General features: G+C 55.6%; 55 protein-coding genes and 5 pseudogenes (2 of these 60 only partly in view). 32 read left to right on the top strand and 28 right to left on the bottom strand.

Annotated elements, in window-relative coordinates; all coding sequences use genetic code 11:
* Together MUN84_RS17035 and mltG are read right to left on the bottom strand one after the other, a co-directional pair.
* Window positions 1-205: the start of an acyl-CoA thioesterase gene (locus tag MUN84_RS17035; RefSeq protein WP_244695206.1), read on the bottom strand. 281 nt of this gene lie to the left of the window's left edge; 205 of the gene's 486 nt are visible here — the first part of the coding sequence; it begins with the start codon at window positions 203-205; the stop codon falls past the left edge of the window.
* A 73-nt stretch (window positions 206-278) separates the two neighbouring features.
* Complete coding sequence (gene mltG, locus MUN84_RS17030) at window positions 279-1,355, bottom strand: endolytic transglycosylase MltG (RefSeq protein WP_244695205.1); 1,077 nt, start codon at window positions 1,353-1,355, stop codon at window positions 279-281.
* Window positions 1,356-1,485: 130 nt separating this feature from the next.
* On the opposite strand from mltG, the gene MUN84_RS17025 reads away from it, so the two are divergent.
* A complete protein-coding gene (locus MUN84_RS17025; RefSeq protein ID WP_244695204.1) occupies window positions 1,486-2,493 on the top strand; it encodes a T9SS type A sorting domain-containing protein in 1,008 nt (335 codons plus the stop codon).
* 203 nt (window positions 2,494-2,696) lie between these two features.
* Window positions 2,697-3,326, top strand: a complete 630-nt coding sequence (locus MUN84_RS17020; RefSeq protein ID WP_244695203.1) for an L-threonylcarbamoyladenylate synthase — start codon at window positions 2,697-2,699, stop codon at window positions 3,324-3,326.
* Window positions 3,327-3,403: 77 nt separating this feature from the next.
* Here MUN84_RS17020 and MUN84_RS17015 read toward each other — a convergent pair whose 3' ends face one another.
* Both MUN84_RS17015 and MUN84_RS17010 read right to left on the bottom strand, forming a co-directional pair.
* Window positions 3,404-4,321 (bottom strand): lysophospholipid acyltransferase family protein, encoded by a 918-nt coding sequence (locus MUN84_RS17015; protein ID WP_244695202.1) that lies wholly within the window; start codon window positions 4,319-4,321, stop codon window positions 3,404-3,406.
* On the bottom strand, window positions 4,318-5,202 hold the full coding sequence (locus MUN84_RS17010; RefSeq protein WP_244695201.1) for a hypothetical protein: 885 nt from the start codon (window positions 5,200-5,202) through the stop codon (window positions 4,318-4,320). The genes MUN84_RS17015 and MUN84_RS17010 overlap by 4 nt, the downstream gene beginning before the upstream one ends.
* A 250-nt stretch (window positions 5,203-5,452) precedes the next feature.
* Here MUN84_RS17010 and MUN84_RS17005 point away from each other — a divergent pair, with 250 nt between their 5' ends.
* Together MUN84_RS17005 and MUN84_RS17000 are read left to right on the top strand one after the other, a co-directional pair.
* A complete protein-coding gene (locus MUN84_RS17005) occupies window positions 5,453-6,100 on the top strand; it encodes a WbqC family protein (RefSeq protein ID WP_244695200.1) in 648 nt (215 codons plus the stop codon).
* Between the two features lie 122 nt (window positions 6,101-6,222).
* Window positions 6,223-8,846: pseudogene (locus MUN84_RS17000) on the top strand (ATP-dependent Clp protease ATP-binding subunit).
* Window positions 8,847-8,966: 120 nt separating this feature from the next.
* Here the strand turns inward: MUN84_RS17000 and MUN84_RS16995 are convergent.
* Genes MUN84_RS16995 through MUN84_RS16980 form a run of 4 tightly spaced genes read right to left on the bottom strand, consistent with a single transcriptional unit; the run spans window position 8,967 to window position 12,427 of the window.
* Window positions 8,967-9,947, bottom strand: coding sequence for a glycosyltransferase family 2 protein (locus MUN84_RS16995; protein WP_244695199.1), 981 nt, complete (start codon window positions 9,945-9,947; stop codon window positions 8,967-8,969).
* 9 nt (window positions 9,948-9,956) lie between these two features.
* Window positions 9,957-10,613, bottom strand: coding sequence for a class I SAM-dependent methyltransferase (locus tag MUN84_RS16990; protein WP_244695198.1), 657 nt, complete (start codon window positions 10,611-10,613; stop codon window positions 9,957-9,959).
* A gap of 24 nt (window positions 10,614-10,637) precedes the next feature.
* Window positions 10,638-11,345, bottom strand: a complete 708-nt coding sequence (locus MUN84_RS16985) for a WbqC family protein (protein ID WP_244695197.1) — start codon at window positions 11,343-11,345, stop codon at window positions 10,638-10,640.
* Window positions 11,346-11,350: 5 nt separating this feature from the next.
* Window positions 11,351-12,427 carry a DegT/DnrJ/EryC1/StrS family aminotransferase gene (locus tag MUN84_RS16980; protein ID WP_244695196.1) on the bottom strand — a complete coding sequence of 359 codons (1,077 nt, stop codon included), beginning with the start codon at window positions 12,425-12,427 and terminating at the stop codon, window positions 11,351-11,353.
* 329 nt (window positions 12,428-12,756) lie between these two features.
* On the opposite strand from MUN84_RS16980, the pseudogene MUN84_RS16975 reads away from it, so the two are divergent.
* The 3 genes and pseudogenes from MUN84_RS16975 to MUN84_RS16965 all read left to right on the top strand — a co-directional run bounded on the left by MUN84_RS16975 (window position 12,757) and on the right by MUN84_RS16965 (window position 16,418).
* Window positions 12,757-14,323, top strand: a pseudogene (locus MUN84_RS16975) (acyl-CoA carboxylase subunit beta).
* A 107-nt stretch (window positions 14,324-14,430) separates the two neighbouring features.
* Window positions 14,431-15,499 (top strand): annotated as a pseudogene (locus MUN84_RS16970) (M42 family metallopeptidase).
* Between the two features lie 115 nt (window positions 15,500-15,614).
* Window positions 15,615-16,418 carry a helical backbone metal receptor gene (locus tag MUN84_RS16965; RefSeq protein WP_244695195.1) on the top strand — a complete coding sequence of 268 codons (804 nt, stop codon included), beginning with the start codon at window positions 15,615-15,617 and terminating at the stop codon, window positions 16,416-16,418.
* A gap of 77 nt (window positions 16,419-16,495) precedes the next feature.
* Here the strand turns inward: MUN84_RS16965 and MUN84_RS16960 are convergent, their stop codons facing one another.
* Window positions 16,496-17,722, bottom strand: coding sequence for a 3-phosphoshikimate 1-carboxyvinyltransferase (locus tag MUN84_RS16960; RefSeq protein ID WP_244698979.1), 1,227 nt, complete (start codon window positions 17,720-17,722; stop codon window positions 16,496-16,498).
* Window positions 17,723-17,869: 147 nt separating this feature from the next.
* The gene (locus tag MUN84_RS16955; protein WP_244695194.1) at window positions 17,870-18,700 is read right to left on the bottom strand and encodes a 3-dehydroquinate synthase family protein; all 831 of its coding nucleotides are present in this window, start codon (window positions 18,698-18,700) and stop codon (window positions 17,870-17,872) included.
* 333 nt (window positions 18,701-19,033) lie between these two features.
* Here MUN84_RS16955 and MUN84_RS16950 point away from each other — a divergent pair, with 333 nt between their 5' ends.
* The 7 genes and pseudogenes from MUN84_RS16950 (at window position 19,034) to lysS (ending at window position 28,009) form a co-directional block, all read left to right on the top strand.
* Entirely contained in the window at window positions 19,034-19,489 is a 456-nt protein-coding gene (locus tag MUN84_RS16950; RefSeq protein WP_244695193.1) for a hypothetical protein, read from the top strand.
* 230 nt (window positions 19,490-19,719) lie between these two features.
* A pseudogene (locus tag MUN84_RS24685) lies at window positions 19,720-20,975 on the top strand (proline dehydrogenase family protein).
* A 220-nt stretch (window positions 20,976-21,195) separates the two neighbouring features.
* Window positions 21,196-21,468, top strand: coding sequence for a hypothetical protein (locus MUN84_RS16940; protein WP_244695192.1), 273 nt, complete (start codon window positions 21,196-21,198; stop codon window positions 21,466-21,468).
* A gap of 193 nt (window positions 21,469-21,661) precedes the next feature.
* Window positions 21,662-22,501 (top strand): hypothetical protein, encoded by an 840-nt coding sequence (locus MUN84_RS24680; protein WP_375374029.1) that lies wholly within the window; start codon window positions 21,662-21,664, stop codon window positions 22,499-22,501.
* A 361-nt stretch (window positions 22,502-22,862) separates the two neighbouring features.
* A complete protein-coding gene (locus MUN84_RS16930) occupies window positions 22,863-24,971 on the top strand; it encodes a carboxy terminal-processing peptidase (protein WP_244695191.1) in 2,109 nt (702 codons plus the stop codon).
* Window positions 24,972-25,197: 226 nt separating this feature from the next.
* Window positions 25,198-26,235, top strand: a complete 1,038-nt coding sequence (locus tag MUN84_RS16925) for a hypothetical protein (RefSeq protein WP_244695190.1) — start codon at window positions 25,198-25,200, stop codon at window positions 26,233-26,235.
* 211 nt (window positions 26,236-26,446) lie between these two features.
* The gene (gene lysS, locus MUN84_RS16920) at window positions 26,447-28,009 is read left to right on the top strand and encodes a lysine--tRNA ligase (protein WP_244695189.1); all 1,563 of its coding nucleotides are present in this window, start codon (window positions 26,447-26,449) and stop codon (window positions 28,007-28,009) included.
* A 554-nt stretch (window positions 28,010-28,563) separates the two neighbouring features.
* On the opposite strand, the gene MUN84_RS16915 is transcribed toward lysS, so the two are convergent.
* Together MUN84_RS16915 and MUN84_RS24125 are read right to left on the bottom strand one after the other, a co-directional pair.
* Window positions 28,564-28,923, bottom strand: a complete 360-nt coding sequence (locus tag MUN84_RS16915) for a YtxH domain-containing protein (protein ID WP_244695188.1) — start codon at window positions 28,921-28,923, stop codon at window positions 28,564-28,566.
* Between the two features lie 194 nt (window positions 28,924-29,117).
* The gene (locus tag MUN84_RS24125; protein WP_311136877.1) at window positions 29,118-29,552 is read right to left on the bottom strand and encodes a CsbD family protein; all 435 of its coding nucleotides are present in this window, start codon (window positions 29,550-29,552) and stop codon (window positions 29,118-29,120) included.
* 251 nt (window positions 29,553-29,803) lie between these two features.
* Here MUN84_RS24125 and MUN84_RS16905 point away from each other — a divergent pair, with 251 nt between their 5' ends.
* The 6 genes from MUN84_RS16905 (at window position 29,804) to MUN84_RS16880 (ending at window position 34,204) form a co-directional block, all read left to right on the top strand.
* The gene (locus tag MUN84_RS16905; protein WP_244695187.1) at window positions 29,804-30,064 is read left to right on the top strand and encodes a Kazal-type serine protease inhibitor domain-containing protein; all 261 of its coding nucleotides are present in this window, start codon (window positions 29,804-29,806) and stop codon (window positions 30,062-30,064) included.
* 181 nt (window positions 30,065-30,245) lie between these two features.
* Entirely contained in the window at window positions 30,246-30,617 is a 372-nt protein-coding gene (locus MUN84_RS16900) for a cupin domain-containing protein (RefSeq protein WP_244695186.1), read from the top strand.
* A gap of 81 nt (window positions 30,618-30,698) precedes the next feature.
* Window positions 30,699-31,559, top strand: coding sequence for a dienelactone hydrolase family protein (locus MUN84_RS16895; protein WP_244695185.1), 861 nt, complete (start codon window positions 30,699-30,701; stop codon window positions 31,557-31,559).
* A gap of 241 nt (window positions 31,560-31,800) precedes the next feature.
* Window positions 31,801-32,241, top strand: coding sequence for a hypothetical protein (locus MUN84_RS16890; protein WP_244695184.1), 441 nt, complete (start codon window positions 31,801-31,803; stop codon window positions 32,239-32,241).
* A gap of 506 nt (window positions 32,242-32,747) precedes the next feature.
* A complete protein-coding gene (locus tag MUN84_RS16885; protein WP_244695183.1) occupies window positions 32,748-33,740 on the top strand; it encodes a family 16 glycosylhydrolase in 993 nt (330 codons plus the stop codon).
* Complete coding sequence (locus MUN84_RS16880; RefSeq protein ID WP_244698971.1) at window positions 33,626-34,204, top strand: carbohydrate-binding protein; 579 nt, start codon at window positions 33,626-33,628, stop codon at window positions 34,202-34,204. The genes MUN84_RS16885 and MUN84_RS16880 overlap by 115 nt, the downstream gene beginning before the upstream one ends.
* Window positions 34,205-34,449: 245 nt before the next feature.
* Here the strand turns inward: MUN84_RS16880 and MUN84_RS16875 are convergent, their stop codons facing one another.
* From MUN84_RS16875 to MUN84_RS23140, 6 genes are all read right to left on the bottom strand, one after another.
* Complete coding sequence (locus tag MUN84_RS16875; protein WP_244695182.1) at window positions 34,450-35,616, bottom strand: M28 family metallopeptidase; 1,167 nt, start codon at window positions 35,614-35,616, stop codon at window positions 34,450-34,452.
* Between the two features lie 17 nt (window positions 35,617-35,633).
* Window positions 35,634-36,020 carry a hypothetical protein gene (locus MUN84_RS16870; RefSeq protein ID WP_244695181.1) on the bottom strand — a complete coding sequence of 129 codons (387 nt, stop codon included), beginning with the start codon at window positions 36,018-36,020 and terminating at the stop codon, window positions 35,634-35,636.
* A 159-nt stretch (window positions 36,021-36,179) separates the two neighbouring features.
* A complete protein-coding gene (locus MUN84_RS23150; protein ID WP_262920556.1) occupies window positions 36,180-36,686 on the bottom strand; it encodes a xanthine dehydrogenase family protein molybdopterin-binding subunit in 507 nt (168 codons plus the stop codon).
* On the bottom strand, window positions 36,686-37,129 hold the full coding sequence (locus MUN84_RS24120) for a molybdopterin cofactor-binding domain-containing protein (protein WP_317238993.1): 444 nt from the start codon (window positions 37,127-37,129) through the stop codon (window positions 36,686-36,688). Before MUN84_RS24120 ends, MUN84_RS23150 begins: the two co-directional genes overlap by 1 nt.
* Window positions 37,114-37,623, bottom strand: a complete 510-nt coding sequence (locus tag MUN84_RS24115; RefSeq protein ID WP_317238992.1) for a molybdopterin cofactor-binding domain-containing protein — start codon at window positions 37,621-37,623, stop codon at window positions 37,114-37,116. Before MUN84_RS24115 ends, MUN84_RS24120 begins: the two co-directional genes overlap by 16 nt.
* Before the next feature lie 79 nt (window positions 37,624-37,702).
* Window positions 37,703-38,416, bottom strand: coding sequence for a xanthine dehydrogenase family protein molybdopterin-binding subunit (locus tag MUN84_RS23140; protein ID WP_262920555.1), 714 nt, complete (start codon window positions 38,414-38,416; stop codon window positions 37,703-37,705).
* A gap of 333 nt (window positions 38,417-38,749) precedes the next feature.
* Between MUN84_RS23140 and MUN84_RS16860 the strand changes: the two genes are divergently transcribed.
* The 3 genes from MUN84_RS16860 (at window position 38,750) to MUN84_RS16855 (ending at window position 40,551) form a co-directional block, all read left to right on the top strand.
* On the top strand, window positions 38,750-39,328 hold the full coding sequence (locus MUN84_RS16860) for an alpha/beta hydrolase (RefSeq protein ID WP_317239229.1): 579 nt from the start codon (window positions 38,750-38,752) through the stop codon (window positions 39,326-39,328).
* Window positions 39,319-39,453 carry an alpha/beta fold hydrolase gene (locus MUN84_RS23135; RefSeq protein WP_262920554.1) on the top strand — a complete coding sequence of 45 codons (135 nt, stop codon included), beginning with the start codon at window positions 39,319-39,321 and terminating at the stop codon, window positions 39,451-39,453. The genes MUN84_RS16860 and MUN84_RS23135 overlap by 10 nt, the downstream gene beginning before the upstream one ends.
* Window positions 39,454-39,579: 126 nt before the next feature.
* Window positions 39,580-40,551 (top strand): proline iminopeptidase-family hydrolase, encoded by a 972-nt coding sequence (locus MUN84_RS16855; protein WP_244695180.1) that lies wholly within the window; start codon window positions 39,580-39,582, stop codon window positions 40,549-40,551.
* 151 nt (window positions 40,552-40,702) lie between these two features.
* On the opposite strand, the gene MUN84_RS16850 is transcribed toward MUN84_RS16855, so the two are convergent.
* On the bottom strand, window positions 40,703-41,170 hold the full coding sequence (locus tag MUN84_RS16850) for a hypothetical protein (protein ID WP_244695179.1): 468 nt from the start codon (window positions 41,168-41,170) through the stop codon (window positions 40,703-40,705).
* Window positions 41,171-41,453: 283 nt separating this feature from the next.
* Between MUN84_RS16850 and MUN84_RS16845 the strand changes: the two genes are divergently transcribed.
* From MUN84_RS16845 to MUN84_RS16820, 6 genes are all read left to right on the top strand, one after another.
* Window positions 41,454-43,265 carry an ABC transporter ATP-binding protein gene (locus MUN84_RS16845; RefSeq protein WP_244695178.1) on the top strand — a complete coding sequence of 604 codons (1,812 nt, stop codon included), beginning with the start codon at window positions 41,454-41,456 and terminating at the stop codon, window positions 43,263-43,265.
* A gap of 57 nt (window positions 43,266-43,322) precedes the next feature.
* Window positions 43,323-43,817 carry a hypothetical protein gene (locus MUN84_RS16840; RefSeq protein WP_244695177.1) on the top strand — a complete coding sequence of 165 codons (495 nt, stop codon included), beginning with the start codon at window positions 43,323-43,325 and terminating at the stop codon, window positions 43,815-43,817.
* Between the two features lie 142 nt (window positions 43,818-43,959).
* Window positions 43,960-44,223: a barstar family protein gene (locus MUN84_RS16835; protein ID WP_244695176.1), complete on the top strand. Its 264-nt coding sequence runs from the start codon at window positions 43,960-43,962 to the stop codon at window positions 44,221-44,223.
* 97 nt (window positions 44,224-44,320) lie between these two features.
* The gene (locus MUN84_RS16830; protein ID WP_244695175.1) at window positions 44,321-45,265 is read left to right on the top strand and encodes a hypothetical protein; all 945 of its coding nucleotides are present in this window, start codon (window positions 44,321-44,323) and stop codon (window positions 45,263-45,265) included.
* A gap of 248 nt (window positions 45,266-45,513) precedes the next feature.
* Window positions 45,514-46,581, top strand: coding sequence for an SDR family oxidoreductase (locus tag MUN84_RS16825; RefSeq protein ID WP_244695174.1), 1,068 nt, complete (start codon window positions 45,514-45,516; stop codon window positions 46,579-46,581).
* Window positions 46,582-46,758: 177 nt separating this feature from the next.
* Complete coding sequence (locus tag MUN84_RS16820; protein ID WP_244695173.1) at window positions 46,759-47,166, top strand: ACT domain-containing protein; 408 nt, start codon at window positions 46,759-46,761, stop codon at window positions 47,164-47,166.
* 130 nt (window positions 47,167-47,296) lie between these two features.
* Here MUN84_RS16820 and MUN84_RS16815 read toward each other — a convergent pair whose 3' ends face one another.
* Window positions 47,297-47,713 carry a TerB family tellurite resistance protein gene (locus MUN84_RS16815; protein ID WP_244695172.1) on the bottom strand — a complete coding sequence of 139 codons (417 nt, stop codon included), beginning with the start codon at window positions 47,711-47,713 and terminating at the stop codon, window positions 47,297-47,299.
* 196 nt (window positions 47,714-47,909) lie between these two features.
* Between MUN84_RS16815 and MUN84_RS16810 the strand changes: the two genes are divergently transcribed.
* Entirely contained in the window at window positions 47,910-48,326 is a 417-nt protein-coding gene (locus tag MUN84_RS16810; RefSeq protein ID WP_244695171.1) for a hypothetical protein, read from the top strand.
* Between the two features lie 33 nt (window positions 48,327-48,359).
* Here MUN84_RS16810 and MUN84_RS16805 read toward each other — a convergent pair whose 3' ends face one another.
* Window positions 48,360-49,331 carry a pectinesterase family protein gene (locus MUN84_RS16805; RefSeq protein ID WP_244695170.1) on the bottom strand — a complete coding sequence of 324 codons (972 nt, stop codon included), beginning with the start codon at window positions 49,329-49,331 and terminating at the stop codon, window positions 48,360-48,362.
* A gap of 209 nt (window positions 49,332-49,540) precedes the next feature.
* On the opposite strand from MUN84_RS16805, the gene MUN84_RS16800 reads away from it, so the two are divergent.
* Complete coding sequence (locus MUN84_RS16800) at window positions 49,541-50,749, top strand: porin (protein WP_244695169.1); 1,209 nt, start codon at window positions 49,541-49,543, stop codon at window positions 50,747-50,749.
* Here MUN84_RS16800 and MUN84_RS24110 read toward each other — a convergent pair.
* From MUN84_RS24110 to MUN84_RS16790, 4 genes and pseudogenes are all read right to left on the bottom strand, one after another.
* Entirely contained in the window at window positions 50,746-51,069 is a 324-nt protein-coding gene (locus MUN84_RS24110; RefSeq protein ID WP_317238991.1) for a pectinesterase family protein, read from the bottom strand. The two genes, MUN84_RS16800 and MUN84_RS24110, sit on opposite strands and share 4 nt — an antisense overlap.
* A 107-nt stretch (window positions 51,070-51,176) precedes the next feature.
* A pseudogene (locus MUN84_RS24105) lies at window positions 51,177-51,380 on the bottom strand (pectinesterase family protein); the annotation flags it as partial.
* Between the two features lie 74 nt (window positions 51,381-51,454).
* Window positions 51,455-51,709: a pectinesterase family protein gene (locus MUN84_RS24100; RefSeq protein ID WP_317238990.1), complete on the bottom strand. Its 255-nt coding sequence runs from the start codon at window positions 51,707-51,709 to the stop codon at window positions 51,455-51,457.
* Window positions 51,710-52,024: 315 nt separating this feature from the next.
* Window positions 52,025-53,242 carry a cytochrome P450 gene (locus MUN84_RS16790; RefSeq protein ID WP_244695168.1) on the bottom strand — a complete coding sequence of 406 codons (1,218 nt, stop codon included), beginning with the start codon at window positions 53,240-53,242 and terminating at the stop codon, window positions 52,025-52,027.
* 235 nt (window positions 53,243-53,477) lie between these two features.
* On the opposite strand from MUN84_RS16790, the gene MUN84_RS16785 reads away from it, so the two are divergent.
* Window positions 53,478-54,089: a DUF3885 domain-containing protein gene (locus MUN84_RS16785; RefSeq protein ID WP_244695167.1), complete on the top strand. Its 612-nt coding sequence runs from the start codon at window positions 53,478-53,480 to the stop codon at window positions 54,087-54,089.
* A 55-nt stretch (window positions 54,090-54,144) separates the two neighbouring features.
* Here the strand turns inward: MUN84_RS16785 and MUN84_RS16780 are convergent, their stop codons facing one another.
* From MUN84_RS16780 to MUN84_RS24095, 3 genes are all read right to left on the bottom strand, one after another.
* A complete protein-coding gene (locus tag MUN84_RS16780; protein WP_244695166.1) occupies window positions 54,145-54,975 on the bottom strand; it encodes an enoyl-ACP reductase in 831 nt (276 codons plus the stop codon).
* Between the two features lie 131 nt (window positions 54,976-55,106).
* Window positions 55,107-56,327: a DNA repair protein RecN gene (locus MUN84_RS16775; RefSeq protein ID WP_317238989.1), complete on the bottom strand. Its 1,221-nt coding sequence runs from the start codon at window positions 56,325-56,327 to the stop codon at window positions 55,107-55,109.
* 26 nt (window positions 56,328-56,353) lie between these two features.
* A protein-coding gene (locus tag MUN84_RS24095; RefSeq protein ID WP_317238988.1) for an AAA family ATPase crosses the window boundary here: on the bottom strand, window positions 56,354-56,700 show its 3' portion. It continues 79 nt past the right edge of the window; 347 of the gene's 426 nt are visible here — the last part of the coding sequence; its start codon lies off the right edge, out of view — the gene reads right to left on this strand; it ends in the stop codon at window positions 56,354-56,356.

Here is a 56,700-nt window from a genome sequence, read left to right as displayed (position 1 = left end):
GGGCGGGACGGCGGAAGCGGGTCCGGATTTCGCCCACTGGCATCCCTACCCCATCGGCCTCCAAATCCTTATAGCTGATGCCCAGCTGGCGAAATGCTTCCGTGCGGCACACCTCAAAATAGGCGGCGTAATTACCGTGGTACACGTAGCCCATCTGGTCGGTTTCGGCGTACCGAACGCGAATATGGGTATCGGACTGATACATGGGGTAGCGTTTGGTTATCAGTTGGTAGCAGGCAGCTAGCAGGGCAGAACCGTAGTAACGGCACACTACCTGCTTACTTCATAATTCCAGCCCGGCTGAGGGCGGCCTGGTAGCGGCGGGCGTTTACAAGGTGCTCCTGCTCGTTGCGGGCGAAGGCGTGGTAGCCGCTGAAATCCTCTTTGGCGCAGAAATACAGGTAGTCGTGGCTTTCCGGGTTCAGCACGGCATCAATGCTGGCAATGCTGGGCAGGTTGATGGGACCAGGAGGCAGGCCCGCGTACTTATAGGTGTTGTAGGGCGAATCCTTGGCCAGGTGCACGTTCAGCACGCGTTTAATGGTGAAGTCGTGGTTGGCATACACGACCGTAGGGTCGGCCTGCAGCTTCATGCCCCGCTTGAGGCGGTTGAGGTAGACACCCGCCACCCGGGGTCGCTCATCGGCGTGCTGCTGCTGCTCGGCTTCCACAATGCTAGCCAGTATGCTTACCTGCTCACGGCTAAGCCCCAGCTGTTTACGCTTGGCGTCGCGCTCCGGCGTCCAGAACTTCTCGTACTCCTTCTTCATGCGGCGCATGAGGTTGTCGGCGGACGTGTTCCAGAGCAGCTCGTACGTGTTCGGAATAAACATCGTCAGGATGCTGGTAGTGTCGAAACCCAGGCTTTTGGTGTAAGAAGGCGAGCTAAGCAGCGAGTCAAACTGGCTGGGCTGGGCATCAATGGTGGTACTCAGCTTGCGGGCCAGGTCTTCACGCAACCGAATGTTCTGGAAGGTCAGAAGTAAGGGCAGCTTGTTACTACCCGTGCGCAGGTCGTTGATAAGCTGGCGGTTGGTATAGCCGTCTTTGAGCTCATAGCGGCCGGGCTTCACCAGCTGCTCATACTTCATGAGGCGGGCCACAAAGTGCAGGCTGAGCTTATCCACAATCACGCCCGTGGCCTCGATGGAGTCAAGCACGGCCTTGGCCGACTCGCCGCGGCGCACCACCACGTAGGTGGGCCGCCCTTTGGTTTCTACGTTCGGGGTGAAAAAGACTTGGTAGAAATAATACGAGAACGTAATGAGCAGCAACCCGATAACGCCGGTGACGTAGGCAAAACGGTTGCGGCGGCGTGTGGCCTTGGCTTTGTAATCGATGCGGGTGTTGGCCATGAGCAGGGAGGGTAGTAACAAAACGGTAACATTGCTCGTCGCGGCCAAGCTGGATTAGCCAACGGATTCGAGGTAGTTTTGAACTTCAAAAGTACAGTTTCTTCATTTCTCCTTTTCTTCTTTCACACCTATGGCACACTCCTACTCTTTCGGATTTTTTATGCGCGGCCTGCTGGGCCTAACCCTGAGTGCCAGCGCCGTTTCAGCTTCGGCCCAAAATACGCCCACCGGACCTACTCCTGTTAGCGTTACGGCCGGCGCTATTTACTCCCAGAATTTTGATGGGACGGCTCCTACAGGCGCTGCCACGACTACGGCTTACCCTGCTGGCTGGGCTGGCGTACGACTCTCGGGTACTGGTACTGCCAACGAAGTTTTTACCACTTTGTCTGTTACGGATGGCAGCGCCAACTCAGGCGGCGTGTACAGTGTAGGAACAGCCAGTGCTACTGACCGGGCTATGGGCAGCATAGCGTCGGGCTCTACCGTACCAGCTTTCGGAGCAGTATTCACTAATGGTACTGGCGCTGCCGTAACGCGCGTAAACGTGGCTTTACGGGGTGAGCAATGGCGCTCTGGTAGCTTTGTTGATCAGAATGAAGTGCTTGCTTTCGAGTACAGCTTAGATGCAACTAGCCTCACCACCGGCACCTGGGTAGCTGCTACGGGCCTGAACGTGACGGAAGTTGCCAATGCTATTACTGCCAATGCTGCCCTCAATGGCAACGAAGCAGCTAACCGAACGGCCATTGCTGGTTCCATTACCCTTAATTGGCCCGCCGGAGCTACTATGTGGATTCGCTGGAAGGACACCAATGAGAGTGGTTCCGATGCCTTGTTAGCCATTGACGATTTCGCCCTTTCCACGGGCACCACTACCCTCAGCAGCCGCAAGGCAAGTGGCGCGGGCAACGTAGCAGTTTTCCCAAACCCCACTTCAGAGGTTGTGACCATTCAGGTAGCGGGCCGCGCTGAAAAAGCCGCCGTAACCGTATCCGACCTCACGGGCCGGGTAGTGTTGCGCGGCACTGCCGCTGCCGATGGCACGTTTAGCCTACGGCCTTTGCAGGCTGGCAACTATATTTTGCTGGTGCAGAACGGCGACACGTTCACGACCCACAAGGTAACCAAGCAATAAGGCTACCATGCCCCAACAAAAAAGCCCCGGCACTTTGGTGTCGGGGCTTTTTTGTTGGGGCATGGTAGCCATTAACAGCCGGAGGGCAACCCCACGGGTGTTTTTATCGAAAAGAGTAGCAGGTTCCTGCTTCTGCTTGTACCTTGACCGCCCCGCCGCTAACTGGCCCCGGGCCGACTGCTCATCCAACCCACGCTTCCGCTATGTCCGCAACCTTGCTCCGCATCCACCCCGACAATCCGCCCCAAAACCGCTTGGCGCAAGCTGCGGAAATACTTCGCAAAGGCGGCGTCATTATTTATCCTACCGATACGGTGTACGGCTTAGGCTGTGATATTCATAATGCCCGGGCCGTGGAAAAACTCTGCCGCATCAAGGGCCTGCATCCGGAAAAGGCCAACCTTTCCTTTATCTGCTCCGACTTATCTCACATCACCGACTACGCTACCGGCATTACAACGCCCGTGTACAAGGTGCTGAAAAAAGCGCTACCTGGTCCTTTCACCTTCATCTTTGAAGCCAGCAACAAGGCCCCTCGCTACGGCGGTGTGAAGCGCAAAACCGTGGGTATTCGGGTGCCCGACAATAACATCTGCACTGGATTGGTGCGCGAACTGGGTAACCCCATCGTTTCGACGTCTATTCACGATGAGGATGAGATTCTGGAGTACAGCACCGACCCTGACCTCATCTTCGAGAAGTACCGGCCGCTGGTAGACTTAGTGATTGATGGCGGCTTTGGCAACAACATTGCCAGTACCGTCGTCGACTGTACTAATGAAGATTTCGACATCGTCCGGCAGGGTGTGGGAGATATTGAGCAGTACTTGTAACCATCCCCTAGGCAACAGACAAGGCGCGGGCGCATCCTACTCACCGGATGCGCCCGCGCCTTTTTCATACACGTATACTACGCTTTGCTTTCCAGTGCTGGCCTCTTGTGCTTCCACCGGCGGTGAGTCCAGAGGTAGTCCGCGGGAAAAAGACGAATATCCCGCTCTAGCTGCTGCACAAAGGCATCGGTAATTGGGAAGCTGCCGGCCGGGAGCGGGGCGTCTCCATCGTACAGCTCCGTAAGGATGATTTCGTAGTAGCCGCGCCGTAGTCGCTGAATGCTTACGTACACTACCGGGCAGTGAAAGCGAGAGGCCAGTCGCTCAGCGCTGGTGTAAAACCCAGACTCCTGGTTCATGAAAGTCGTCCAGTACGGCCGGTCCTCGGGGCCAGCGGCCTGGTCAGAAAGCATGCTCACTACCCGAACTTCGCCCTTGCGCTGCACCATGTCGCGTAGGGTATCCCGCATCGGAATCAGCCCGGAGCCGGTGCGGGTGCGCAGGTGGTACAAAAAGCTCTCGAAGAACGGGTTGCTCAGGGGCTTATACACGCCATCCGTATGGGCCGATAGCCAAGTAGCCCCCGACGTAAGAACCCATTCCCAGTTGCCCGCGTGCGAAGAAAGCCCAAGCACCGTGCGCCCTTGGGCGAAGTGCCGCTCCATTACCTCCACGTTACGAAACAGAACCCGCTGTTTTAGCTCGGCGGCGGGCATGGTGGCTAGCTTTAATATTTCTACCATTACCTCGGAGAAGTGCCGGTAGAATTGCCGGGCCAACTGCGCGATTTCAGCGTCTGACTTTTCCGGAAACGAGTTGCGCAAATTTTCCAGCACCACCCGCTGCCGGTAGCGCACAACGTAGGCCATCAGCAGGTACAGGCCAGAGGAAATCCCATACAATACCGATAGGGGTAGGCTAGAGAGGCCCAGCAACAGCCACTCCAGCGGGCGGTAATACCACGGGTAAGGCTTGATAATAGGTGTTTTTTTCATCGGGGCATTACTGCCCCGGCGGGCGCATAATCGGCCGGGTTACGGCGCAGGGAGGTTGTTTGGGTACTAAGCACTTGGTTTTTGGAATTACGGATTTCTACGCTCAAACTATAGTCGCCAGCGGGCACCTTGCTCAGGTCTAGCTCCCCAGTTACTACCGTGGGCTTGCCCTGCGCAGCCGTAGCGGAGGCCTGCCCGGTAGTCACGTCCTTCGAGCCTTTCAGTGCCCGAAGCCGGTAGCGCACGTTCAGGGCCTGCCCGGCCGGAGCGTTGTACAGCTCGGCGTAAAAATACAGCTTATCCATGCCGCGCGCATACAGTCCGCCGGCTGCCCGGGTTAAGCTCAGTCCATTACGAATAAAATTATTGGCCTCTACTGCTGAGCGGCTCGCGGGCCGACTCAGCAACACCACGCTACTTAGCAGGGGCTTTCCTACCCCAAATTCCACTATCACAGGCACTTCCACTATATCCACGTTAGCGGCACGGTACTGGTCGCGCATGTGGGCCCGCAAGGTGTAGCGGCCCTCTGGCAAGCTGATGCGCTTCTGAAAGCTCAGCGGATTTTTGATGGCAGCCGTAGTATCGCGCAGCACTGGCGGCTTGAGCGTTACTGTTTCTTGGTAGACGGCCGTGCCGTCGTTGCGCACTGCCTCCAGGGTAACGTTGGCTGCGGCCTGAAATAGTTTGGGCCCGCGCCGCTGGTACGTAAGGTTTTTGCCGGAAACCGTTACGTAGATTTCCACTACGCCTCCCTTCACGGCTATGTCATCGTTGCGAAAGGAAGCCACATCCAAGCGCACCTGATGCTGGGCGGTGGCCGACCCCATACTTACCCCCAGAACTCCCAAAAGCAGCAGGGCACGAAATAAAAACGACATAGTGTCAGAGTAACAGGCTGAATGTATTCCCCAAACGCTTACATGGGGAAATATGTACGGGCAAACGCGCCAGCTTAAAGCAGCGTTTCAATTGCCTCATCCCAGTTTTGTCATTGGCAGGTCCATATTTGGAAAGCAGCCTATCTGACCTGAGTTTGCTGCAACTTCCAACTCTGTTTAGGTATCTACTTTTCTGTTTCGCAGCTCACCCTTTACTTTCCCAGCTTACTGTTTCGCGTTTCCCTTTTGCATGCTTTCCGTTCTATTTGAGTCGCAGTACAACCCACCCGCCGCTTTTTTTGCCGAATTGCTCGGGGCCGACGCCTTATGGCTGGAAGCTCACGATAATTACCGCAAGCAAACTTACCGTAACCGTTGCCTACTCCTGACGGCCCAGGGAGTGCAGCCCCTCACGGTACCCGTAGTGGATGGCAACCGCAGCGAAAAGGTCCTGACTTCGGCAATTGAAATAGATTACCGCCAAAACTGGGTGCATCGGCATTGGCGCACCCTGCAAACCGCGTATGGTGGTACACCGTATTTTGAATATTATGCCGACTATCTGCACGACATCTACGTACAGAAACCTCAGCTTCTGTTCGACCTCAACTTGCTGCTGATTAGGTTCTACCTGCGCTGCCTACGGCTGCGGCTACCCGTTCACCTGACGGCAGAGTACTCCCCTCCCCTCCTTTCTGCTTTCGACTCACCCTTAGCCCCCGATTTTGTGCGTGACCGGCGCGATTGGCTGACACCAAAAGACTCCGCCTCGTCCGGACCTGACAGGAAGTCGGTTCATCCCTACCCACAGTCCTTTGGTAAAGATTTTGTACCGGGACTCAGCATCTTAGACCTGCTATTTATGCAGGGCCCGGCCGCCGGCAGTTTTCTTGCGTAGTGCTATTGCCGCCTCCGAACCTTCGCCCGACACAATCTGTTTTCAGGTTACATCGGCCAAACCCGTTTTAGTGGCTTCTTTTACCCTGGCGGGGTTCCGTTTTTCTTCACTACCTTATCTGCATGGAAGCTAAATTCTCAAATCGAGTCAAGGAGGTCATCTCCCTGAGCCGGGAAGAGGCCATCCGGCTCGGGCACGATTATATCGGTACCGAACACTTATTGCTGGGCATGATTCGCGAAGGGGAAGGCACGGCCATTGGTCTGCTCAAGAAATTGGGTGTATCGGTGGACGAGCTGAAGTACGCCCTGGAGCAAGCCACCCGCAACACGGCCACGCAGGGCACGAGCATCACTGGCTCCATCCCGCTCACCAAACAGACCGAGAAGGTTCTCAAGATCACCTACCTCGAGGCCAAAATCTTCAAGAGCGAAATTATCGGCACTGAGCATTTACTGCTGTCGATTCTGCGCGATGAGGATAATATTTCGTCCCAAATTTTGAGCAAATTCAACGTGAACTACGAATCTGTGCGCGATTCGCTGGACTACCACGGTAACACGGCGAACAACCCCACCAACGGCCCGAGGCCGACGACGACGATAACGACCGCCTCTTCGGAAGCGGCGGCCAGGGCCGTGGTGGCGCCGGGGCCGGTGCGGCACCCAAGAAAGGCAACGAGAAGTCGCGCACGCCTGTGCTCGACAACTTCGGCCGCGACCTGACCAAGCTCGCCGAGGAAGACAAGCTCGACCCCATTGTGGGCCGCGAAAAAGAGATTGAGCGTGTTGCTCAGATCTTGTCGCGCCGCAAGAAGAACAACCCTATTCTGATTGGTGAGCCCGGCGTTGGTAAAACGGCTATTGCCGAAGGCCTTGCTCTGCGCATCATCCAGAAGAAGGTGTCGCGGGTGCTGTTCGGCAAGCGCGTAGTTACGCTTGACCTTGCTTCATTGGTAGCTGGTACTAAGTACCGTGGCCAGTTTGAGGAGCGGATGAAGGCTGTGATGAACGAGCTGGAAAAGTCGCCCGATGTTATCCTGTTCATTGATGAGCTACACACGATTGTAGGTGCTGGCGGTGCTTCCGGCTCGCTGGACGCTTCCAACATGTTCAAGCCAGCCCTGGCTCGTGGCGAAATTCAATGCATTGGCGCTACCACGCTTGATGAGTACCGTCAGTACATTGAGAAGGACGGTGCTCTGGCTCGTCGTTTCCAAATGGTAATGGTAGATCCCACTACCCCCGAGGAAACCATCGAAATCCTGAACAACATTAAGGACAAGTACCAGGACCACCACCACGTTCTGTACACCGATAAGGCCATTGAGGCCTGCGTGAAGCTGTCGGACCGCTATATGTCGGACCGTTTCCTGCCAGACAAGGCCATCGACATTCTTGACGAGGCCGGCGCCCGCGTGCACATTAACAACATCGTGGTACCCGAAGATATTCTCAAGCTCGAGGAGCAGATTGAGAACATCAAGGTGGAGAAGAACCGCGTGGTGAAGTCGCAGAAATACGAGGAAGCCGCCAAACTCCGCGACACTGAGAAGAAGCTCATTGATCAGCTCGACCAGGCTAAGAAAGACTGGGAAGAGGAGACCAAGAAGAAGCGCTACACGGTGAAAGAGGAGAACGTGGCCGAGGTTATTGCCATGATGACCGGTATTCCCGTTTCCCGCGTTGCTCAAAAGGAGAGTCACAAGCTGCTCAATATGGGCGAGGAGCTACAGGGTAAGGTGATTGGCCAGGATAAGGCCATCAAGCAGTTGGTGAAAGCCATCCAGCGTACCCGTGTGGGCCTGAAAGACCCCAAAAAGCCGATCGGTTCGTTCGTATTCCTGGGCCCAACCGGCGTAGGTAAGACGGAGCTGGCCAAAGTATTGGCTACCTACCTGTTCGATAAGGAAGATTCGCTGGTGCGGATTGACATGTCGGAGTACATGGAGAAGTTCAGCATCTCGCGCCTAGTGGGCGCGCCTCCCGGCTACGTGGGCTACGAAGAAGGTGGACAGCTGACAGAGAAAATCCGCCGCAAGCCGTATTCTGTCATCCTGCTCGACGAAATCGAGAAGGCCCACCCTGACGTATACAACCTGCTGCTGCAGGTGCTGGACGACGGTATTCTGACCGACGGCCTGGGCCGTAAGGTGGACTTCCGGAATACAATCATCATCATGACCTCAAACATCGGGGCACGTGACCTGCAGGACTTCGGCGCTGGCATCGGCTTCGGCACGAAGGCCCGTCAGGAGAATATGGATGAGCTGACCAAGGGCACCATCACCAATGCCCTGCGGAAAACCTTCTCACCGGAGTTCCTCAACCGTTTGGACGACGTGATTGTCTTCAACTCCTTAGAGAAGGCCGATATTCACCGGATCATCGACATCAGCCTGCACAAGCTGTTGAGCCGTATCCAGACGTTGGGCTACCGCGTAGAGCTGACCGATGCCGCCAAAGACTTCGTGGCTGAAAAGGGCTACGACCCCAAGTACGGCGCACGTCCGCTGAACCGGGCTATCCAGAAGTATATCGAAGACCCGATTGCCGAGGAAATCCTAAAAGCCGAAATTGCGCAAGGCGACGTCATTACGGCCGACTACGCAGCCGGTGCCGAGGAACTAACCTTTGCTGTGAGCAAGAGCGGTGAAACGCCTAACCTCGCCAGCGACGAGCGGCCAGAGGAAACTCCCGAGCCAAACGACGATGAGCCGAAAGACTCGAAGAAGAAAGGCGAGTAATTGTCTTTGATAAATGAAAACGGCCGGTTCCCATTTGGGAATCGGCCGTTTTAGTTTTCCATATTGTCCGTATTATACAGTAGCTTTTGAGGTAGATAGTTAGCATCTTGTTTCTTGTAATCAATTGGCCGTCAGCTTTCCTAGCCTCCGCAATAGTGTGGCTGTGTAGCGATGCTTCCGACTGAATGTTGATATATGTGGTGGAACATAAGTCCAATCTATTGATCGGAAATAATGCAAAGCTGCCTTGGCGTTACCATACCTTAACTTTACCAGTAGCAAATCATAGAGAACAATTTGCCGCTCGATGGCCAATTGCTGATGGTAGCGAACTGGTAAATGTTGTTGTACAACATCTAGAAAGAGCAAAGCGTGTTGTCTTCTTTCTGCCCAGCTAGTGCTGGTGAAGGCCCCTTTTGCATGCAGGCGATATACCCCCATCACTTCAGGAAGGTAACAAGCCTTGCCGCCTGTTGCTAACACCAAATAATAAATAGCTAGATCAGGGTAGGGTAACTCATAGTAATATGCTGGCAACTCCTCGATTGGTCGACGAAATATTGCTGACACTGTATATATTGGATTTCCGAGGCTGATAAACTCATGCAAGTCCAGATTGTGAGATAGACTAGCCCAAGCAGGATTAGGAGGCTGGGTATATTGTTCGGTTCTCTCGTCGTAGACCTGCACATTGTGGAAGCTGACGTTGCAAGTGACATCAGCTTCCATTAATTCAACCTGCTTTTGCAATTTGCGTGGGTCTGTCCAGTAATCGTCCCCATCGAGCATAGCCACGTACTTACCGCGGCACATGGCAAATGTTGGCTTCAACACGGGTACCATGCCTAGGTTTCGGGGTGAGAGAAAAAGCCGAATTCGGTCGGGATACTTGTCTTTGTAGGCTTGTACGATTTCGCGTGTACGATCCGATGAGAAGTCTTCGCCGATAACCAGTTCGACCGTGAAGCTGGTTTCTTGCATAAGCACACTCTCAATAGCCTGGGCAATGTAGGACTCGTGATTGTACGTGATAAGCCAGACGCTTACGAGGGGCAACTGCTCTGAATGAGACGATACTGCTGGAACACCGTGTGTACTCATACTTAAGAATCAGCGCTGAGGCTCTCGATATACGTAGGCAGTGTATTCATACAAGCCATAATCATGGCGAATCACCACGTGTCGGCTCAGGTGACTTTTCAGAAAAGTCAGCAATAGATCAAGCGGCACATGAAATAGGTCGTCTCGTTCCCAATCCACGTGCTTAGTCATCACGTTGAAAGCTACCCCTACCTGTGCTTTCGCAAATACAGTTGTCAATAATTGCTGCGCATACACCCACATTTCGTCGAAGCTTACCGTGCATTTCTGGGTCAGCACTCCATTCAGAATGATGTAATCGAATTCGGGTAATGCTTCCGGCTCATGTAGGACATCTAAAGCCAAGAAAGGAACATTGGGGTATTTACTACGAGCCAGTTGCAGGTAGTTTTCTGATATATCCAGTCCAGTATAGCTCACCCGGTTTGCTACCCCTTGGTCATGCAAATACTGATAGAAATGCGCGGGACCACAGCCAAAATCCAGTATACGTACTGGTTGCAAGCCAGTAGTACGCAGAACGTCTAACATTACCCCATAGCGGGTTTGGGCATCGGCTTGGTTAGGCCATCCTACACCTAAGTGGTTATCTCCATGAGCTTGCAAATAACTTTCGCATTGAGCGACAATGGTATGATGAGGCGAGGAGGAAGAGGTTGGCTGCATAAGGTGTGAGAAAAAGTAATGTTGTTATGCTACGTACACCTTTGCTTGCCGGGCACTTTCCCGTATCCAAGCGGGAGAATTATACATCAGCACATCAATGATGGACAACCCAGGAATAAAGGTCGCAGCTGCTTGCGGGTAGGGTGGTAATTGTGCCCGCAGGAACTGCAGTTCCACCCCTTGTTGAGCAAAACGGAGTACATCGTACAAATGACTACCCCCTTCCATATTCACGTACTGGTCGGCTTGCAATGCTTGACAGATGGCGAGTATTCGGTCGGCGCCCGTTAGGTCCGACGGCTTTGATAGCGCCGAGCTAAGGTAGAGTTGGGTGTCCCACCCCACATATTGACTTACTGCCAGCAGACTTGCGCGCACCATATCGGTAATAGTTAGGCATGGGAGAAGCAGCACTTGTTCTAGTAATGGAAAACAAGAAGCAAAGAAGGGTGCCCTGCTGTAAGCCTGTGTAATAGTTTGCAAGAGCTTATGCCGAGCGCGTTGGTCAGGGGATACATGTAACTGATTAATCAACTTATTCTGTGAAGCCCCTTCCAGCGGCACTGTAAATAAGTGCTCTTGGCCGCCGACCAGAATACGGTTGCGGTTAATCCAGCCGCGCTTAATAAATTGTACGTCGTCGAGCAGCACAAACTTATCAGCTGCCTGCAGCAGTTGAAAATAGCCCAGGTAAGGAAACAAATACGGCTGCATTATGGCCACGCGCGTCATGATGTCTAGACTAAACTTGACAGAACAATCTTGACAATCCGTGCCACGTCAGTTTCTGCCAGATCATGGTAGAGAGGCAGGCATAAAACTCGGCTCGCTACATCAGATGCGACAGGGCAATAAGCAGGAAGTACGTAAGGCAGCGTGGTTAGGGAAGGATAAAAATAGCGGCGCGGAAAAATTTCAGCGCTGTTTAATGCTTGCGTAACGCGGAGTAGTTGGGTCTCGGACTGGAAAAGAATTGGGTAATAAGAGTACACCATTTCTGTACCAGCAGGCAACTGGGGACGTTGCAACCCAGCAGGTGCCAACAGTTGGTCATAAAGCGCTACCAGACGATGGCGCCGATTTATCAGCTGAGGTAAGTGAGACAGTACGCACAAGCCTAGTGCTGCGTGGATTTCGGAATTTTTAGCGTTGATACCTAAGCCCGCAAAAGAATGTGCGTCTTGGTGGCCAAAGTTGCGCATATAGGCCAGCCGACGGGCTAACTCATCATCATTCGTGACAACAGCCCCACCCTCTCCAGTGTGAAAGAGCTTAGTAGCATGAAAACTCAGGGTAGAAACGTCGCCGTACTGTAAAACTGAGCTACCCTGGTAACGCACCCCAAACGAATGGGCGGCGTCGTAAATGACGCGCAGATTATAACGGCGAGCTATCTGCTCAATTTCCTCAATGCCGCAGGGCGTGCCAAATACATGGGTAGCCACAATAGCTCGAGTAGCAGGTGTAATGGCAGCTTCCACTAAGCCGGGGTCCAGGCAGAATGTCTGCGGATCAATATCCACGAACACAGGTTGGCAGTGCTCCCAAACTAGGCTACTGGTGGTAGCTACGTAGGAAAATGGAGTTGTAATTACTTCTCCTTGCACGTCCAGGGCGCGCACCGCTAGTTGCAGCGCTAGGGTACCGTTGCTTACCAACAATACATGTCGCACGCCTAAATAACGCCGCAACGCTTCTTCCAACTCCACTACCAAAGGGCCTTCATTAGTTATCCAGCCGTTCTCCCACACGTTACGCAACCGGTCGTGATACTCTTCAAGGGGCGGTAAAAACGTCTTGGTTACTCTGATCATGACTTGGTGTGTGCACTGGTAGTAGTAGACAAACAGTCGTATACTGACATATTTATCCGCGCGAGAACAGAAACTTAGGATTAAAACTACATCAAAATAAATTGTAGTAAGATGTAATTAGTTCTATCGTGACTGCCAACTCACCACACCAATACCTTACCCGCTTCGCTGCCGCCTACAAGTTGAGCAGTTGGAGTTGTGCGGGCTATAGTGAACATAGTGCCATAAGCTCAAAGCCCCTCAGAATTCGGGTGTGGCTTTTCTTGACCGGTGTGTACCTTTGACTTCTTACCTGTAGTTGCATATCTGACCTCTCTCAAGCCCACCCAATGTCTGAATCCCGCACGGAAGCCCAATTGAGCAAACTCGAAATCCTCGACCGCAAAAACCAAGAGGCCCTGCTCGGTGGGGCCAGGCTCGCATTGACGCCCAGCACAAAAAAGGCAAGCTTACGGCCCGTGAGCGGATAGACCTGCTGCTGGATGAAGGCTCGTTTGAGGAGATTGGCAAATTCGTTATGCACCGCTCCAAGGACTTTGGGCTGGACAAAGAGTACTACCTCGGCGACGGGGTAGTGACGGGCTACGGTACCGTAAACGGCCGACTGGTGTACGTTTTTTCCCAGGATTTCACGGTTTTCGGTGGCTCGTTGAGCGAGACCCACGCCGAGAAAATTGTGAAGATTATGGATTTGGCTATGAAGAACGGCGCGCCGGTAGTTGGGCTGAACGACTCGGGTGGGGCCCGTATCCAGGAAGGAGTGGTTAGCCTCGGGGGCTACGCCGACATCTTCTACAAGAACACCTTGGCTTCGGGGTAGTACCGCAGCTTTCGGCCATTATGGGGCCCTGCGCAGGTGGCGCAGTTTACTCGCCAGCCATTACCGACTTCATTCTGATGGTGGAAGACACGAGCTACATGTTCGTGACCGGGCCGAACGTAGTGAAGACGGTAACGCACGAAAACGTTACTAGTGAAGAGCTAGGCGGGGCCAGCACCCACTCTACTAAGAGTGGCGTTACGCACTTCACGGCTCCGAACGAGGTGGCCTGCATTAATCAGTTGAAAGCCCTGCTGAGTTACATGCCGCAGAACTGCGAGGAGACGGCCCCTGCCCTGCCCTACGAAGCTGGCCTGGACGAGTCGCGGCCGGTGCTGGATACTATCATCCCCGAAAACCCTAATCAGCCCTACGATATACGGGAAGTGGTGGAAGGGATTATTGATGCTGGCTCCTTTATGGAAGTGCATCAGAATTTTGCCGAGAATATTGTGGTAGGCTTTGCCCGTTTGGGTGGGCGTAGCATTGGCATTGTGGGCAACCAGCCGGCCGTGCTAGCCGGCGTGCTTGATATTAATGCCTCCACGAAAGCGGCGCGCTTCGTGCGGTTCTGCGACTCGTTTAACATTCCATTGCTGGTACTGGAGGATGTACCCGGTTTCCTGCCCGGCACCGACCAGGAGTGGCGCGGCATTATCACCAATGGTGCTAAACTGCTGTACGCCTTCTGCGAAGCCACCGTGCCGCGCATTACCGTTATTACCCGCAAGGCCTACGGCGGAGCCTATGACGTGATGAACTCCAAACATATTGGGGCTGATATGAACTACGCCTGGCCCACCGCGGAAATTGCGGTGATGGGTGCCAAAGGGGCGGCCGAAATCATCTTCAAGCGCGAAATTGCTCAGGCCGAAAACCCGGAGGCCAAGCTCCAGGAAAAGGTGGATGAGTACCAGCAGAAGTTTGCTACTCCTTACCGCGCTGCCCACCGCGGCTTCGTGGATGAAGTCATTTTGCCCTCGCAAACGCGCCAGAAGCTCATCCGGGCGTTTAAAATGCTCGAAAACAAAGTAGATACCCTACCGCGTAAGAAGCACGGGAACATCCCACTCTAATACCCTGGCAGGGCTGACCGCCCTTATTCTGCTGCCCTGTCATCGTGTAAAACCTCATTTGCAGCTAAAACTTCACCCGTTTTGCTGCGCCTGAAATGACAATCCGTATGCGTCAAGAAAGCTTCGACTTCCTCCAGAAATACCTGAACAACCCCTCCCCCACTGGCTTCGAGAAAGAAGGCCAGAAGCTATGGCTCGACTACATCCGGCCCTACATCGACGAGTACTTCGTAGACACGTACGGAACGGTAGTGGGAGTAGTAAATCCGGAGGCCAGCTATAAAGTAGTTATTGAAGCGCACGCCGATGAAATCAGCTACTTCGTTAACTACATAACAAAGGAAGGCTTCATTTACTTACGCAAAAACGGTGGCTCTGACCCATTGGTAGCCCCAAGCAAGCGGGTGAACATTCACACCAAAAACGGCCTGGTGAAGGCTGTTTTCGGCTGGCCAGCTATTCACGTGCGCAAGGTTGAGCAAGACAAGGCCCCATCCATCGAAACCGTATTCCTGGACTGCGGTGCTGCCAGCCGGGAGGAGGTAGAGGAAATGGGCATTCACGTGGGTTCCGTAGTGACCTTCGAGGATGAGTTTTCTGTGCTCAATGACCGGTTCTATGTGGGTCGGGCGCTGGACAACCGCGTGGGGGTTTCATGATTGCCGAAGTAGCCCGGATGCTGAAGGAAAACGACAAGAAGCTTCCCTTTGGCCTCTACGTTGTAAATGCGGTGCAAGAAGAAATTGGCCTGCGCGGAGCAGAAATGATTGCCCACCGGATTAAGCCCGATGTAGCCATCGTGACCGACGTTATTCACGACACGCAGGCGCCGATGTACGAGAAAAAGACTTCCGGCGACCTGCACTGCGGCAAGGGCCCGGTGGTTACCTACGGGCCGGCCGTGCAAAACAATTTGCGCGACCTTATTATTGAAACGGCGCTGAGGGCGGAGATTCCCTTCCAGCGGGCAGCCGCAACCCGGGCTACCGGCACCGACACCGATGCCTTTGCGTACTCCAACGCGGGGTAGCCTCAGCCCTGATTTCCTTGCCACTGCGCTACATGCACACCACGGTAGAAACAGTGCATAAAGATGACGTAGAGAACGTAACAAGGCTGATTTACGAAACCCTGCTGCGCATCGAAGACGGCCACGACTTCAGATATTTTAGCTAGCCGGAAGCCTGTTTTCTCATTTTACTCCCCAGGTCTGCTCCCGGTCAACACTTCATCGTAGAAACGATGGAGCTGGCCGGGAGCAGGCGTTTTGCACAGCGTATTAGTTTATCTTATGCTACCTCCGGCTGAGCTTAGCCTTCCGCTGACTGTCACGGACCAGATGGGCCGTCGGGTGGTTGTGCCCTTTCCGCCCCAACGAATTGTGTCGTTGGTGCCTTCCCAGACCGAATTGCTTTACGACTTGGGCCTGGGCCATCGGGTAGTGGGCGTCACCAAATTCTGCATTCACCCCGCCGAGGCTCGGCAGCAGGCCGCAGTTATTGGGGGCACCAAGAATTTCGACTTTGCCAAAATTTCCACTTGCCGCCCCGATTTAATAATTGGCAACAAAGAGGAGAATTATCAGGAGGGTATTGAGGAACTGGCGAGGCAGTATCCGGTCTGGATGAGTGATATTACTACCCTAGCGGATGCCCTGGAGATGATTCGGCGGGTAGGGCTGCTCACGGGCCAGCAGCACCAGGCCGAGCCGATGGCCGCGGCAATTGCGGGTTCCTTTGCCGCTTTGGCAGCAGCGGTGCCTATTCCGGCGGCGTACTTCATCTGGCGCAAGCCCTACATGGTAGCAGCCGCCGGAACATTCATCGACGAGTTGCTGGCGCGGGCAGGCTACCGAAACGTATTCGGCCACTTGAGCCGCTACCCTGAAATTACCGCCCAACACCTGCTGCAAGCCGCACCCCGCCAGATTCTGCTTTCATCGGAACCCTACCCCTTCAGTGCTAAGCACCTAGCCGAGTTTCAGGCGCTTTGCCCGGAAGCGGAAATACGCATCGTTGACGGGGAACTGTTCAGCTGGTACGGCAGCCGCTTGCTGCATTCAGCTGCTTATCTGCAGCAGCTTGTCACCTCCTAGCAACAGAAAGGTCCGCCGTTTACACGGCGGGCCTTTCCCATTTTATATCCTCTGGTCTGCCTCTACTTGACGGGTTATTAGTAAACCGGGGCGGGCGTGGGGTCAGTTACGAACCCCACTTTTTCCAGCTCTTTCCAAAACTGCGGGTAGGACTTGCGCACCACCTGCGGAGCTTCCACGGTTAGGGCACCGCGCAGGGCCAGGGGCGCAAAGGCCATGGCCATTCGATGGTCGTGGTAAGTTGCTACTTGTTGGCCTGCTACCTGAAAATCCGGGGCTCCCACGCGGAAACGGCCACTTCCTTCATCGGTGAGGTAGCCCCCAAACTTGGCCAACTCGATTTGCAAGGCCGCAATCCGGTCGGTTTCCTTGATGCGCAGGCTTTCTAATCCGGTCATTTCTACCTCTACCCCTAGCGCCGCCGCTACTACCGCTACGGTTTGGGCCAGGTCCGGGCAGTCGGTAAAATCCTGAGCAAAGCGGCTTACGGAGTTTGTTTGGGTTAGTCGCACGGCTTCATCGGCCAGAAACTCCGTGCGCACTCCCAATTTTTCCATGATACCAACAATGGCTTGGTCGCCTTGCCAGGAGTAGCGGCGCAGAGTGGGCAGCGTTAGGTGAGAACCAGCTGGCCCCAGCGCCACCATGGCGTACCAGTAGCTAGCCGCCGACCAGTCGCCTTCTACCGTGTAGTCGGTGGGCTGATAGGCCTGCGGGCGTACTTCCAGCACCTCTCCCAAGTCGCGGCACTGCGCCCCGAAGTGCTGCATCAGGGCCTGGGTCATGCGGATGTAAGGGCGGGAGCCTACTTTGCCCGTCAGCCAGATCCGGAGGCCATGGGGCAGCATGGGCCCAATCATTAGCAGGGCGGAAATGTATTGACTGCTGATGTCGCCGCGCACGGTGAGTTCAGTGAAATCTGAGTCTTCCGTGGCCGATTCGGGCGTGCGACCGAGCAAGCGCAAGGGGGGGTAGCCTTCCTGGCCGGTATACTCGATACGGGCTCCTAGCTGGCGCAGCGCCTCTACCAGTACCTGAATAGGCCGCTCTTGCATGCGGGCGGTACCAGTTAGCGTAGCCTGCCGGCCGGTCATGGCCAGGTAAGCCGTCAGAAAGCGCATTACGGTTCCCGCATCCTCAGCATCGACTACTGAGGCGGCGGGCTCCCGTAACAGCCGCTGCATCAGTTGGGTATCATTGGCATCGGACAGGTTAGACAAGGTACCGCCCCCAGCTAGAGCTTGAATAATCAGGGCGCGGTTGCTTTCGCTTTTAGAGGCCGGAACCTGGGCTGTGCCCCGCAGCGGGTGGCCGGGCCAGGAAAGTGCAATGGAGGAGTTGATGATGCGGAAGGCTTGTAGAGCAAAGCTCCAGCTTCGCCCTTGATATAACACGTGCTGTCAGCTGCCTATAAGCAGCCTTCACGAAGCTGGAGCTTCGCCTTACTTTTCTTACAAGCGGTGATAGTACCGCAAGGATTCCGCAATTTCCGCTACTGTGACGGGCTGGTTGTACACTCCCTGACCGATGCCTTCTAGCAAAGTACAGTTGATGGTCGAGCCTGCATTCTTTTTGTCTTGCCTCGCAAAATCCGCAATAGCCTCCGTTTCCAGAGTCACGAATTGCACCTTATCATAAATTGAGAACAGGAAGGTTTCGATTTGATCCAGCTCCAGGTCGCTGAGGAGGCCCCTGTGGTGGCTTAACCACGCCTCGCAGATCATGCCTGCTGCGACGGCTTCACCGTGCAAAATCTCACGACCGGGCTGCGTGAGCAAGTAGCTTTCCAGGGCGTGCCCAACGGTGTGCCCGAAGTTGAGCAGCTTGCGCAGGCCGCTTTCCAGTGGATCCTGGGCCACAATACGCTGCTTAAGGGCTACGGATTCCTGAATAAGCGGAGTCCAGTCGTCCACTAGAATACCAATCCGGCGGTTACGAGCAAACGCGGCGGCATCGGCAATCAGCCAGTGCTTTACTATTTCGGCATAACCAGCCTTCAACTGGCGAGGATCCAGGGTTTGCAAAAAGCGCGGCTCAATGCACACGGCCATCGGCTCCTGAAAAACTCCCAGCTGATTTTTGAAGCCTAAGAAATCAACGCCGGTTTTTCCGCCCACGCTGGCATCTACCTGGGCCAATAAGGTGGTAGGCACTTGCACAAACGAAATACCGCGCTTGTACAAAGCCGCGCAAAAACCGCCAAGGTCCGTCAGGACTCCGCCCCCGACGTTTACGAGCAGGGCGTGGCGGTCGGCACGGGCCTCCGTGAGTACTTCCCACACGGTTTCGCAGGTAGCTAGCGTTTTATATTCTTCTCCCGCCGAAATTTCAATAGGGGTAAACCCGTCGGCAGCTGTCTTTCCAGTAGCGGCAAGCAGTAGCGAGCAGTATTCGTGTCTACGAGCACAAATACCTGGGTTACTGCGGGCCGGGAAACCAAAGCGGCAAGCGTTGCTAGGGCCTCGGTTCCTAAGAACACGTTTTCGTTCAAAATAAAATGTGTTTAAAAAAACTAGTTCTCCCGTTAAAAGAAATCGGACAAAAATAGCTTGCTTTGATGCAACTATTCAGCCTGGATTCCGATCATCCTAATGCAACTTACTTTCTATTCCGTTATGACTAGTTTTACTCGTGGCGTATTCGTCATGCTTTTAGCTGGTAGCAGCTTCCTGCTGGGGGCATGTAACCGGGACTCCGTACCGACGGTGGAGGAGAAACTGGTTGGCCGCTGGGAGTGGCAACAAACCGCCAATGACAGCCAGCACAGCCTCACCCCTACTAACACTGGTCATCGGGTAATTGTAGAGTTTGACCGTCGGGGCCGGGCCCGCTTCTACCAGGATGGGCAGTTGGTAAGTGCAGCTGCTTTTTCGGTCCGTCGGGTTACCAGTGGCTTCGGCAAGCCGGCTCGTCACATCATTATCTATCGGGGTTATCAGAACAACCAATTTTACTCTGTATCGGGTAATCGGCTGCACTTGCAGGATGCTAGTGGTAAGACATCGGACCACATGTACATCCGGGCTACTCCCGAGGTTTCAGTGCAAGCCAGTGAGCAGAAAGGCTTATAAAACATTAGCAGGCAATACTATACCTAAGTAAGTACTTTGTGCAGTTAGGATAACCTAGTGACGGATACAACTGCACTAGGTAGTGGGAATTGCAAGCAGGCATTACAGTGGCTACCCCACTCAGGTAGCTAGCAAGTCATTTTCGGAACGGCGCATTAGCGCTGGGGCTTTTCGTCTGGCTTGCTAGCCAACGGGCAGCAGGGTACGGGGCAACTATCCGTCCGGAAACAATGTTTAGCGGCTATCTTTGCAGGCAGATTTTCTACCCGCTGGCCACCCTACCTCACCACCCACCGATGCCCGTTACCCAAGCCCCGCCTATTTCCTTCGACGATACCGCAGTTGCTTTCGCTTCCAAGTCTGATGGGGAGCTGCGCAAAATGTACGCGTTGTTCGCCGCCATGAATAATAATTCGTTGGTTAAAACCGGCGGTGGCCTCATGAAGGCTGCGTTGAAATGGCACCTGCCCGGTACTAAGTTTCTCATTAAGAAATCTATTTTCGAGCAGTTCTGCGGGGGCGAGTCCATTCAGGAGTGCTTACCCGTAATTCAGGAGCTGGGCCGCTACCACATCGGCACCATCCTCGACTACTCGGTGGAGGGAGAAGGCGATGATAAAAGCTTTGATGCCACCACTACCGAGCTACTGGCCACTATCGATTTGGCGCACCGCTCGCAAAATATTCCCTTCTCTGTATTTAAAGTAACGGGAGTCGGCGACGCAGCTATTCTGGAGAAGGTGCAGCGCGGCACGGCCCTCTCCCAGGCTGAGCAGGCCAGCTTTGAGCGCACCAAAAAGCGAATTAACGCTATTTGCGCACGGGCTCATCAGTATGGTGTCCGAGTGTTCGTAGATGCGGAGGAAAGCTGGTTTCAGGAAACCATCGATCAGCTGGCCTACGAGATGATGCAGCGCTACAACCGCGAGTCGGCCATTGTGTGGAATACCTATCAGCTCTACCGTCACGACCGGCTCGACGCCATTAAAAAGGCCTATGAAAGTGCCGTACGCGGAGGGTACTACCTGGGGGCAAGTTGGTGCGGGGCGCCTACATGGAAAAGGAAGGCCGTGTGGCCAGCCAACAGGGCCGCATGAACCCCATTAATCCCAGCAAGCAGGCCACCGACGATTTGTATAATGAGGCCCTGCGCTACTGCATCGAGCACGTGGACCGAATTAGTATCTGTGCCGGCACACACAATGAGGCCAGCTCCTTATTACTCACAGAGTTGATGCAAGAGCACAACTTGCGGCCCAATGACCCCCGAGTATGGTTTGCCCAACTCTATGGCATGAGCGACAACCTAAGCTACAATTTGGCGCACGCGGGCTATAACACGGCTAAGTACGTGCCCTACGGACCTGTAGAAGCAGTAATGCCTTACCTACTTCGCCGGGCCGATGAAAATACTGCCATTGCTGGCCAGACCAGCCGGGAGTTCCTGTTGATTCAGAAAGAAATGAGCCGCCGAAAAGCATCTTAGCTATTGCTATATAGCTGAACGGCACAGTTTTGGTTAGCACCCGCCCGCTACCGTGGTTTTGTCCTACGGTAGCGGGTGTTTTTTTCACTACATTCCGCTTTCCATTTCCCACCACCCCCTGCTCATGATCGGCCGAGTACGCAGCCATTTAATTCGTTTTGCCCGCACTCAGGTAGGCACCACTAGCTACCTAAACCTAGTTCAGGAAGCTGAACTAGGCTTGAACCTGGATATTTCACATGAAAAAGCCCGTCTTAACGAAATTCTGGCCGAAATCTCGGAAACTGAGTTTCGGGCGGGCCGGCCTATTTTGAGTTGCCTAGTAAAGGTAGAAGGCTCAAAAGGCCAAGGTGATAACTTTTACAAGCTCTGCGAACGGCTGGGAATGGGGGAATGGCGCAGCCTAAAGCAACAGGAAGATTTTCTGAAAACCACGCGCCGAGAATGCCGTGATTTTTGGAAGGATAGCAGCAATTTTGAAAAATTTGCGTGAGCGAAAAGCTCTTTACATGTTCGTAGAGGCGTTGTTTGAGTGGTTTTGTTAAGGAAAGGCAGAATTATTTCTGCAACCTGAGTTGAGGAGCTACCGTTAAGCACTCCTGAAACCGATGTTGGACTTTTCTTTCCATTTATAGTCCACTTCGGAGTACTCTCTCCTTTTCCATTCAAACTCAACTCCACCCCTCATGAACACCAACGATTCAATCAACCCGACGAACACTGGTACTGGTTCAGGCGCTAACTACGGCAGCGACACCCCCGGCACTGGCTTTGGTGCCGGCACGGGCAGCAGCACTTCGAGCGGCAACATGGGCAACTCTAGCACGGGTAGCTCGGCTAACCAGGGTGGTGTAGGTTCTTCTTCGTACAGCAACTCTGACAGCAACCCCAACCACGACTACAGCGCTACCCAGAAGGGTGCTGCTATGGCTGGTTCGGCTGGTGCAACGGTAGGTGCTGGCATTGATGCCGTGCAGAATGCCGCTAGCGACGCAGGTCGCGCCATGACGGGTAACAGCTCTACCTACGGTTCGTTCCGCGACCGTGCTAGCGCCGAGCGTGCTTATCAGTCGCTTTCTTCGCGCGGTTACAGCAAAGATGATGTAAACGTGCTGATGTCGGATGACACCCGCAAAACTCACTTCGGTGACCACACTCCTGACACTGAGCTTGGCGACAAGGCCATGGAAGGTGCCGGTGTAGGCTCGGCCATTGGTGGTACCGCTGGTGCTATTATTGGTGCCATTGCTGCTATCGGTACTTCGGTAGCACTGCCCGGTCTCGGTCTTGTAATTGCTGGTCCTATTGCTGCTGCTCTGGCTGGTGCCGGTGCTGGTGGCCTGACAGGCGGCTTGGTAGGTGCTCTGGTAGGTTCGGGTATTCCTGAGGAGCATGCTGCTGAGTACGAAAGCGACGTAAAAAACGGCAACATTGTAATGGGCGTACGTCCTCGTAACGAGGATGATGCTCGCTACTTTGAAGAAGAGTTCCGCCGTAACAGCGGCGACAAAGTACGCCGCTACTAGTCTGGCAACAGATTTGCCTTAGAAAATGCTCTTCCTATTCAGTTAGGAAGAGCATTTTTTTGTTTTAACTCCACGCTGCTTGTTTCTCATTGACCATTCTGTGCTTACTTGCTGATCCACTATATAGGATTAACTCAATCTAGCCGGTGATATGCAACCTCTGTTGTTGTTTCTCTACCCTTGGGTAGGAATTCGCAAATGCATGAGGGCACTTATTTAACTGCCATCGACGTTTTCCTATAAAACCGCTGCTCTATACTCTGCGTAGCCTGTAGCAGTAGTTCGTCTCTGTTTGACTTTCCTTCATTTCACCCCGATAGTTCATGTCTTCCCCCGACTCAAGATAGGCCTTTATGCCTCGGTGTTGCTGGCGGTATTCGTACTGGCTTCCTACAAGCTGTACCGGCGCAACGACGGCCGCTCTCCTCAGAAAGACGAAGTACTCATCAAGGCCATGTTGCAGGGCCTCACGCAGGCGCACTACCAGCCCGAGCGTATTGATGACACCTTTTCCAAACGAGTTTTTGATTTGTATCTGAAGCGCCTGGACAGCAGCAAGAAATTCTTGCTACAGACGGACGTTGAGCAGCTACGCAAGTATCAATTGGATATTGACAACCAAGTGCAGCGTGGCACCCACGAATTCATGGACCTGGGCAACCAGCTTATGGCGCAGCGGGTAAAGGACATTCAGGGCTTGTACCGGGATATTCTTTCTAAGCCTTTCGATTTTACTACCGAGGAAAGCTTCGAGACGGAATCAGACAAAGTAACCTTCGCGGCGAATGCCGCCGCTCAGCGTGAGGAGTGGCGCAAGTTCTTGAAGTACCAGACCATGGTACGGGTGTCAGAAATGATGGATGAGCAAGCGAAGAAGAAGGACAAGCCACTGGCTTCAACTTCGGCCACTCCTTCGCCAGCTACCACTTCTGAGCCCATGCGTACCCCGGCCCAAATGGAGGCTGAAGCCCGCAAGCGTGTAATGAAGTACTTTGATGACTACTTCAAGGACTTGCAGCAGACGGACGCTAACGACCGGTTAGCCATGTACGCCAACACCATTGCCAACACCTACGATCCGCACACGGAGTACTTCGCGCCCCGCGACAAGGAAACGTTTGATATTGCCATGACGGGCCGTTTCGAAGGTATTGGCGCTTCTCTGCAGGAGAAAGACGGCCAGATTAAAGTATCTGATATCATTCCGGGCAGCGCCTCTTACCGCCAAGGTGAGCTGAAAGCCGGCGATATTATCTTGCGAGTTGCCCAGGGCGCTGCCGAGCCCGTTTCAGTGGAAGGAATGCGCCTCGACAAGGCCGTATCTATGATCAAAGGCAAGAAGGGTACGGAAGTACGCCTGACGGTGAAAAAGCCCGACGCCAGCACCAAGATTATCTCCATCATTCGCGACGTGGTGGTAATTGAGGAAACCTACGCGCAATCGGCTACTATTGAAGACAATGGCAAGAAACTAGGCTACATCAAGCTCCCTAATTTCTACGCCGACTTCAATGACAACGGGGGCCGTAGCTCGGCTGCCGACGTGAAAAAGGAACTAGAGAAACTGAAAGCCGAAAACGTGCAAGGTGTTGTCCTTGACCTGCGTTTTAACGGGGGTGGCTCCTTACAAGATGCCGTGGAAATGGCTGGCCTCTTCGTGGACAGTGGCCCGGTGGTACAAGTGCGTAACAGCCAAGGTGCCCCTACCATCTTGAATGACCGTGACCCTCGTATTCAGTACGGTGGTCCGCTGGTAGTGCTGGTAAATAAGTATAGTGCTTCCGCCTCCGAGATTTTGGCTGCTGCCATTCAGGATTACAAGCGTGGGGTTGTGATGGGCTCAGCCAGCACCTACGGCAAAGGCACCGTGCAGCGCATCTTTGATCTGGATGAGGCTATGCCCGCAGAATTCAACAACATCAAGCCTTTTGGCTCGCTGAAGTTGACTACCTCTAAGTTCTACCGCATCAACGGCGGTTCGACCCAGTTCAAGGGTGTTATTCCGGATATCATTCTGCCGGATGCTTACAGCTACCTCGATCAGGGCGAGAAGGAAACGGACTACCCACTGAAGTGGGACGAAATTACGCCTGCCCGCTACCGTGCCTGGAATGCCCCTCCTGCCATCGACAAGCTCCGCCAAGCGAGCACCGCGCGTGTAAACGCCAGCCCTAGCTTCAAGCAGCTCTCAGATATGGTGCAGCGCATGGTAAAGCGCAAGGATGACACAAAGGTGTCTCTGAAACTGGCCAACTACCGGGCAGAGCAGGTTCAGGCTAAAGCAGAGTCGGACAAATATGAAGCCGTACAGAACGCGGCTCAGCCCATTGCTATTAGCCCCTTGGCCTTTGATCTGCGTCAGCTGGGTGCTGATACCATTAAGGTAAACCGCGCATCGCGCTTCGTGAAGCCTTTGAAGAAGGACATCACATTGCGTGAAGCCGTAGCCGTACTGAAAGACCAGATGTAAGGTTGATTCAGCCTCTTCACAAAGCCCTTCCGCACACGTGCGGAAGGGCTTTTTTGGCTTCATACTCAAGGCATTTATTTGTTAGCAAACAGTCTGTAAATACTTCACGATTACAAAAATTATTTATCACTATAACCACCTGATAAATAGACACTTATTTTTAGTAAATCATGTCAAAAAATTTAGCAAATAAGAACTCAAAACGTGCTATCTTGGTTTACTAAGCATGACAACGACGAACATGGAAACGACCATCATTCCGCTCGTAACGGACGAGCAGAAGCAGGCTGAGGAAATCTGGCGCAAATCCATTCCGGCCCAGGTGTTCCTAAACTACTTCTTCGCTATTAACTACCACATTCAAGAGGCTGACGACGCCATGGGCGGCCTGCAGCATCTGCCTTATTTCCGGGCTCACCAGGCCGAGCTAACCGACGCCGATGTGCAGGCAGTTACCAAGCTGCTACACGCTAGCTGGAGCACGGAATACGCTTTGCGGGCTACTGCGGAGCTCGGCGACGAGGACTACCTACGTAACGCCCTGCACTGGACTTTCCCGCAGGCGTACCATACCATTATGGCGGGCTTGCAAGCCTTCTTGTACACCGCTGGTGTGCGCAGCAGCAACCCGTCATTGATTCGCCGGGAAGTTGGCCGCTTAGTTGTGCGCAACGCCTATCCGCGTCCTATTTCCTTCTATGCTGCCGGCGCTTACGGCGACTTCAGCATTCACCGTCTGCCGCTAGCAGGTTATAAAGCAGGTTTACACATTGCTGGCAAAGAGATTGACGCGCAGGCTCAGATCGGGCAGTTCCTCCGCACTACCCGCAAGCTAAAGGCCCAGGCCACCCGCCAGCAAGTGCAGGCTAACCCGAACACGGCTTTGCGTAGCCAGAAGACTGGTAAGGTGCTTGACAAGTGGACGGCTGCTCACTGGCAGCAAATTACGTGGCGCCTCGGCTACACCACCATCTTTGACTTGCTGGGCCGCCTGCGAATTTCCCAGACCAGCCGTGAGATTGAGCGCTTCGTGGAGGCCGAGATTGACTTCAAACTCTTCCACCAGTCGTTGCTCAACATCGTGAGCTACCTCAACGGTATTCACGAAACCTACGTGGCCAAGGCCATGGGCGTAGAGCGCTACCAGCAGCTGGTTGCTGAGCTGCCGAAGCACTTGCAGAACTCCTTTGTGCAGGAGCGCCTACAAACCCGCGTTGAGCCCATGCTCCGCGACGACGAGCCGACCATGCGTATGGCGGCCTAAGGTTCCGAGCTTTTTAGTAGTCCTACTGCATATACACGTAAGCGCTGGTCCATTGGGCCGGCGCTTTTTGTTTGTGCGGATCCTATTACCCATGCATTTGCGGCAACTATCCAACTCTTCGGGAGTTTATGCAAATAAGTGTTGGAGCCGCGCTATTTTTGCAGCTTGACTTTATTGGCCCCGTGTGGGCCTTGTTTTTACCCATCGCACCATGCAGCACCTCAGCGAACAGGAGATAATCCGTCGTGGCAAATTGGAAGAGCTCCAGAAGCTCGGCATTGAGCCCTACCCCTCCGAGCTGTTCGACGTGAACTTCTACGCCCAGGAAATTCTCGAGAACTACCACCCCGAGCTCAACAACTTTCAGGACGTAAGCCTGGCCGGCCGCCTGATGTCGATTCGGGTGAAAGGCAAAGCCTCGTTCGCGGAGTTGCAGGACGCTTCGGGCCGTATTCAGCTCTACATCAACCGCGACGAAATCTGCCCGGGCGAGGACAAGGAGCTGTACAACACCGTCTTCAAGAAACTGGTAGACCTCGGCGACTTCGTGGGCGTGAAAGGTCACGTATTCAAAACGATGGTAGGCGAAACCTCCATCCATGTAACCGGCTTCACGCTGCTAAGCAAGAGTCTGCGCCCCTTGCCTGTGGTGAAGGAGCGCACCGATGAGGCCACCGGCGAGAAAATCACTTACGATGCCTTTTCCGACCCGGAGCAGCGCTACCGCCAGCGCTACGTGGACCTGGTAGTAAACCCGCACGTGCGCGACGCCTTCGTGAAGCGGACCCAGCTGGTGCAGGCCATGCGCAACTACCTCAACGACAAAGGCTACCTGGAGGTAGAAACCCCTATCCTGCAGCCCCTATACGGTGGGGCCGCCGCCCGGCCCTTCAAAACCCACCACAACACGCTGGACATGACGCTGTATCTGCGTATTGCCAACGAGCTGTACTTAAAGCGCCTCATTGTGGGTGGCTTTGATGGGGTGTACGAATTCTCGAAGGACTTCCGCAACGAAGGCATGAGCCGGTTCCACAACCCGGAATTTACCCAGATGGAGCTGTACGTAGCCTACAAGGACTACTACTGGATGATGGACCTAGTGGAGGAAATGGTAGAGCGCGTAGCCTTGGCCCTACACGGCAAAACCGAGGTGCAGGTGGGCGAAAACCTCATCAACTTCCAGCGCCCCTGGAAGCGCTTCACCATGGCCGAATCCATCGAGCACTTCACGGGCTTCAATATCGATGGCAAGAGCGAAGAGGAGCTGCGCGCTGCCGCCAAGGACCTGAAAGTAGGGTTGGACCCCAGCATGGGCAAAGCCAAAATCATCGACGAAATCTTTGGGGAGCATGTGGAGCCCAAGCTGATTCAGCCCACCTTCATTACCGACTACCCCGTGGAGATGTCGCCGCTGGCCAAGAAGCACCGGAGCAAGCCAGGTTTGGTAGAGCGGTTTGAGGCCATTTGCAACGGCAAGGAAATCTGCAATGCCTTCTCGGAGCTCAACGACCCTATTGACCAGCGCCAGCGTTTTGAGGACCAATTGGAGCTTGGTAAACGCGGCGATACGGAAGCTATGGTGTTGGACGAAGACTTCCTCCGGGCCCTGGAATATGGTATGCCCCCTACGGCCGGCTTAGGTATTGGCATCGACCGGTTAAGCATGATTATGACCAACTCCAACTCTATTCAGGACGTGCTGTTCTTCCCGCAAATGAAGCCGGAGTACACAAAGTCCGAAAATGCACCGAAGCCGGAGGCAGAAGCGTAGTCGCCTACCCGTTAAAAGTCAGAAAGCCTCCCGCTGATATAGCGGGAGGCTTTCTTTTTTAACTGACTAATTCTGTCCGTTGAGTAGCCTTTGCCTGAAGAAGCTTGCGATGAGCATGTACGATTTTACTGCTAAGGTTTGTTAACCATTCCTTTGCAGAAGCTCTACAGCCGGCAATTTTACAACAGGTGCGTATCCAACTTCTTGTAAGCCGGTTATGTGTTCTTTAACGTGGCAGGTAAAACAAGGTTACACCGGAGGAAAAATTTCTTCACAAGGCGAACCGACCTAAACTAAGAAAGCCTCCCGCTATATGAATGGCGAGAGGCTTTCCGTTTAGTACAAATGGCTTACCCTTCCGATTGGGGTTATCCAAGAAGCTTGCGATGGACAGCGTTCGATTTTGCTGACGGGCTGTTTAACCATATCCTGTCAGAAGCTCAACGAGTCGGCAATTTTACTTGCTATAACTTCTCCAATCTTCTTTCAAGCCGATTGTATATTCTTTAACGGGGTTGTTGGCGTGGGGTTACAACATTCCTAAAAAAAAATTATCAGAACTTATAACCTGGGTAGTGTCGGGAATCGCCCCCTACCCCATCGTAGTCAGAATCAACTTCATTAGAAGTTGATATCTCATAGGCCGAATCACTGAGTGAATTCAGCAGGCTGTCAGCGGCCGTGCGGTCAGTGTGCAATTGCTCGGAAATGGCGCCTTCACTCTGAAGGGCGCCCAAACGAGCCTGCCCCTGCTTGAGCAGCTTGCTTAGATCGTCCGTCCACTTGGCGGCCGATTTCTTAAGGTTGCTGCGCGTGTCGTCGCCAGTTTCAGGGGCCAACAGTAGCCCGGCTACTACACCAGCCGTAGCCCCGACCAGCAGGGAGAGTATTACTTTGCCTTTCGTGTCTTGCATGAGGCGGAAGAAATTGAGGTGAGAATACAACCGTCCGGCGACGCACCGGGGTAGTAGTAACGCGAATAAAGAGACAGTTGTTTTGCTTAGGCCATGCGGAGCAGAGTAGGTGTACCTACTTGAAGCCACTGGGCAGCAAAAAGCCCCAACCTCATTTAAAGGTTGGGGCTTTTTCGGTTGCTTGTAAGCTTAGCTTACAGGTCGTTGAGCAGCTTTACTACTTCTTGCTTGGCTTTGCCGAGCTTGTTCTGCAGGCGGCCGATTAGCTCATCGCCTTGGCCTTCAGCGTACTCCAGGTCTTCGTCGGTGAGCTGAGCGTACTGCTGCTTCAGCTTGCCTTTGGCTTCATCCCAGTTGCCTTTCAGCTTCAGCTTGGAGCCAGCACCAGTGATGCCCAGGTCTTCCAGCTTTTCGATGTAACCTTTGAACTTCGAGTCGAGGTCTTCGCCGTATTTAGAGAGCTGCTCGCCCAGCTGACCGCTGTATTTGGTAGCAGCGCTGCCCAGCTTGCTGCGGGTAGCCGTGCCTTTATCGGGAGCCATCAGCAGGCCGGCAATGATGCCAGCACCGGCACCGGCCAGAGCAGCGAGGAGAATTTTGCCCGAGTTGTCTTCTTCGTGATATGACATGATTCGTAGGGGAGAGAAAGGGAGTGAAAAAATAGGGTTCAAGGGTAAACCCCGGTATTCCAGGCCACTAAGGACCAGTTGCTACCCCGTAATGAGGAGATTGGGTACCGGATATGGGCAGCTATACGGACAGATGTTACCGAGGTTTTGCCTCAATATAAAAATTAGCAACTTATAATATTGCCCGAATCTTATTCGAAGCTCACGGCTTGCCGTAGTCTAAATTCTAGAACTCCTCTTTCCTTTGCCTGATGCACAAAATCTTCCTTCTTGCCTTGTTTTTACTCCCCTTGGGCGCCTGCCAACAGGGGGTAGCACCTTCTGCGCAAACACCCTGCATTGATGCCAGCAAAATTCGAAAGGACGCCATGTGTACCATGCAGTACGACCCAGTATGCGGCTGCGACGGCAAAACTTATGGCAATGCCTGCCAGGCTACCAACGCAGGCGTAACTAGCTCCACCAAAGGCGCCTGTGCTGGCACCGGGCAACCCCAAGGTAGTAGTAAATAAGGTGTTCATCTATAAGATGGGCCGAAGAAGCTACTGCCGCATTGGGTAGGCAGCTTCCGCTTACAGGGTTTGCTGGTCTGGGCTGTCGGTGCAAGCTGCTGGGAATACATTCTCCTGGCGGGTTGTAGCTTGCAGGACCAAGGCCCTTTGAGGTGCCTTTTCATTCTAGATTTTCCTACCTATGGCTGAGAAGCGTTATTTCCGTCAGCAAAACCCATTTGTGGTACCTACCACCGATGGTAAACTTATAGAGGAGCACATTGGCCATGCCAGCACAGGCACGGGCCAGTACAGTGTAGCCCATATGGTGGCTCCGCCCCAGTGGAGTGAACCTCACCAGCAGCCGGAATTTGATGAAGTAACCATCATCGTGCGGGGCCGGAAGCGGTTTGAGGTAGACGGCGACGTGATTGAGCTGAGTGCGGGTGAATCGTTGCTGATTAAGGCGGGTGCCCGGGTGCGCTACTCAAACCCGTTTGATGCCGAGTGCGAGTACTGGTCGATTTGCGTGCCGGCCTTCAGCCCGGCTACTGTGCACCGGGAGGACGAGTAACCTTATATAAGCCGGGAGGAATTGCCCTATCTTCCTGAGGTCTACGCTAAGTAGCCTTCCCTGTCACTCACCCTCTTCCTTATGGATCAGCGCATTATCAACCTTTTCGACGAGTATACGCACGCCCCCCTAACCCGTAAGGAGTTTCTGGACCGCCTAGTGAAGCTGGCGGGTGGTACGGCATTGGCGGTTGCAGCCCTGGCCGTGCTGGAGCCCGGCTACGCCCAAGCTGCTACCGTACCCACCGACGATGAGGACCTAGTGACCGAGGAGGTAACCTGGCCCGGCGAGGCCGGCGTAACCATGAAAGGGTATTTGGTGCGTCCTAAGGGCAAGAAGAAACGCGGGACCGTGGTAGTAATCCATGAAAACCGCGGCCTGACCCCGCACATCAAGGATGTAACGCGCCGCGTAGCTAAGGCTGGCTATCTGGCCCTGGGAGTTGATGCCCTGTCGGTGTTCGGGGGCACGCCGGCCAACGAGGACGAGGGCCGCACGCTCATCGGTAAGCTCGATAAGCAGCAGAACCTGGGAAACTACCTGGCGGCCCTGCGCTACTTGCGCCAGCGGACCGACTCAAATGGCAAAACTGGCTGCGTGGGCTTCTGCTGGGGTGGCGCCATGGCCAACAGTCTTGCTACCCATGATGCCCAATTGGACGCGGCCGTGGCTTACTACGGCACCCAGCCGCCCGCCCAGGACGTACCCAATATCAAAGCCGCACTGCTGCTGCACTATGCGGGCCTCGATGAGCGAGTAAATGCTGGCAAAGACGCTTATGAGGCCGCGCTGAAAGCAGTCGGCGTGAAGTACGAACAGTATGTATACCCCGGCGTCAACCACGCTTTCAACAACGATTCCTCCCCGGCTCGTTACAATGCCGAGGCCGCTAATTTGGCCTGGAACCGGACCCTGAAGCTCTTTAAAAAGAAGCTAGGCTAATTGTTAATCAGGGTATTTTCTCCCGCACGTTATTCTATTTCTATTCATGAGGAACTGGTTGGCTCTCAACATATACCCATTGTTGGTAGCTGGAGCACTTCTTGTTAGCTGTCAAAAATCCGGCTCCGCTGATGGAATGCCGGTAGCAGCGCCAAGTCCTGCCGTTACCATTCCCGCCGCTCATAGCCCGGCTCCACCTGCCCCTGGACCTATTGAGTTTATTGATTCCGACGAGGTTACCTTGAATGGCACCCAGCATTTGGTAGGCACTACCGCCGGACTGTATAAGGTACTAGGCCGACCTGACAGCCTCGTGGCTCCGGACATAATGGACTACTGCATGCCTTATTATCACAACCGGCCATTTAAATGCGCATACTATAGCAGAAGCTGCACGGAGGTGTACGGCGACACAGCCGTTGTCACGTCGCTTGATTTCAACCGCCACCCGGATCTGGAACTACGGAGTGCAGGCCTTCGGCTAAGTCGCGCCACTACCCTGGTAAGCTTGGCCAACGTATTTCCACAGGCCGTGAAAAAGCAGAGCATAGTGGATGTGTACAAGAAGGGCCAGCGCGTGCTGATATTGCTGGAAAGCGCGCAGGTCCCCAACGACTACACCTGGTCGCTGTTCTTTCACAACGGGCTCCTGGAAAGCATAGAACTTTCTACACCCTGCTAATCTGAATTAACCTGGAGTAGCTTTTTTTCTACAGCCCACCGCCTTCTGCGCCGTGGGCTGTTTTGGTTTAAAGCGTAGCGCCACCTCCAGGGCTTTACCTTCTGCCAAACTGAGAGCGGTAAGGAATTGTAGAAAACTTTGGCAATTGGACAATTTTTTACGTGTTTTTTAGATGCCGGCACGGCTGAGCTATCCAGGTGGGTTGGGGCTTGCTGACCCGGAAAATGCGTGCGTTGGGCATGTGTTGTAAGTGTATAAACGGGTTGCTGCCTCCTAGCGATGCCGCGTGTTGGGGCCGTTTAGGGCCTTGCGTTTCTGCCTAGCCGGCCGATATATTTGGCTACTTCCGCCGGGTTATACACCTGGTTTTGCGCTACTTCAGGTTGTTAGGTTGCAGATGCGTGCTCTACCCTTGGGCACTCGCCTGCAACCTGCCCCTTGCGCTGCCGGCCGCTGCTGGCTTCCCCGCTGCTCTACTTACCAATCCACCAATTCCCACACAACCAATGAAACACCGGTTTACCTCCCTTTTGGGAGCGGCTGCACTATGCGTGCTCGGCTCCGCTCCTTCCCACGCCCAAACCTACCAGCAGGTATGGGCCGATGAATTCACCAACGGCATTAGCTCCAGCTGGGTATTTGAAACCGGCGGGGGCGGCTGGGGCAACAACGAGAAGCAATATTACCAGCGCGCTAACACAACCGTTGTCAACGGCATCCTGCAGATTACAGCCCGCAAAGAAACTGTAGGCGGCATGCCCTACACCTCCTCGCGCATGAAAACGCAGGGGCTCAAGGAGTTTAAGTATGGCAAGATTGAGGCCCGCATGAAGCTGCCCCTGGGCCAGGGCCTGTGGCCAGCCTTCTGGATGCTGGGTGCCAACATCAACACGGTAAGCTGGCCGGCCTGCGGCGAAATTGACGTGATGGAGCACATCAACGCCGAGAACAAAGTATACGGCACTGTGCACTGGGACAACAACGGCCACGCCGAATACGGTGGCAACATCATCACTACACCCCAAGATTACCACACCTACTCCATTGAGTGGGAGCCTACCTACATCCGCTGGTTCGTGGACGGGGTGAAGTACCACGAAATCAACATCACGAACAGCACGGGCGGCACCGAAGAATTCCAGCGGCCCTTCTTCCTGCTGCTGAACTTGGCCGTAGCCGGCAACTGGCCCGGCCAGACCGTGGACGAAAGCAAGCTACCCGCCACCATGTTCGTCGATTACGTGCGGGTGTATCAGAAGTCGGGCACTACCACTCCCCCACCTACTACCTCCAGCACCACCATTCAGGCCGAAAGCTACAGCTCCATGAACGGCGTACAGCTGGAAACCACCACCGACGCGGGCGGGGCCAGAACGTGTCCTACATTGATGCCGGCGACTGGATGGCCTACAACGCCATCAACTTCCCAACCACCGGGACCTATACCATTGAGTACCGCGTGGCTAGCCCCAGCGGCGGCACTCTTTCTTCTGATTTGAACGCTGGCGCTATTCAGCTGGGCAACACCACCATTCCGGCCACCGGCGGCTGGCAGAACTGGACGACCGTATCGAGAACCGTAACCGTGAATGCGGGTACTTACAACTTCGGCGTATTCGCCCAGACTGGCGGCTGGAACCTCAACTGGATTCGGATTACCAAGGCAGCAGCTCGTCCCGCCGCTATCACCGCCACGGCTGCTACCACTGAGCAAGACAAACCCTTCAGCGTCTATCCGAATCCTTACGCAGCCGGTTCCGCCCTTACCATCCAGCTTCCCACCGCCGACCTACTACCAACCCAAGTGCAGATTCTGGATGCCCAGGGCAAGCAGGTGTGGCAGACGACAGCTTTCGGCTCAGAGGTGAAAGTAGGCAAAGACCTACCCCTGCGCAGCGGCCTATACCTGATTCAGGTAAGCAGCGCCACCGGCAAATCGGTGCAAAAGCTGGTGGTGCAGTAAGCAGTGAAACGCTGACTGAGTGCCTGAGTGAGGTGCCACAATCAGAAAGCCTGCTACTTCGCTTCCTCCGGGAAGAAAAGCAGCGGCGAGGACACCGGCACCCTATTTTCGTTCTTCTACCAGACTTTACTTAAACAAACAAGCCCTTACCTCCGACATAGAGGTAAGGGCTTGTTTGTTTAAGTAGGGAAAACAGGGTTGGCCCTATCTACCCATAACAACTCACTTAGTTACCGTTTCACTGCTTACATCCGCTGTTCCGGCTTGGCGGCCGGTAGCGGCTTGCGGGGCAGCTTTTGGTCGCGCATAGCGGCTTGGTACACAAAGGAAGCCACCAGCACGGAGGCCTGCTTCATATCGTCGGCAGGTAGGCGCTCGTAGGTGTCCATGTTGGTGTGGTGGGTGCGGGTGCCGTAGTCCAGCGGGTCCTGAATAAACTGAAAACCCGGTAGGCCCACCGCGTCAAAAGAGAGGTGGTCGGTGCCGCCGGTGTTGCGCAGGGTAACGGTGGTAGCGCCCATATCGGCGAAGGGCTTGAGCCACTCCTGGAAGATGGGCGCCGCGGCCTCGTTGCCCTGGGCATAGATGCCCCGGATTTTACCGGCGCCGTTATCGAGGTTAAAGTAAGCGGCCAGCTTTTCGTGCTCGGGCAGCAGTTTCATGGTAGCGGGGTCGGCGAAGTGGTTTTTCACGTAGCCTCGCGAGCCAAACAGGCCCTGTTCCTCCTCGCCCCACAAGGCAATGCGGATGGTACGGCGAGGCTGCACGCCCGCGGCCTTCAGAATCCGGACGGCTTCCATCATCACGGCGCAGCCAGCGGCATTGTCGGTGGCGCCGGTGGCAGCGTGCCAGGAATCAATGTGCGCCCCCAGCATCACTACCTCGCTTTTCAGCTTCTTGTCGGTGCCCGGAATTTCAGCTACCACGTTGTAACCCTTTAAGTCCTGACTCTGGAAACGGGTGCGGGTTTCGAGTTCCAGTTCCACGGGAATGCCGGCTTCGGCAAGGCGGATGAGGCGCAGTTGGTCCTCGGGAGCCATTTCCAGCTCAGGCAGAACCGGCTTGGCATCGGCGGCATACGGGGCGCCGTTGGAGGTGAAGAACGTACCATCGGAGCCGCCCCGGCTGCTGAGAATGGCAGCGGCGCCCTCGCTCAGAATCATATCCGATAGTTTGGTGCGCAAGGCTAGCATGGTCCGGCGGGCAGCCAGGCGCTGCTCCATTTCCGCCGAGTTGGGAGCAGCTGCCGCCGCTTCCAGCTTGTAGTCAGCCATTTTCTGCAGCTCCTCGGCCGTGTAGCGTTTGGCATCCGGCTCGAAACCAATTTTGGGAGCCGCTACATCTAGCAGCACAATTTTGTCGCGCAGTTGGCCTTTGTATTTGTCCAGCTCGGCTTCCGTGGTGGCTTTCACTACTACTACCTGCTTTTTCAGAGGGCCGTTGGTGCTGGGCGTCCAGGCTTTAGGAGCCCCGATGAGGGTGTGGTAGTAGGGGCCGTCATGGCCACGTACGACTTCTCAATGTCCCAGCCGCGGCCGAAAGTACCCCAGGGCTCAATAGTGGCTTTGGTGAGGCCCCAGCTGGTTAGCTGCTTCTGGGTCCACTGGTTGGCGCGGTTCAGGCCCTCGGAGTTAGCCAGGCGCGGACCGCATACATCCGTAAGGTAAAAGGCCGTTTCCATCACTTTGGAGCGGTTCAGGCCCTCATCCTTGATTTTAGCGAGTACGGTTGGGTCGGCTTTGGTGCCTTGCTGGGCCAAGGCCGGGGTAGCGGCCACCAGGCCCGAGGCCAGGGCAAGGAGTCGGAGTGTATGCATCGGAGAAGGAAGGTTGAGAAAATTAGTACCGCCTCTAAAGTACCGAAAACCCCGCGCACGTTGCGCACCACCTCCTACCCGCCTCACCTGACTTACGCACTCAACCACCCTGCCCCGTAGAAACAGCCGCCAGCTACTGCTACCCTACCCGCCCGGCCATCAACTTCGGGCGCTACCTTTTAGCAGCTTATCAGGCGTGATAGGCAGCTCGCGGATGCGCTGACCGGTAGCGTGATACACGGCGTTGGCCACGGCGGCCGTAAAGCCGATCAACCCAATTTCTCCCAGGCCTTTGGCACCCATGGGGTTGAGGTGCGGGTCGGGCTCGTCGATGAATAGTACGTCGATGTCGGGCACGTCGGCACTGACGGGCACGTGGTACTCAGCCAGTTGGTTATTCACGAAGCGGCCGTAGCGGTGGTCCAGGCGCGCTTCTTCCAGCAGGGCCATGCCAATGCCCCAGACCACGGAGCCGTACACCTGGCTGCGGGCGGTTTTAGGGTTGAGCACCCGTCCCACATCCAAGGCCGACACTACCCGGCTAACCCGCACCGTACCCGTCGGCTCGTGCACGCGCACTTCCACAAAGTTGGCGCAGAAGGACTTACCAGAGTGGGCTTCCTGCTCCGGCCCTTTATCCACTTCCCGCGACAGATCGAGGCCCATTAAGCTGTGTTCGCGCAGAATGGCGGCGTAGGAAAGGGCCGTACCGGGGTGCGCTTGATTCGTACGGCGCCGTCTTCGGCCACTAGGTCGGTGGGTTGTAGGCGGTACTTGGCCCAGACAGGAGCGCGGGCAGCCAGCTCCAGCAGCTGCTCTTGCAGGGCCTTGCCCGCCGCGTGCACCGCGGCCCCTACCGAGGCTGCCGTGTGGGAGCCAAACTGCCCCGGCGCGGGCGGCAAAGATGAGTCGCCCAGCTCGAAGCGGATGTGTTGCACGGGTACCCCGCTGGCCGCGGCCGCAATCTGGCTCATGATGGTGGCCGTGCCCGGCCCTACGTCGGCCGTGGCGCTTTGCATCAGCAGACGGCCATCGGCGAAAAGCTGGGCGCGGGCGGCGGCCTTAGTTCGCTCCGCCTTATAGATGCCCATGCTCATGCCCCAGCCCACCAGCCACTCGCCCTGCCGGGTAGCGCGGGCTCGGCGGGGCGCTTGTTCCAGCCGAAGCGCTCGGCTCCGCGCTCATAACAGGCCCGCAACTGGTTGCTCGACCAGGGCTTGTCGCCCACGGGGTCGGTGGCGGCGAAGTTCTTCAGGCGCAAGGCCAGCGGATCCAGGCGCAAAGCCACCGCTAGCTCATCCATGGCCGATTCTAGGGCAAAGGAGCCGCTGGCTTCGCCGGGGCCGCGCGTCCAGGCGGGGGTACTCAGATCCAGGGGCACAAGCTGGTACCGCGTGTTGAGGTTAGCACACTGGTAGGCCGATTTGGTGGGGTCTACGATGCGCTCCGTAAACTCCTCGTGGCGGGACGTCTGCCCAACGGCTTCGTGGGTGATGCCCGTAAGCTGGCCGTCGGGGGTAGCGCCCAACCCAACTCGCTGGATGGAATGCGGCCGGTAGCCAACCAAATTAAACATCTGGCTGCGCGTGAGGGCCACCTTCACGGGCCGCCCTACCAGCCGCGCCCCCAGAATAGCGGCTACCTCCTGGGGCCAGATGCGGGAAGCCCCCCGAAGGCCCCACCTACGAAGGGAGAATGTACCTGCACCGCATCCGGGGTAGCTTAAACATGCGCATCAGGTCCTGGCGGGCCAGGGCCGGTGCCTGGGTTTTGTTGTACACCGTCAGCCGCGGACCGTCCCAGCGGGCAATAGCGGCGTGGGGCTCCAGGGGATTATGCACTTGCACCGGCGTGCGGTATTCCTGCTCCACCCGCACCGGCGCCTGCTGGTAGGCATTGGCTTGGCCGCGCAGGTAGTCGTCGGCTTTTTGGGGCTTGTGGGCCCGGGCACGGTGCTCGGCCAAGTTGGTTTCGGGTGGGGTTCCTTCATACTGCACCCGTACTAAAGTGGCCGCGTGCTGGGCCTGCTCTAGGGTAGCGGCAATGGCCAAGGCGACGGGCTGGTTGCTAAAGTGAATCTGGTCGTCGTGGAAGACGCGCAACTCCTGCCCAGCCAGCCGAGGGTTGTTGTTGGCAGCGGCGTCCTGGTAGGCGGGCACGCCCGGCGAGTTGCGGTAGGTAAGTACGGCCAGCACCCCCGGCGCTTTTTCGGCCGCCTTCGTATCCAGGGTTTTAATGCGGCCCCGGGCAATAGTACTGGTTAAAAGCACGCCATGCACTACGCCGGGCACGGCGTGTTCGGCGGCGTACCGCGCCTGCCCGGTTACTTTTAGGTGGCCATCTACCCGGTTGAGCGGAGCTCCCAGGGCAGGAGAAGCAAAGAGGTGATTTTCCATGCGCACGACAACATATCCCACCGGCTCCGGGCCGGCACCCAACCGCAGGATAACCCGCGCCTTCTAGCCATACGGAGCAGCTGGCAGGAAAGCTGCAGAACCGTTGGAACCTACTCCTTACCGGGCGTGCTTTACCTACCTAGGTAGTCTTCTTGTTACCTTATTGAAAAGAAAGGAAACTGTTTCTCGTATATCTGTGCGTAAGTTTCATGCAGCGTCTTATGCCGCTAGTCAGTAACTCACTATGAACATCCTCAAACGCAACAATGTGCGGGTGCTCGGGCATGGCCCCAGACCTTACTTTTTGTCAATGGCTTCGGGTGCGACCAAAGCATTTGGCGCTATATTATTCCCGCTTTTTCCGAGCAGTTTCAGCTGGTGCTCTTTGACCACGTTGGGACCGGCCTCTCGGACACCTCTACCTACACTTCGCAAAAATATACGTCCCTGGATGGTTACGCCCAGGATATTCTGGAAATTTGTCAGCACCTGCGTCTCACCCAGGTTACGCTGATTGGGCACTCCGTAGGGGCCATGATTGGGGTGCTGGCGGCCATCCGGGAGCCGGCTTATTTCCGGCAGTTGATGCTGGTTTGTCCCTCGCCGTGCTACCTGAACGAGGCCGAGTACCACGGTGGCTTCGAGCAGACGGATATTGAGCAGATGCTAGCCTACATGGAAAAGGATTACGTGGGGTGGGTAGATTCTTTTGTGCCGTTTCTGATGGGCTCACCCGATCAGCCTTCACTATCCGCGTCTCTTATTCATAGCTTCTGCCAGAATGACCCGTCCATTGCCAAGGAGTTTGCCCGCGTTACATTCCTCTCCGATAACCGCCTGGACGTGACGAAGCTACAAGTGCCTTGCCTGCTGGTACAATGCGCCCAGGACCTGATTGCCCCTTGGAGGTAGGCGACTATCTGCGCGCGGCTATTCCTCATGCTACCTTGGTTACGCTGCCCGTGGCCGGCCACTGCCCCCACGTTAGCGCCCCAAGCGAAATGCTTAGCGTCATGGACTCCTTCGTTCACGCCTAGAACCCGGCAGCGGCTAACCTGGCGGGCGGATGCCTGGCCGGAAATTTTGTGCATCTTCCGGGCCGTAACGGGCCACTGGGGCCTGGCTTCCGCGAGTTGCATCCTTGCCTACCACTGCCTTAGTTCATGCTATTCCGCACTTCTTTACTCGTCTTTCTCTTCTTAGCCCTTCCTTTTCTGGGCAGCGCCCAGGCCACAGACAGCAGCTACACGGCTAAAATGCAGGCGCCGGGGGTGAAAATGATAACCGTCGACGGTAAGTATAAGGTGTGGACCCAAAAGGTTGGGGAGGGAAAAATTAAGCTTTTGCTGCTGCACGGCGGCCCCGGCAATACGCACGAGTATTTCGAGAACTTCCCCGAGCATCTGAGCAAGGAAGGCGTCGAAATTTATTACTACGACCAGCTCAACTCCTACCATTCTGATAAGACCGAGAATAAAAGCGTCTGGAGCATTCCGCGCTTTGTGGAGGAGGTAGAGCAAGTGCGCCAGGGGTTGGGCCTGGATAATTTCTACCTGCTAGGCCACTCCTGGGGTGGTATGCTGGCCCTGGAATATGCCGCCAAGTATCCGCAGCACCTGAAGGGCCTGATTACTTCCGACATCGGCTACAAGGCCACCGTCTTCAACAAGCACCGCTACAGCCAGTACGCCGACGTTATTCGCCGGCACGCGGCCAAGGAAGGCAAAACGGTAGCCGGCCTCGATACTATGGGGCTGAAAACGTTGTCGGGCTACATCACTCCCGCCGTGCAAACCGAGTTCCGCAGCCTGCACATGATGCGCCGGACGCCGGAGCCACCCACCTTCACCCGCAGCCAAGCCCACATTATCCGTAAATACGCGGCCCTTATGCTGCCCACCATGGTTTCCTGGGACTTCTCCGACCGGCTGGCCTCCATCAAGACGCCTACCCTAGTCATCGGCTCGAAGTATGACTTTGTGCCCACCGAGGACATTGCCTACATGCAAAAGCACATTCCTAATTGCCAGCAGTACATCTGCCCCCAAGGCTCACACTACGCCATGTGGGACGACCCAGAGCACTACTTTCCCGCCCTGATTAAGTTTCTGCGGAAAACCGAGCGCAAGGGTTAATGTAAGTAGGCGGCAGGCTAGTTTCTAAGCTAACCCGCTACACCTTCTACTAACAGAAAAAGCTGCCTTTAGGCAGCTTTTTCTGTTGTGCGCGGGCACCATGTAGTTGAGAATGGGCTGAAGTAAATTGAGTATCGGCGTTAGAAACGTGCTAGCTGCTTCCAGCTAGCACCTTCGGGCGGGCATCGTAGGTGCGCGTGGGGCCAGCGTGTACTATTCCATTCAAATCAACCTGCCGGAGCCGGTAGTAGGCGGTTGTTGTAAGCGGCTGGCGGTCCGTAAACTCGTGCGTGGTGGGGGCAATGGCCATATCGTCGCCGGGCACTTGGCCAATGGTCGTGAAGCTAATGTTGTCGGTGCTACGCTCTACCGTAAAATAAGCGCAACCTAACTCGGCTACCGTTTCCCAGTGCAGCTCCACTGCTTGCGCGGCGGGCGCAACGCTGAAGCTATTCAGTTCCATGGGGGCTACCTCCGGAGTGCGTAAGCTGTTGCTTACGACTTGCGGCTGCTGGTATCCGCTGGCGCAGCTCTGCAAGGCGCCAGCCAGTACTACCACCAGCAGCTTGCGCAGCTTGTTACCAGATAAAGGTGAGTATAAGTCAATAAAAGAGAACATACGCGGGTGGGTTGGCTCTGATAGGAATACAATAATATGGTACAGTTGAAACATTATACCAAGTTTGCGTCCACGTATTTTACTAAAATTAGAACATCAACGCATGTTCTTGCTTAAGTTCTATTTCGTAGCTCACAAAAGGCCTCAGTAGCAAGCAGCTCAGCCTAGTTTTCCAGAGCATACAGCGGCAGCTTGGCGCTTAGGGTAAAGCTGGCTGGCCCTTGCATAACCCCTACCCCGCAACGCTCGTCTAACCGGCTACCCTTCACCTAGCCGATTCTGCATGAGCCTCTGGGAAATTATCCAGCGTTTGATTCCGTACGTGCGGCCCTACCGGGGGCTGGTCGTTGCTACCCTGCTGCTGACGTTGGTGGGCTCCCTGGCCGCTCAGGTAAACCCGTTTGTGCTGCGTTACACCGTGGATACGGTGCAAGGTATGCTAGACCGCCGCCAGGGCCTAACGGAGGGGGCCAACCTGCTGCTGCTGGTAAGTGGGCTGCTACTGGGCAAGGAAATCATCAACACGCTGATTCAGTTCGGGCAGAAGTTTTACGGCGAGAAAATCCGCATCAACGTCTCAAGCACCCTTTCTCAGGATGCGGTGCACAAAGTGCTTAGCTACCAGCTCGGCTTCTACTCCGACAGCGGCAACCAAACCGGCAAGCTGCAAACCCGCATTGATAGGGGCGTGGAGAGCCTGATGAAGCTGGTGCAGAATTTCTTCATTGACATTCTGCCCCTATTTGCCAATTCCATTGTGGCCCTGGTGATTATGTTTATGGCCAACGTGTACGTGGGGTTGGTGGCCGTGGCCGTGCTGCCCGTGTACTTCTGGCTGAGCTACCGGCAGGCCGACCGACTCAACGGCACCCGCCGGGCCTTGCGCAGCCTGCGCGAGGCCAAAAGCCAGGGCCTCGTGAATCTGATTGACTCGGCGGTAGTCATTAAGAGCTTTGTGCGCGAGGATTACGAGGAGCAGAAGCAGGCCCAGGTGCAGCAAAACCTACAGGAAGCCCAGCTGGAAACCCGCAAGACCAACTTCCTCTACGACGGCCTCAAGACTTTCACCGAGCAGATTGGGGTAGTGCTCATCATCATCCTGACCGCATACCTGGTGCTTGATAGGCAGATTTCCATCGGGGCCATTATGTTCCATATTCTGCTGTTCAACAACGTATCGGCCCCCATCCGGCAGTTGCACCGCATCTACGACGAGATGAACGACGCCCTTACTTACTCCGAGGGCTTCTTTGATATTCTGGATGCCCACGATGCGGTGGAGCCCACCGGTCCGCTCCAGCCCACGCACCTGCAGGGCACCTTCGACATCTGCAACGTAGACTTCACCTACCCCAGCGGCACCCAGGCCCTGCACGACGTATGTCTGACCATTGAGGCCGGCAAGACCACTGCCTTAGTGGGCCTGAGCGGGGCCGGCAAGAGCACCATTATTAACCTGCTCTGCAAGTTTTACGCGCCCGAACACGGCAAAATGCTCCTCGACGGCAGGCCCCTAGCCGACTACGACACCCAGGCTTTGCGCCAGCAAATCGGGTTGGTACTCCAGAAAAACCACATCTTCAAGGGCACCATTGAGGAAAACATCCGCTACGGTGTCATGGACGCCACCCTACCCCAGATCCAGGCTGCAGCCCGGCAGGCCTACTTGCACGAGCAAATACTGGAGCTGCCCAATGGCTACCAGTCCGACGCCCAGCAGCTTTCCGGTGGGCAGCAGCAGCGCATTGCCATTGCCCGGCTGTTCCTGAAAAACCCGCCCATCATCTTCCTCGATGAGCCCACGGCCTCCCTCGACGCCATTGCCACCGAGCAGATCAAAAACTCCCTCGACGCCATCAAGCAGGGCCGCACGGTGGTCATCATCTCCCACAGCCTGGCCCAGATTGTCGATTCCGACTGCATTTACGTGATGAAGCAGGGGCGCATGGTGGAAAGCGGCACCCACGAGCACCTCTACGACCTGCGCGGCACCTACCGCGAAATCTTCGACGCTTCGGCCCGCTCCCTCAACATCGAGAAGCTGGCCCGGGTAATGGTGGATGATGAAGACGAGGTAGGCGACACGGCGGCGTAATAAATAGTAATGTTTCTTTTCTTAGTTTTATATAATCATCATTCCATTCTCGTAGCAATGAATGTCACAGAAGTATCTGTATCATTATCTGAAATATTCGCAGCTGTTTTTGCAGTAGCTGCTACTGCTCTAGGCTATGTCGTAAAAGAGCAAAGAGACAGAATTAAGAATATACAAAATCAAGTATCTGACAGAAAATATAAAGTATATCACGAAATATTTTCCTTCTTTTTTGATGTATTTAAATTACAGAAAAAACTAAACATTACGACGGAATCTGATCTGGTATCACGATTAATCGATATCAAAAAAGACCTCATTATATATGCCCCTGATCCGATTGTCAGAAAACTTATTGAATGGGATGTAACCAGGACGTCCTATCCTAACGACCCACGTCACTTAAGAACATTTCTTGAATTATTCATCCTTATTCGAAAGGATATGGGTCATCATAAAACTTTAATCATACCAGAAGACGTATTAAAATTTATCATGGCAGACGAAAAGGAATTTGAAGCAGCTAAGAAAATTATATTTACAATAGATTGATCTTTTAAAAAAATTATGCATTCTAGCTCGTAACCTATTTCGATGAGGTGGCCGTGCCTCTTATGTCGTCGTAATGGAAAGTCGATTCCACTTCATTAGGACATTATTTATCTTTGGTTTAGAGTTGTACTAGCACTTTACCATGACCCTTGACCTGACTGGCATTACCAGCAAAGTTGCCATTCACCAGCTATTTAAAGAGAAGCTGGGCTTTGAGGAGTGGTACGGTCCGAGTTGGGATGCTTTCTGGGATTCTATTGTAGCCATTGCAGAAATGCCGCCCGTGCTGACGCTCACCAACTGGGAAGAATTTGCCCAGCATTGTCCCCACGATATGGGGATTCTGCGGCGGGTGATTCAGGATTATAATCAAGAAATGGCGCCGAAACGCATGGCACTGGGCTGAGGGCAAAGCCGAAGTACGCTTGCTGGGGTAGGGCGTGGGCGGCAGTTGCCAGATATGCGTCGTGGCCTACCTTTAGAAGTTAATTTGCCTTGCGTCTATGAAATATTTCCTGCTAGCTGCGCTGCTATGTAGCAGTTTTGCCGTGTGCGCCCAGAAGCCCAAGTTCACCATTCAGGGCATTACCCTACCGGCGGAAATTGCGGACCGCAACAACCAGTTCTCCGGGCTTTATCGCCATAACAACCACTTGCTGCTACTCTCGGAGAGCCGCTTGCAGGAGCGCGCCGAGGCCAAGGTATATGCCCTGGATTTGGGTAGCATCAACGCCCAGCTGGCGAAAGAAACCCAGGCGTTAACCTACAAGAAGTACGCCCTACTGAATCTGGATAAGATCCGGGCCCGGTTGGACAGCGCTGGTCAAGTGTACGAAGGGCTGGAGGGTTTGACGATGGTGGGCGAGGTAGCCTATTTCTCCATTGAAACGGCCACGCCCTCGCCGTACTGCTACCTGATTAAAGGCGAACTACATGACGCAGCAGCGACTATTACCCTAGATACCCGCTACCTGGTGCCCTTGCCCAAACCGGCCCTAACCAACGGCACGCACATCTATAACGCTGGTTTTGAGGCCCTGGCGAGCTACGACAAAAACCTACTACTGCTCTACGAATACAACTACTTTACCCACGACAACTACGCTTTTACCCTGCCCGCTGCCGCAGCTACCCCCGACATTCCGCAGTACGTACCCCTACGCCGTCTGCCCTTCCGGGTCACGGACCTGGTGCACGAAGGCAAAAACCGCTTCACGGCCATTAACTACTTCTACAGCGGCAACGATGACAGCGTGTACCGCACCCCGGCCCCGGACCCCAACGCCCGGTTTATTCAGGCGGGGCTGGTTACCAGAACTATTGCCGACTCATTAGCCTGCGCTACAAACACCACCAGTTGCGCTGGAAACCGTTGTTTGAGCTGCCCGCGCAGTACGAAACCTATAACTGGGAGGGCATGGCCGCTTACCAGGGTGGATATTTCCTGATTAACGACAAGTACGGCCCCTCCAACCAGTCGACCTTGCTGTACCTGCGCAAGAAGTAGGCGGAGCCGGGTAGCGCAGTCAGGGAATTTAGCCGCGAAATTGCCCTTACGCCTAACTCATTGACCTACCTTGTTTTGGGTAAACCCTCCCGGCAAGCAAGCTCGGCCGGACGGGCCTATTTTGCTTTTCGCCTGTTGTAGAGGCTTCTGCCGCATTACCTGCGGCTTCCTGAAACCTGATTCTGCAACATGGAAAAAATTGCCCTGATAGTTGGTGCTACTGGCATCATTGGCAGCAACCTAGCCCAAGAGCTGTTGGCTCACGGCTGGACCACGTACGGTTTGGCCCGTAATCCGCGCCCCGATGCTGCGGGCCTGCTGCCCGTAGCCGCCGACCTGCTGAACCCGGCCGGTTTGCAGGCAGCCCTGGCCGACCTCGCTCCTACCCACGTGTTTCTTACCACCTGGATGCGGCAGGACACTGAAACTGAGAACATCCGGGTGAATAGTGCCCTGGTGCGCAATGTGCTGGAGGCCCTGAGCCCCAAAAAATCGGTGCGGCACGTGGCCTTAGTAACGGGCCTCAAGCACTACCTCGGGCCGTTTGAGGCCTACGCCAACGGCGGCGCACTGCCGCCTACCCCACTGCGGGAAGAGCAGCCCCGCCTACCCCTCGACAACTTCTACTACGCCCAGGAAGATGAGGTATACGCCGCCGCTAAGCGGGACGGGTTTAGCTGGAGCATTCACCGGCCCCATACCATCATTGGCAAGGCCGTGGGCAACCTAATGAACATGGGCACAACCCTGGCCGTGTACGCCAGCATCTGCAAGGAAACCGGCCGCCCGTTCCGCTGGCCCGGCTCGGAAGCCCAGTGGCACGGCCTCTCCGACGTGACAGATGCCCGCATCATTGCCAAGCAACTGCGCTGGGCCGCTACCACTGAGGCGGCCCGCAACCAGGCCTTCAACATCACCAACGGCGACGTATTTCGCTGGAGCTGGCTGTGGCCCCGCCTGGCCGCGTGGTTTGGGGTAGAAGCCGCGGGGTTCGATGGCACTGTGCACCCTTTGGAAGCCGAGCTAAGTCAGGATACGGCGGTGTGGCGCGAAATAGCCGAGCGGCACCAGCTTACCGAGCCTGATCTGAACCGGCTGGCGTCGGCCTGGCACACCGACCTGGACCTGGGCCGTCCCATTGAGGTTATGACCGACATGAGCAATAGCCGCAAGCGCGGTTTCCTGGAGTATCAGGCAACGGAAGACTCGTTTTTTGATCTGTTCGAGCAATTACGCGCCGACCGGCTGATTCCGTAACCACCAAACCACCAGCAGCTCTGTACTACTGGGGCTCACTGAACTTCATCAGCGCCCGAGTGGCCAGTACTAGGCGGGGTAGTTGGGCGCTGGTGGAGTTTGGGTTGGGTAGCGCCTGGCCTTCCTGGCCAGGCGGCTACCTGCAGTCAAACTCCGTGTACTTCCAACCCAAACCCTATGCCCGGCGAGACCGACTTAACCCGCCTTCTGCGCACCATGCAGCCTGAATTGCAACCGGGCAACTACGTGTTCTGCACGGTAGCTTCCCTGGATGGCTTGGTGGTAGCCGACGTGGTTGGCCTGTTCCGCGAGCGGGAAGGCCTAACCGTTATTCTACCCCAAGCCACTGCCGACCGACTGCAGCTACCTTATTCCTTTGTGGCAGCTTGGCTCACGCTTATGGTGCATTCTTCCCTAGAGGCCGTGGGCCTGACGGCGGCCGTTGCGCGCGTACTGGCTCAGGCCGGGGTGAGCTGCAACGTGGTAGCTGCCTATTACCATGACCACATCTTCGTGGCCGCCACCGATGCCCACAAAGCCCTGAACCTACTGCGGCAACTAGCTGCTACCGGGGAAGCAGAATAGCCGTCTAGAAACCGACTTGGCTGCTACCCACCACTTCCCCGACACCGTGCTGGTACAAGTAAACGAGCTACCGTTGCGCAAACAGTAGCTCGTTTTCCGGTGCTCTACTGGGCCTGATCTGGAGGGTAGCCTAGCTCACCGTGGGCGGGTTGCGGTTGACAATGGGTCCCGCCCCGGCCAGCTGGCTAACCATGTCGTCCAGAATGTCTTTGCTATAGCCGATGCGGTTGGCGTACTCCATGCACAGGCCGTACTCGCGGGGGTCAATTTGTCCGTCCTGGAGCATCATTTGCACCAGGGTCTGCAGCTCTAGGGTGCGTTGCAGGCCGTCGGCGGGTACAATAAAGCTCAGCACGCTCAGGTTGTCGGCAATGGGCTGCACCTGCTCGGAGGTAAGGCCCAACCGTTGCCCGATTTGCAGCAGAAACGCGCTTTCGTTCTGGTCTAGCTGCCCATCGGCGGCGGCCAACAGAATCAGGTTCTGGTAGAAGGCCAGCTTTTTTTGCTCGGTATTTAAAACGTCTTCGAGGTTGTGTTGCGCCTGCATATGCGTTGGAAAGGGTGGTGGCGAAAAAAGCCCGTTAAAGGCGGTAGCCTGTTTCAACGCGGCCCCCACCGGAAGGTTATTCCCAGCTTGGCACAGCCAAGCTCCCAAAACAATACCAGTAAGAAGCCGTTAATTGCGGCGTCCTTCGCGGCGGAGGGCCTTTTACCCAACCTCATTTCTTCTTACTTATTTATTCATGGTTACTTCGTTGCGTCGGGGAGATGACAGTACCTACCTGACGGTAGAGCGGAACGTACGCGAGAACTGGATTCATGCCCGCTGGTATGGCCGCCAAACCCTGGGCACGGTAATGGACGGGGGCCTAACGTACTTGAACATGCTACGCGAGAAGCCCTGCCCCTACCTACTCAACGACCACAGTGAACTGGTAGGCACGTTTACCGAAGCCAACGAGTGGATTCAGCAAGTCTGGACGCCGCTTATCATGGGGGCCGGTTTGCGCTACATTGCCCAGGTAGTGTCGCCGGATATTTTCGGGCAGCTGTCCATCGAAAATCTACAGAGCCGCATTGCTGACCAGCTCGATCTGCACTTGTTCGAGGACGTGGCCGCGGCCCAGCAGTGGCTACGCACCCGGGCCCAGGAAGAATAGTTTGTTCCCGCCCCTACCGCGCTACGGGCGCCTCTAACGGCGTGCTGGGTGCCAGGTGGGCGTCCCGGCGAAAAGGTGGCGTAAGGTGTAGCGCCGCGCCTCTCGCGCTGGCAACTGTCGCGCCCAGGCTACTCGCTGAGTGGGAGTTGCGCCCGGGCCAGTAGAACGGTACTCGGCGTAGCGGGCCGTTTTTTCGCTTTCGGGCTTTTTCCAGTTGTCCCAGCCGGAAGACCGGATGTGGCGGCCCATGTAGGTGTGCAGGTAGGCCACGTGGGCGTGCGGCTGCCAAGGCCGGCCCAACGACACGTTGGTGGCCAACGTGGTATCGGCCGTGAGCCGGCAATGCCGAAAAACAAAGCCGTAGGCCTGATCTGGGGGCGTGGCCGCGGCCGTAATGTGGGAGTTCTTCTTGCTGCGAATAGTGCAGTGGTCGAACACGGCCGTGCTGCTGCCGAAAATAAAATCGGTGGTACCCTCAATGAAGCAACGCCGGAAGTACTGACGGGTGTGGCCAGTGGCCAGAAACAGCGTGTCCTGGTCGCCGAGGATGCGGCAGTTGCGGAAAGTGCACCGGTCGGCGGCTACGTGCAGGGCCACGGCCTGGCCGGCGGTACGGCCCGCCGTATTCTGGAAGGTGAGGTTCTCGGCCGTAAAATCAGCCCCTTCCACCAGCACCGAGTAGGATGTGTAGGTGTTGATAGCACCCTTGCCGCTGTGGTCATCGAAGGTTAAGATGGTGTGGTCCCGGTCTTCGCCCCGCAGGGTGAGGTGGGTTTTGCTGGCCGGCACCACCAGCTTTTCCCGGTACGTGCCCCGCCGGATGCGAATTACCACTGGCCGCCCCGACTGCGCGGGCGCCGCATCAATGGCCTGCTGCACCGTCCGGAACTGCCCGCTTCCGTCCTGGGCTACTACTAGTTCCGCACCCATTGCCCGGCCCACCACCAGCCACAACATGCCCATCAGAGCCAGGCACAAGCCCTGTATCGTCTGCCGAGTAAACATGCTGACAACTTACGCTGATGGCCGCTAGCTACCACTGCTAGCACCGGGAATTTCTGCGCAAACGATGCCGGCAACGTTGCCACGCTGCCTGCTACGGCGAGGCGGACCCCTACCGACGGGTAATTTCGGTCATTGATAACATTGTCGTAATACGTAGGTAACATTGAAGTAACATCCAATGCCGCACTTTGCGTCAGCATTATCATTCTATGAAAAAATTGTTAACCAGCCTGTTGTTGCTGACAATGGGATACGCCCAGGCTCAGTCGGCTGACTCCCTAGCGAAGCCGAAACCTGAGGCGAAGAAATGGTTTGAAACGTTTGCCATTCGGGGCTACGTGCAAGCGCGCTACAACCGGCTGCTGGAAACCAACCCCGACCTCACCTGTGAGCAGTGCGACCGGTCCTGGGGCCGTAATGGCGGCATTTCTCTGCGGCGCGTTCGGATAATTTTCTACGGGCAGTTGCATGAGCGGGTATATTTCTACTTGCAGCCCGATTTTGCCAGCACGCCCAGCGGCAGCACTTCCCTGCAATTTGCCCAGCTCCGCGACGCCTACCTCGACCTGGGCCTCGACAAAGCCAGCCAGTTCCGAATTCGGGTGGGGCAGAGCAAGGTACCGTTTGGCTTTGAGAACATGCAGTCGAGCCAGAACCGGCTTCCCCTCGACCGGAATGATGCCCTTAACAGCGCCCTCTCGAACGAACGAGATTTGGGCGCTTTTTTATACTGGGCGCCTACCTCCGTACGCCAGCGCTTCAGCCAACTCGTGAAAGATGGCCTGAAAGGCTCTGGCGACTACGGCATTGTGGGACTGGGCGTCTTCAATGGGCAGACGGCCAACCGCCCCGAGCTGAACAACCAGCGCCACGTGGTAGCGCGCATAACGTACCCGCTGGCTATTGGCGGCCAGGTGCTGGAGCCGGCCCTGCAAGCCTACACCGGCGAATATGTGGTAGGCAAAGACCAGCTTTCCAATGGCGTCAAGCACCGGCCCGACCTGCGCTACCCCGACCAGCGCGCAGCTGCTACGCTGGTGCTTTACCCCCAGCCCTTTGGTATCCAGACGGAATATAACGTAGGCCGCGGCCCCGAATTTAACTCGGCTACCGACAGCATTGAAACCCAGCGCCTGCACGGGGGTTACGTGTTGCTAAACTATCGGGTGCGCTACCAGCAGCAGCAGTTTTATCCCTTCCTGCGCATGCAATATTACAACGGAGGCAAGAAGCACGAGCGAGACGCGCGCAGCTACCACGTGCGGGAAGCTGAGTTGGGCGTAGAGTGGCAACCCGTTCCTAGCTTCGAGCTGGTGACCATGTACACGCTTTCCTCCCGCCGCTTCGAGGATTTTCAGAAGCCCGATAACCGCCAGCGCGGCGGCCTGTTGCGCCTACAAGCGCAGCTGAATTTTTAGCCGGCTGCTGCCTTAGTCCTTAGTTGGGTCCCAGCCGCGCAGTACGGTTTGCAGGGTGTAGTGTTGGGCTTCGGCATCGGAAAGCTGGCGGGCCCACCCCACGCGCTGCCGGGGGCCGCGCCGGGGCCGCGGCTCTGGTACTCGGCGTAGCGGGCGGTTTGCTTGTTGGTTTCCTTGTCCCAATGGTCCCAGCCCTCGGACTTAATCTGCTTGCCCAGCTCACAGCGCAGGTACACCGTTTTGGCGTAGGGCCGCCAGGGCCGCCCCAGGTAGAAGCTACCCGCGGGCGCGTCGCCGGTGATGCGGCACTGATTGAACACGTAGCCGTAGCGGGTGGTATCGGGAGTAGAGGCAGCCGTGACAAAGCCCCCGTTTTGCAGAAGATGGTACAGCCTTCAAACCACGCCGTGCTGGAGCCAAAAATAAAATCGACGGTGCCTTCGATGTAGCAGTTCTGGTAGTATTGGCGGCTGCCGTAGCCGTAGGTATACAGCGTATCCTGAAACCCCAGGAAGCGGCAGTTTCTAAACCGGGCCTTGTCGCCGGCTACCCACAGGGCCACGGCCTGCCCCACGGGTCCGGAGGAGTTCTGAAAGGTCAGGTTTTCGGCCGTGAAGTCGGAGCCGTAGATGTAACAGCTAGCCGAGCCCGAGGTACCCTTGTCTTCCCCAAAGATGTTTTTCTTCTGGTTGTAGTCGTCGTAGGTCAGAATGGTTTTCTCGCGGTCCTCCCGATAAGCGTTACCAAGTTTTTGGAACCGGCCAGCAGCAGCTTTTCCTTGTACACGCCCTTCTTGATGAAGATGGTAGTGACTTTCTTCCGGAAATCAGGCACGGCGTTGAAGGCTTCCTGCACCGTGCGAAACTGGCCGCTTCCGTCCTGGGCCACCACAAAATCGTAGCCAAAGGCGCGGCCCAGCGTCAGCCAAGCAAGCAGGAAGAAAAGCAGAACAGGTTTCATGGCAAGCGGGCGGGTAGGCTGGCAACTTATCCCTATTCTGCTGAACTCGGCCGTTTTCGCCCACCTATCTCCGCGCAAACGTTATCGGGAACGTTGTCACCCACTGCTTCTTATAGCATATGCAAACCACTCCCTATGCTTAAGCAATGGCCGAAAACTGAACTGTCATTCCGAGCAGCGCGAGGAATCTGGATTTAGCTTCTAGTATGTAACTCAGATTCCTCGCGCTGCTCAGAATGACAGTTTGGGAAGCACTTTTTAGATACCAGCCGGTAGCGCTAGAACTTGATGCGGTTACGACTAGAGCGGCACTTACTACCCCTTATGATGAAACGGGCAGCTCATAGCTGCGGCGCTCTGGCGGCTACCGGCGGCCGGCATGGGTAGTACGGCCAGGGCACCTTTGCCGGTGGCACGCACGTTCGTCATCACGAAGCCGCTGGCGGGTAGGGTTGGCATTCGGGTGAGGTCATAGGTGAGGTCTTGGGCGGGCACATCGTAGCGGATACCATCGTTAAGGAAGGCCACGGCCTGCTTCAGGGCCTCAATAGTAATCCACTCGCCGGCGCAACGGTGGCCGGTTAGAAACTCGCCCCCACCCTGGGGAATAAAATCGTAGGGGCTCCGCTGCCACTGCCGGAACCGCTCGGGCCAGAACACCTCCGGGTCTTGCCACCACCGCTCGTCGCGGTTGGTGCCGTACACATCCAGCAGCACCAGCGTACCCTTCGCAAACTCAAAGCCGTGCCAGGAAAAGTCTTCGCGCACCAGGGCTCCAACAAACGGCGTGAAGGGAAAGTAGCGTCGCACTTCCTGCACGAACAGCTCGGGGTAATCTTCGGCCGGGTTGCGGAGTAGCTGCCGGTACGGCGGATACTCGTGCAGGGCTAGGGCTGCGAAGGTGATATAGGTAGCAATAGCCACGATGGGTCGGATGGCGTTAACCAGCTCGATGGCGGCCATCTGTACATCCAGCAGTTCGCCGTTGGGCTCCCGGTGCCAAGCCACGGTGTGGGCGGCTGTGCCTTCCTGCACAGGTAAAGCTCCTTTCCGGATGGCGCGAATAATGCCCCGCATCCACTTCTCGCCCCGGCGGCGGGCCTGCTTGCCGCGCCAGTGCCGCGGCCCTACCCCTCCAAACCCGTCCACCATGGCCCCAAAGTCGCGGGCGCGCTTGCTGACTTCTGGTTCCGGCAGCGGCACCTCGGCCCACGCGCAGGCCGCCCGGCACAGGATTTCCTGGGCTTCCCGAAACAGCACCACCCGGTCTTGCTGCTCCCAGCGGTGGGCGTAGCGCTGCCACTGCTCCGCCAGCAGGCTCATCAGCCGCTCCCGGCTCTCTGGCCCCATCAACGACATGAACATTTCTTTGCGGCAGCGGTGCTCCCCATTGTCACGGGTTTGAATGGCATCAATTCCCATGAGGGTAGTCTGCACCCGGCGCGGCACGGCTCCCTTCCGGACAAAGAGCCTGGGGTTGTAGAAGAGCTCAGCGGCCTCGGCTCCGTGCAGGCAAATGGCCTTCAGGCCCATCAGCCGAATCTGGAAGATATCAGAATTGAAGCGCTGACTGCGGCAGTAGAGGAAGGGTAGCCTTCGCGCAGCACGTCCAGGGTGCTGTCGAAACTTGGGTCGCGAAAAATCTGGGGCATATCGGGTAGTAGTCGAATAGGTCGCCAAAATGAATGCCTTTACCTTACGGCTCGTTGACACGGAGGATATTGTGGAGCCGGTAAAAAGGTCTACTTTACTTAGTTACTGATAATCAATGACCTCAGCCTTAACCCGCTTTCTACAGCAGCATTATCCAAGCCTGACAACAGCCAAGCCTTTATTCGACTGCTGGCTTATCTCACTCCGATTTAACTTACAAAAGGACACCCTTTCTACTTCTGATGAGGCTTACTTCCAAGAGGTAGTTCATAGAGCTTCTTTGTTATTCCGAGCCGTTTTTGCGCCCGATGAGCCTGCTTTGCTTGTATATGAGCAATGGAGGTCCAAACGGCATCGGATTAGAAGCAGCAATTATTTGCTGCGTCAACTTCCGGTTTCCCAAACAGCTATCCACTTTCAGCGAATAACCAACCCCTATTCAGATACCCTGAAATGGATGAGAATGCACTTTCCCACCATTTCACAAATACCTTACACTGAAATTTTAGCTGCTATCAGTAACCAAGATTTTGGAAGAAGGCCCGCCCTCCATGGCCGCCTATTCTTTCTCAATCAACGCACGGGTCTTGCGTTTCACATGTACGACGATCGGGGATTGGACATCATCGGCCCTGACGTAGCATCTCTTCGCTACCTATATGAGGAGTTTAATGAGTTGATACTGGACTACGACCGGCCACATATTGACGCATTATTTGCTACATAAAACGAAAAAAGCCCGACCTGCAGGCCGGGCTTTTTGTAAGCAGAGAAGAACACACCTACGAGTTCTGCGACATGCTGGCGGTAATGGCCTCCACAATCTCCTCCGAAATACCGGTGGTGCTGAAGCCACCGTCGTGCATGAGGTTCTGCATGGTCACGTAGCGGGTCAGGTCCGAGAACAAGCTGATGCAGTAGTCGGCGCATGCTTCGGCGGGTGCGTTACCCAGGGGGGAAAGTTTGTTGGCGTACTCGTAGAAGGCATCGAAGCCGCTGATGCCGGTACCGGCCGTGGTTTTGGTGGGGGACTGGCTGATGGTGTTCACGCGTACTTTCTTGAGCTTACCCAGGCGCTGACCGTAGCTGCGGGCAATGCTTTCCAGCACAGCTTTGGCCTGCGACATGTCGGTATAATCAAGGAAAGCGCGCTGAGCGGCAATGTAGCTCAGGCCCACTACCGAACCCCATTCATTCAGGGCATCCTGCTTTTCGGCTACGGCCAGCATCTTGTGAAATGACAAGGCCGATACGTCCAGCGTCTTCTGAAACCACTCATAGTTCAGCTCGCCGTAGTGCTTGCCCTTGCGGATGTTGGCGCTCATGCCAATGCTGTGTAGCACGAAATCAAGCTTGCCGCCGAGCTGCTCTTGGGCGCCGCTAAACAGCTTCTCCAGGTCCTCCATGGAGGTAGCATCGGCCGGAATGATGGGCGCGTTGCACTGCTCCGACAGCTTGTTGATTTCGCCCATGCGCATGGCCAGCGGGGCATTAGTGAGCACAAAGCGGGCCCCTTCGGCGTGGGCTTTCAGGGCTACTTTCCAGGCAATGGAATCCTCGTTCAGCGCGCCCGAAATGATGCCGACTTTGCCAGCGAGTAAGTTATTAGACATAGGGTGAGAGGTGAAATGGTGAAATGGTGAGTTGATGTTCTTGACTCCACTACACCGTTTAGAACTCCAGGTTAGCGGCTGGCAAGTTAGCTATTCACAACGCACAATTTCACCATGTCATAATTTCGCCCCTACCCTACCAATTCCTCGCCGCGCATGGCTAGCAGCTCGCGGGCGCTTTGGTAGGCGTGCTGGCTGGGGTTGGCGCCGGAAATCATCTGGGCAATTTCCTGAATTCGCTCCTCTAGGTTCAGCACCCGTATATTGCTCACGGTGCGGTCGGCGCGGTCTTCCTTATACACGAAGTAGTGCGCGTCGCCGGCAGCAGCCATCTGGGGTAGGTGGCTAATGGTAATGAGCTGGTGCTTGCGGGCCATCTGCTGCATCATGCGGCCTACTTTCACGGCAATTTCGCCACTAATGCCCGTATCGATTTCATCGAATACGATGGTCGGCAGGGCAGTTTTATCGGCCAGCATGTACTTGATGCACAGCATCAGACGCGAAAATTCACCCCCCGATGCGGCTTTGCTCAGGGTTTGAGGCTGGGCGCCTTTGTTGGCCGTGAACAGGATGCTTATTACATCAATGCCACTGGTAGCGGGCGGGCCTTCCTGGTGCTGCACCACAACGCGCGAGTTGGGCATGCCCAGGTCAGCCAGCAAAGCCACCAGTTCCTTTTCGAACTTCGGAAACACCTTGCGGCGGGCCTCGGAAAGGCGGCCCGCCTGCTTTTTCACGGCCGATAGGGCTCCTTCCGCGTCGCGGCGCAGGCGGTTGATTTGCTTGTCTAGGTTCAGGACGGAGCCTACCTTGTCGCGCAGGTCGGAGCGCACGGCTAGCAGGGCTACCACGTCGCGCACCTGGTGCTTGCGCTGCAAGTTGTAGAGCACGTTCAGACGGCCCTGTAGCTCATCAATGCGGGCGGGGTCACCTTCGGTGCGGCGCTCCACTACCTCAATTTCGTCGGCAATGTCGTGCAACTCAATCAGGCAGCTGTCGAGGCGGTTTTTCAGCTCCCGGGCTTGCTCCGAGTAAGAAGTAATCTGGCCGAGCAGGGTGGCAGCTTCCTTCATAGCGCTGGTGGCGCAGTACTCGCTTTCCGTCAGACTCTGCAGGGCCGAAGTCAGCTTGAACTTGATTTCTTCGGCGTGCTCCAGCTCTTTTACTTCCTGCTCCAACTCGTCCTGCTGCTCATTATCGAGGCGGGCGTCCTCCAACTCACTGAGCAGAAAGCTATGGTAGTCCAGCTCCTTATTGGCTTGAGCCACCTGGTCTTCTAGGGCTTTCAGGTCGGCCTCCAGCTTGCGGTACTGGCGGTAAGCATTGCTGTACTGGGCGCGGGTAGGCACTAGGCCAGCGTACAGATCCAGCAGGTTTAGTTGAAAAACAGCATCCCCAGTAGCAGCGTGTCATGCTGGGAGTGAATGTCCATGAGGTTGGCCCCAATGTTCCGCAGGGTTTCCAGCGTCACAGGCGTGTCGTTCACAAAGGCCCTGGACTTCCCGGCTGGGCTAATTTCGCGGCGCAGAATGCACTGGGTGTCGTAGTCGAGGTCCTCGGCTTCGAAGATATCCTGTAGTTGGTAGCTGCTGATGTCAAATTGGCCCTCAATCACGCACTTCTTTTCCGTGTCGAAGAGCATGCGCGAATCGGCCCGGTTGCCGAGCAGCAGGCCAATGGCCCCGAGCATAATGGACTTGCCCGCGCCAGTCTCGCCAGTAA

It is taken from the genome of Hymenobacter sp. 5516J-16, assembly GCF_022919335.1.
GTDB lineage: Bacteria > Bacteroidota > Bacteroidia > Cytophagales > Hymenobacteraceae > Hymenobacter > Hymenobacter sublimis.
This window is presented reverse-complemented; position numbering and strand designations above follow the sequence as displayed.

Coding starts and splice junctions, on each gene's coding strand:
- mltG (WP_244695205.1), bottom strand. CDS start 1,355: ATGGCCAACACCCGCATCGATTACAAAGCCAAGGCCACACGCCGCCGC.
- MUN84_RS17025 (WP_244695204.1), top strand. CDS start 1,486: ATGGCACACTCCTACTCTTTCGGATTTTTTATGCGCGGCCTGCTGGGC.
- MUN84_RS17020 (WP_244695203.1), top strand. CDS start 2,697: ATGTCCGCAACCTTGCTCCGCATCCACCCCGACAATCCGCCCCAAAAC.
- MUN84_RS17015 (WP_244695202.1), bottom strand. CDS start 4,321: ATGAAAAAAACACCTATTATCAAGCCTTACCCGTGGTATTACCGCCCG.
- MUN84_RS17010 (WP_244695201.1), bottom strand. CDS start 5,202: ATGTCGTTTTTATTTCGTGCCCTGCTGCTTTTGGGAGTTCTGGGGGTA.
- MUN84_RS17005 (WP_244695200.1), top strand. CDS start 5,453: ATGCTTTCCGTTCTATTTGAGTCGCAGTACAACCCACCCGCCGCTTTT.
- MUN84_RS16995 (WP_244695199.1), bottom strand. CDS start 9,947: ATGAGTACACACGGTGTTCCAGCAGTATCGTCTCATTCAGAGCAGTTG.
- MUN84_RS16990 (WP_244695198.1), bottom strand. CDS start 10,613: ATGCAGCCAACCTCTTCCTCCTCGCCTCATCATACCATTGTCGCTCAA.
- MUN84_RS16985 (WP_244695197.1), bottom strand. CDS start 11,345: ATGACGCGCGTGGCCATAATGCAGCCGTATTTGTTTCCTTACCTGGGC.
- MUN84_RS16980 (WP_244695196.1), bottom strand. CDS start 12,427: ATGATCAGAGTAACCAAGACGTTTTTACCGCCCCTTGAAGAGTATCAC.
- MUN84_RS16965 (WP_244695195.1), top strand. CDS start 15,615: ATGCTACCTCCGGCTGAGCTTAGCCTTCCGCTGACTGTCACGGACCAG.
- MUN84_RS16950 (WP_244695193.1), top strand. CDS start 19,034: ATGACTAGTTTTACTCGTGGCGTATTCGTCATGCTTTTAGCTGGTAGC.
- MUN84_RS24680 (WP_375374029.1), top strand. CDS start 21,662: ATGAACACCAACGATTCAATCAACCCGACGAACACTGGTACTGGTTCA.
- MUN84_RS16925 (WP_244695190.1), top strand. CDS start 25,198: ATGACAACGACGAACATGGAAACGACCATCATTCCGCTCGTAACGGAC.
- lysS (WP_244695189.1), top strand. CDS start 26,447: ATGCAGCACCTCAGCGAACAGGAGATAATCCGTCGTGGCAAATTGGAA.
- MUN84_RS16915 (WP_244695188.1), bottom strand. CDS start 28,923: ATGCAAGACACGAAAGGCAAAGTAATACTCTCCCTGCTGGTCGGGGCT.
- MUN84_RS24125 (WP_311136877.1), bottom strand. CDS start 29,552: ATGTCATATCACGAAGAAGACAACTCGGGCAAAATTCTCCTCGCTGCT.
- MUN84_RS16905 (WP_244695187.1), top strand. CDS start 29,804: ATGCACAAAATCTTCCTTCTTGCCTTGTTTTTACTCCCCTTGGGCGCC.
- MUN84_RS16900 (WP_244695186.1), top strand. CDS start 30,246: ATGGCTGAGAAGCGTTATTTCCGTCAGCAAAACCCATTTGTGGTACCT.
- MUN84_RS16895 (WP_244695185.1), top strand. CDS start 30,699: ATGGATCAGCGCATTATCAACCTTTTCGACGAGTATACGCACGCCCCC.
- MUN84_RS16885 (WP_244695183.1), top strand. CDS start 32,748: ATGAAACACCGGTTTACCTCCCTTTTGGGAGCGGCTGCACTATGCGTG.
- MUN84_RS16870 (WP_244695181.1), bottom strand. CDS start 36,020: ATGCATACACTCCGACTCCTTGCCCTGGCCTCGGGCCTGGTGGCCGCT.
- MUN84_RS23150 (WP_262920556.1), bottom strand. CDS start 36,686: ATGGGCCTCGATCTGTCGCGGGAAGTGGATAAAGGGCCGGAGCAGGAA.
- MUN84_RS23140 (WP_262920555.1), bottom strand. CDS start 38,416: ATGGAAAATCACCTCTTTGCTTCTCCTGCCCTGGGAGCTCCGCTCAAC.
- MUN84_RS16855 (WP_244695180.1), top strand. CDS start 39,580: ATGCTATTCCGCACTTCTTTACTCGTCTTTCTCTTCTTAGCCCTTCCT.
- MUN84_RS16850 (WP_244695179.1), bottom strand. CDS start 41,170: ATGTTCTCTTTTATTGACTTATACTCACCTTTATCTGGTAACAAGCTG.
- MUN84_RS16845 (WP_244695178.1), top strand. CDS start 41,454: ATGAGCCTCTGGGAAATTATCCAGCGTTTGATTCCGTACGTGCGGCCC.
- MUN84_RS16840 (WP_244695177.1), top strand. CDS start 43,323: ATGAATGTCACAGAAGTATCTGTATCATTATCTGAAATATTCGCAGCT.
- MUN84_RS16835 (WP_244695176.1), top strand. CDS start 43,960: ATGACCCTTGACCTGACTGGCATTACCAGCAAAGTTGCCATTCACCAG.
- MUN84_RS16830 (WP_244695175.1), top strand. CDS start 44,321: ATGAAATATTTCCTGCTAGCTGCGCTGCTATGTAGCAGTTTTGCCGTG.
- MUN84_RS16825 (WP_244695174.1), top strand. CDS start 45,514: ATGGAAAAAATTGCCCTGATAGTTGGTGCTACTGGCATCATTGGCAGC.
- MUN84_RS16820 (WP_244695173.1), top strand. CDS start 46,759: ATGCCCGGCGAGACCGACTTAACCCGCCTTCTGCGCACCATGCAGCCT.
- MUN84_RS16815 (WP_244695172.1), bottom strand. CDS start 47,713: ATGCAGGCGCAACACAACCTCGAAGACGTTTTAAATACCGAGCAAAAA.
- MUN84_RS16810 (WP_244695171.1), top strand. CDS start 47,910: ATGGTTACTTCGTTGCGTCGGGGAGATGACAGTACCTACCTGACGGTA.
- MUN84_RS16805 (WP_244695170.1), bottom strand. CDS start 49,331: ATGTTTACTCGGCAGACGATACAGGGCTTGTGCCTGGCTCTGATGGGC.
- MUN84_RS16800 (WP_244695169.1), top strand. CDS start 49,541: ATGAAAAAATTGTTAACCAGCCTGTTGTTGCTGACAATGGGATACGCC.
- MUN84_RS24100 (WP_317238990.1), bottom strand. CDS start 51,709: ATGAAACCTGTTCTGCTTTTCTTCCTGCTTGCTTGGCTGACGCTGGGC.
- MUN84_RS16790 (WP_244695168.1), bottom strand. CDS start 53,242: ATGGGCCTGAAGGCCATTTGCCTGCACGGAGCCGAGGCCGCTGAGCTC.
- MUN84_RS16785 (WP_244695167.1), top strand. CDS start 53,478: ATGACCTCAGCCTTAACCCGCTTTCTACAGCAGCATTATCCAAGCCTG.
- MUN84_RS16780 (WP_244695166.1), bottom strand. CDS start 54,975: ATGTCTAATAACTTACTCGCTGGCAAAGTCGGCATCATTTCGGGCGCG.